Genomic DNA, 57,671 nt, shown 5'->3' with positions numbered 1-57,671 from the left:
CAACAACGTGCTGTTCCCCGCTTCGGGCGAGCCTTCCATCGTGCCGTCGCAAGACGTGGTGCTGGGTCTGTACTACGCCACCCGCGAGCGCATCAACGGCAAGGGCGAAGGCATGATCTTTGCCGACCTGGCCGAGTTGCAGCGCGCCCTCGACAACGAGGTGGTCGAGATCACCGCCAAGGTCAGCGTGCGCCTGGTGCAGTACACCCTGGACAAAGCCACGGGCGAGTTCACTCCGTTCATCACCCTGGTGGACACGACCGTGGGTCGTGCGCTGCTGTCCGAAATCCTGCCCAAGGGCCTGCCTTTCGACGTGCTCAACAAGGCGCTGAAGAAGAAGGAAATCTCGCGCCTGATCAACACCTCGTTCCGCAAGTGCGGTCTGAAGGAAACCGTGGTCTTCGCCGACAAGCTGCTGCAGAACGGTTTCCGTCTGGCCACGCGCGCCGGCATCTCCATTGCTGTGGACGACATGCTGGTACCCAAGGAGAAGCCCGGCATCATCGATCGCGCCGAAAAAGAGGTCAAGGAAATTGCCCAGCAGTACGCCTCTGGTCTGGTGACCTCGGGTGAGCGCTACAACAAGGTGGTCGACATCTGGGGCAAGGCCGGTGACGAGATCTCCAAGGTCATGATGGCCCAGCTGGCCAAGCAGAAGACCACCGACCGCCACGGCAATGAAGTGGATCAGGAGTCCTTCAACTCCATCTACATGATGGCCGACTCCGGTGCACGTGGCTCTGCCGCGCAGATCCGCCAGCTGGCCGGCATGCGTGGTCTGATGGCCAAGCCTGACGGCTCCATCATCGAGACCCCCATCACGGCGAACTTCCGTGAAGGTCTGAATGTGCTGCAATACTTCATCTCCACCCATGGTGCGCGAAAGGGTCTGGCCGACACGGCATTGAAGACCGCGAACTCGGGTTACCTGACCCGCCGTCTGGTCGATGTGACCCAGGATCTGGTGGTCAACCAGCAGGACTGCGGCACCTCGAACGGCACGGTGATGCGCGCCATTGTCGAGGGTGGTGAAGTGATCGAATCGCTGCGCGACCGCATTCTTGGCCGCACGATCTGCGAAGACGTCATTCACCCCGAGAACCGCGCCGTGCTGCTGCCTACGGGCACGCTGCTGGACGAGGATATGCTCGACGAGCTGGAAGCCGCTGGCGTGGACGAGGTGAAAGTGCGCACTGCGCTGACCTGCGAAACCCGCTTCGGCATCTGCGCCAAGTGCTACGGCCGCGATCTGGGTCGCGGCGGCCTGGTCAACATCGGTGAAGCGGTCGGCGTGATTGCCGCCCAGTCCATTGGAGAACCCGGCACGCAGCTGACCATGCGCACTTTCCACATCGGTGGTGCTGCGTCGCGTGCGGCGGTGGCCTCCAGCGTGGAAGCCAAGTCCAGCGGTTCGATCGGCTTCAACGCCACGATGCGCTACGTGACCAACAGCAAGGGCGAGCTGGTGGTGATTTCCCGTTCTGGCGAAATCATCATCCACGACGAAATCGGTCGTGAGCGCGAACGCCACAAGGTGCCGTACGGCGCCATCCTGGCTGTCAAGGCCGACCAGCCGATCAAGGCCGGCGCGATTCTGGCCAACTGGGATCCGCTGACCCGACCCATCATCACGGAATTCGCCGGTCAGGTGAAGTTCGAGAACGTGGAAGAGGGCCTTACCGTGGCCAAGCAGGTCAACGACGTGACCGGCCTGAGCTCGCTGGTGGTGATCGATCCCAAGCACCGTGGTTCTGCCAAGGTGGTGCGTCCGCTTGTGAAGCTGCTCGATGCCTCTGGCAACGAAGTGAAGATTCCGGGCACCGACCATTCGGTGACCGTTGGCTTCCAGATCGGCGCGCTGCTGGAGGTGCGCGACGGTCAGGACGTCGGCCCCGGCCACGTGCTGGCGCGCATCCCGGTTGAAGGTCAGAAGACGCGCGACATCACCGGCGGTCTGCCTCGTGTGGCGGAGCTGTTCGAAGCCCGCAGCCCGAAAGACAAGGGCATGCTGGCCGAAATGACCGGCACCGTGTCGTTCGGCAAGGAAACCAAGGGCAAGGTCCGGTTGCAGATCACCGATCCAGAAGGCAAGATCTGGGACGAACTCATCCCGAAGGAAAAGAACATCCTCGTGCACGAAGGCCAGGTGGTCAACAAGGGAGAGAGCGTGGTGGACGGCCCGGCCGATCCGCAGGACATCCTGCGCCTGCTGGGCATCGAAGAACTGTCGCGCTACATCGTGGACGAGGTGCAGGATGTGTACCGCCTTCAGGGCGTGAAGATCAACGACAAGCACATCGAAGTGATCGTGCGCCAGATGCTGCGTCGCGTGATTGTCGAGAGCGTGGGTGATTCGAACTACATCGCCGGGGAACAGGTCGAGCGTTCGGAAATCCTCAACACCAACGACGCACTGCGTGCCGAGGGCAAGCTGCCTGCGGTGTACAGCAACGTGTTGCTGGGTATCACCAAGGCATCGCTGTCCACCGACTCGTTCATCTCCGCCGCGTCCTTCCAGGAAACCACGCGTGTGCTGACCGAAGCCGCCATCATGGGCAAACGCGACGAACTGCGTGGCCTGAAGGAAAACGTCATTGTTGGCCGCCTGATTCCCGCAGGCACCGGCATGGCCTATCACGAGGCGCGCAAGGTCAAGGAAAAGATGGACGACGAAGAGCGCCGCGCCATTGCCGAAGCCGATGCCCTGTCGCTGGCAGCGGATCAGGCTGACCAGTCTGATGTTTCCAGTCCCAGCGAGGCGGCTGAGTAAGACTGAACATCCAGGCGGTCCATTGCCGCCTGAGCCATGAACGCCCCCGACCGTCAGGTCGGGGGCTTTTTTGTTGGCTTCTGGGGCCAGTGAGCTTTCGAACGGACGAAGGTGCTGGGGTATATTGCCAGCGGTACATGCAGGTGCGCTACAGGCGAGGAGGCGTGGGTCGGTGACCCACAGGTTGGTTGTTCCAGATTGAAGGAGTGAAAGACATGTCGGTCACGCTGTGGGTCTTGCTGGCTGTGGGACTGGGGATTTTTTTCTGGGCGGTGGGTGCATACAACCGTTTGGTGCGACTGAAGAACGCGATCGCCAATGCATTCGGACAGATCGATGTGCAGCTCAAGCGCCGCTACGACCTGATTCCCAACCTGGTGGAAGTGGCGCGCAAATATCTGGCTCATGAGGCCAGCACCCTGGAGGCGGTAATTGCCGCGCGCAATCAGGCCAAGGCGGCTGAGCAGACCGCCGCCGGCAGCCCGCTGAATGCGGGTGCGCTGGGCGCGCTGGCCGGCGCCGAGCAACTCCTGGGAGGTGCTCTGGGTCGTCTGTTTGCTGTGGTGGAAGCTTACCCTGACCTCAAGGCGGATCAGAACATGCGAGAGCTGAGCGAAGAGCTGGCCAGCACCGAAAACCGCATCGGTTTTGCACGCCAGGCCTACAACGACAATGTGCTCGAGTTCAACGACGCAGCCGCACAATTTCCGACCGTGATCGTCGCGCGTCTGTTTGGCTTCTTGCCCCAGGGCATGCTCGAGTCCACCACCAGCGAGGTCGAGCGCCAGGCCGTCCGTATCGAGATCTGATGCAAAGGAGAATGAAGCACCACCCCCCCCGGCGCCGTTGGCGCCACCCGCCTGAAGGGGGACGACACCTGGGGCCCGGGAGAACCGGCTCCTCGGTGAATCTGGGTTGGCGTTGCTTCGCGCGCTGTGGGTTGGCGGAACGCTGACATGCGGTTTTTCGAGTTCCAGCGAGACGCACGCGGACAAACGCGCAAACTCGTGCTGGCGTTTGCCCTGACCGTGCTGTTGCTGGTGGTGGCCGTGAATGCCGCCTTGGCCCTTGCCTGGGGACTCACCTGGGGCTTCTGGGTGCCTGGGGAGATGCACTATCCCCGCCACTACTTTGCAGTGAACACGGGGGTGACCTTGTTGTTCGTGTTGGGGGGCTGGTGGGTCGAAACCTCCCGCCTGACGGGCAATGGGGGTGTGCGTCTGGCCGAGCAAATGGGGGCCCGGCTGGCGCAGCCGTCGGGTGATTTCGACGAAAAGCGCTTTGCCAATATCGTGGACGAGATGAGCATTTCCTCCGGCATGAAGCGCCCCACCGCCATGGTGGTGCCGCGAGACCAGGGCATCAATGCCTTTGCAACCGGATGGGACGTGAACGATGCGGTTGTGGCCGTCACTCGGGGTGCGCTGGAAAACCTCAATCGCGAAGAGCTGCAAGGTCTGGTGGCGCACGAATTCAGCCACATCGGCGAAGGTGATACCCGACTCAACATGCGTCTTGCCGGCATGGTGTTCGGACTGGAGATGCTCTACCGACTGGGACAGGTTCTGTTCGAACCCGATACGCGCGACCGGCGCATGGTCGCCGCACTGATCGGGCTGGCCATCATGGCCGCAGGCTGGCTGGGATGGGTGGCTGGACATGCCCTGCAGGCTGCAGTGTCGAGACAACGCGAATACCTGGCCGACGCTCGTGCGGTGCAGTGGACACGCAACCGCGATGGCCTCGGTGGTGTGCTTCGCAAGGTGCTCAGCCAGCAGCGCGCAGGGGTGGTGCCCCGGCCTGTGGGCTCGGTGGTCCAGCACATGCTGCTGGTGGCCAACGAGACCGGGTCGGTCGCCCACTGGCTCGACTCCCATCCGACGCTGGACCAGCGCATCCGACGCATCTACGGCCGCAGCATGGCGCCGTTGCCGCTGGGGCGATCAGAAGAGCCGACGATCGATGCTCCGCCCGTCCCCAAAGAAGAAAACGGCGACGCTGGCGGCAAACCCCCTGGCTGGACTCTGATTTGAGCGATCTTTTGCCTCCCCGGACGACAGAAGCCCCGGCCTCGCATTTGCCCACCAGTCTCGCCGTCCAGCTGAGGCACACGGCGCGCTGTGTGCAGGCGGTTGAACAAGGGCGGTCGCTTGCCGAGGTGCTCCCTCAGGTGCCTTCCCGTCTGAGACCCGGCGTTCAGGCCTTGACCTTCCATGCGTTGCGGCAACTCGGGACGACCCGTGCCTTGCTCGCTTGCCTGGTTCAGCGCAAGCCCGACCCGGCGGTTCAGGCGCTGATGTGCTGCGCACTGTCCCTGCTGCTCACCGAAGCCGTCGAAACATCTGGTGCGCCAGCACCAGAGACGCCAAGCTACAGCGCCCACACCGTCGTGAATCAGGTGGTGGACGCCGCGAAGACGGATCGAAGCCTGCAGCGCCAAAGCGCCTTCATCAATGCCTGCCTGCGCCGCTTCCTGAGGGAGCGGGAAATCTTGCTGGGCCGTGTGGCAGATCAACCCCAGGCACGCTGGAACCATCCGCTCTGGTGGATTGAGCGGTTGCAGCGCGATCACCCGAACCACTGGCAGGCCATTCTCGAAGCGAACAACCGCCCCGGCCCCATGTCGCTTCGCGTCAACCGCAGAAAAACAGACCGACTGACCTACGCAAGGGAACTGGCCGCCGCTGGCATCGACGCCACGCTGTTCGGGACCGATGGATTGGAACTCCGTGTGCCTCATCCGGTGGAGCGCCTGCCGGGCTTTGACCAGGGTCTTTGCTCGGTGCAGGACGAGGCGGCGCAAATGGCTGCGGGCCTGTTGCTGCAGGGTCGGGAATGGGCGCCTGATGACCGGGTGCTTGACGCCTGCGCAGCGCCCGGTGGCAAGACCGCGCACGTGCTGGAGCTGGCCAACGTCCAGATGCTGGCACTGGACCTGGATCCCAAGCGCTGCGAGCGCATCCACCACAACCTGCATCGGCTTGGCCTCACTGCTCAGGTGCTCAGCGCCGATGCGGCCCGAGCGGACGCATGGTGGGATGGCAAGCGGTTCGATGCGATCCTGCTGGACGCACCGTGCACGGCTTCCGGAATCGTGCGCCGCCATCCGGACGTGCGCTGGTTGCGCAGGGCCAGCGATGTCGATCAGCTGGCCCGCATACAACGAAACCTGCTGGATGCGCTTTGGCCGCTGGTCAAGCCGGGAGGGCGTCTGGTCTACGCCACCTGCTCGGTTTTCCGTGCCGAAGGGCAGGATCAGGTGCCGGCGTTTCTTGAGCGCCACACCGACGCCGTTCTTTGCCCTTCGCCAGGTCATCTGCTCCCGGGTCATGCGTCCCCCGCAAGGGAGTTCAACGACAATCATTCGGGTGGACATGACGGTTTCTTTTACGCCCGCTTCGACAAGGCCCCGCATTGATACGGGGGGCCTGGCGATGTCCGTGAAGGTGTGCCGCAATGGCATGTGCACCCGCTGGCTGTTTTTCTGTGTGCTGCTGCTCACCATCTGGCTGCCAGTCCAGGCCCAGCCTTTGTCTGTGGTTCAGGAGGAACTGTTGCGAACACCTGAGGCTGTGCACCTGACCGCGCGCATCCATATCGTTCCTGGCCCCTTGGTGGAAGACGCTTTGCTCCGGGGCGTGCCGTTGTATTTTGCCTGGCGGGCAGACGTGATCCGTCCGCGCTGGTACTGGACAGACCGGCGCGTGGCCAGTGCCCACCGCACCCTCAGGCTGGCCTACCAGCCGCTCACCCGGCGCTGGCGAGTGAGTTTGTCCAATGAGCCTGGAGACGGAAACAGCGGTGCGGGTCTGCAATACGCCTTGCATCAGAACTTCGACAATCTGGCCGAGGCCCTGGCTGGGGTAGGGCGGGTTTACCGCTGGAAAATCGCTGACGGGGCCGGGGTCGCGGCTGGAGATCCCGGCGACTACCGGGTCGATTGGAGCATGCGGCTGGATCTGTCCTTGTTGCCACGGCCATTTCAGATCGGCGTGGGCAACCAGCCTGAATGGAACATCCAGCGCGAAGGCCGGCTTGTATTGCCGGCCATCCAGGCCAGTGAGCGGGTGCGAGTGGAGGAAGCCATCATTGGTGAGCCTTCGCCGGATGCCGAGCCCGATGCAGGTTCTATCGGACGCTGAGTGGCCATCTGATGGAGCCTGAAACCCGCCCTTCCCGTGCTCCTGCTGACGTGAGCAGCGTCGGGTCCAGCCACCACTCGCTCAAGCTCGGCAAGTCTGGCATGCGCTGGGTGGTCGCGACCGCCCTGGTGTTCATGACCGGTGTCGGCATGGTGCTACTGTTCCTGCTGACAGTGGCCACACGCAACCGTGCGCTCTATGAGCAGAATTTTTCGTGGCTGGTCGGGGTCAACGTCGCGGTGGCCGTTCTTCTGGCGCTTATCCTGTTGTGGCTCGTGGTGCGCCTGGCCTTGCGCCTGAAACGGGGAAAATTCGGCAGCCGTTTGCTGATCAAGCTTGCGTCCATCATCGGACTGGTGGGCGTTCTGCCGGGTTTGCTCATCTACACGGTTTCATACCAGTTTGTTTCCCGATCCATCGAGAGCTGGTTCGATGTGCGCGTGGAGTCGGCGTTGACGGCGGGTCTCAACCTGGGACGCACCACCCTCGACACGCTGGCAGCGGACCTCAGCGGCAAAACGCGCGTGGCGGCCGAAGGCCTGGCGCGCGAGCCCAGTGCTTCGGCCGTGCTGGCGCTGGAACGGTTGCGTGAACAGCTGGGTGTGACCGATCTGGTGCTCTGGAATGCGGCGGGGCAGCCATTGGGCAGTGCCGGCAGTTCGCGCTTCGACCTCAGCCCCGAGCGCCCCAACCCGGCGCAACTGCGCAATTTGCGCACGGTTCGGGTCATGGCCCAGATTGAAGGACTCGAAGAAGGCAGTGACGGTGAAGTCGAAGCCATGCTGGCCGTGAATCAGGCCCGTATCAAGGTGATGGCGCTGGTCGGCTCACCGGACTTCGGGTTCAGTGCCGAGCCGCGCTATCTGCAGGTGGTTGCTCCGTTGCCTGCCGCGCTGGTTGCCGACGCGCTGGCGGTGCAAGTCGCCAATCGCGAATACCAGGAGCGTGCACTGGGGCGGCAGGGGCTGCAGCGCATGTACATCGGCACACTCACCCTGACGCTGTTCCTGGCGGTGTTCGGCGCGGTGCTCCTTGCGGTGCTGCTGGGCAACCAGCTCATCCGGCCCCTGCTGGTGCTTGCCGAAGGCATGCGGGAGGTCGCGGCGGGCAACCTGTCTCCCAAACCCGCGCTCACCTCGCGCGACGAGCTTGCAGGCCTGACCCGAACGTTTGCGCACATGACCCAGGATCTTTCGGATGCTCGCACCGCCGTGCAGCGCAGCATGGAGCAGGTCGACGCCGCGAGAGACAACCTGCAAACCATTCTGGACAACCTGACCGCCGGCGTTGTGGTCCTGGACGACAAAGGTTGTCTGCAGAGCGTGAACCCCGGCGCGGCGCGCATCTTGCGCACGCCGCTTTCGCTGCACATGGGGCAGCCGCTGGCTCAGATACCGGGCCTCGAAGCCTTTGCCAGTGGGGTGCTGCAGCAATTCGAACGTTTCCTGTCGGATCAGACACCTCACCAGGGCGGGCACTGGCAGCAATCGTTTGAACTCACCGCCACGGGCACCACCCCGTTCGACGAAGGCATCACCTTGATCGCGCGTGGTGCGCTGTTGCCGCGCAACGAGCGATTGCTGGTGTTCGACGATGTGTCTGAGATGGTCTCGGCCCAGCGAGCCAAAGCCTGGGGCGAGGTGGCCCGGCGGCTCGCGCACGAGATCAAGAACCCCCTCACACCCATCCAGTTGTCGGCCGAGCGGCTGGCCATGAAGCTCGAAGGCAAGGTGCAGCCGCCCGAGCAGGCCATTCTGAACAAGTCGGTTCGCACCATCGTGGATCAGGTCGATGCCATGAAGCGCCTGGTCAATGAATTTCGCGACTACGCGCGCCTGCCAGCGGCCCAGCTGGGCGCCGTGGACCTGAATGCGCTGGTGCGCGAGTTCATGGGCCTGTACGAGCACGCGGCGGTGCCTGTGCGCTGCGAACTGGTCGAAGGGTCGGTCATGGCCATGGCCGATCCGCACCAGGTGCGCCAGATTCTGCACAACCTGGTGCAAAACGCACAGGACGCCATGAGTGGGCAGCAGGGGGCAGAAGTGCAGTTGCGCACCGCCCGCTCCGAGTCTGGCAAATGGGTGCGGCTGGTGGTCACGGATCGCGGCCCCGGTTTTGCCGAGCACATCCTCAAGCGGGCGTTCGAGCCCTACGTGACCACCAAGACCAAAGGCACCGGCCTGGGTCTGGCCGTGGTCAAGAAGATCATGGACGAACACGGCGGCCGAGTGGACATCAGCAATCGCCAGATCGAGGGTCAGCCGGCAGGCGCCCAAGTATCGCTATCATTCGCAGTTGCGAATTGACAACATCGACTGAGGGAACGAACCGAGCCATGGCCACTATTCTGGTTGTAGACGACGAATTGGGAATACGGGATTTGCTCTCCGAGATCCTGAACGATGAAGGCCACACCATCGAACTGGCCGAAAATGCTGCTCAGGCCAGGGCGGTGCGGGCACAAATGCGACCTGATCTGGTGTTGCTCGACATCTGGATGCCCGACACCGATGGTGTGACGCTCCTCAAAGAGTGGGCCAGCTCCGGTCTGCTAACCATGCCCGTCATCATGATGAGCGGTCATGCCACGATCGATACCGCCGTGGAGGCCACGCGCATCGGTGCCAGCGCCTTTCTTGAGAAGCCGATCACGCTGCAGAAGCTGCTCAAGGCGGTCGATCAAGGCCTCAACAAGTCGGCCGAACGGGCCGCCGTTGCGATGGTGACCACAGCAGTGTCGGGTACCAGTTTCATGAGCGAGCTCACGGTGGAGGAGGCCATGACTGGCGGCACGCTGCCCGAACCTGCCCTGGATATCGGCCCACTGCCCCATCAGCTGTTCAACCTCGATGGCCCCTTGCGTGAGGCACGCGACGAATTCGAGAAAGCCTACTTCGAATACCACCTGGCACGAGAGTCGGGCTCGATGACGCGTGTGGCCGAAAAAACCGGTCTCGAACGCACGCACCTGTACCGCAAACTCAAGCAATTGGGCGTCGATCTGGCTCGCAGCAAGCGCAACGCGCTCTGAGCCTCGGTCGATTTTTGAAGCGGCAATGCTGCTATACTCTTGCTTCTGTTTGGCCCGGTAGCTCAGTTGGTAGAGCAGCGGATTGAAAATCCGCGTGTCGATGGTTCGATTCCGTCCCAGGCCACCAAAATTCTCTCCTTGCAGGTCAATCACTTGCCAAGCAGATCCCAAGAAGCGACCTTTCGAAAGATGGTCGCTTTTTTGTTTTTGGCATGGTTCGTTGGCATGGGAGCGACCTTGACCTGGAGCACGTGCCTTCTTGAGCATGTGCAGTCAGGTCATCTGGATTGATAGACCCCCAACGTCCGGAGTGCTTCATGATCATCCGTTCCAAAAGCCTTCTCCTTCTTTCTGTGATGGCCGCACTGTCAATATCGTTCACCGGTTGCGGCCTCGAAAGCGCCGGGACTGCTGCCACCGCCGGGGCCACCAAACAGATCGAACTTGAACAGGCCCGCAAGACGCAGGAGCGGGTGCATGAGCAGGTTCAGCAGTCAATGGACCAGATGCAGAGGCGCAATGAGCAACTGGATGGAGCCACGCGGCATTGACGTCATTTGTGGATCATGGGTCCGTTGCATGAAGGCATTGCACGGCAGCGGGTTGTGGTGGTGAAGGACAATCGAAGCCAATGTTGAACAAGTCCCTCATGGCGCATGCATCCCCGGGTACTTTTTCAGCGTCGCCTTGACGAAACCCCGCTCACGAGCCGCTGCGCCTCCTGCGCATCTTGTCGATTGCCTCCATGTCTGCTCAGTCTGAAACCTTCTGGTCTTCCTGCGGTCACGACCGCCTTTCTTTCAATGAGCGTGGCTGGCTGGTGCCCACTGCCCACTACTGGCGGTTGTGGCTGGAGCGGCCTGAACTGGCCCTGGTGGACGAGTCGTGTGATGCCGAGCGGGCTTTGCACGCCGCGTTGTTGCGTGACCCTTTGCGTGCGGTGCCGCAGACTGAAATGGATGCGCTGGCAGACGAAGACGTGCGGGCCAATCACCGTCTGTTTCTTGACTTTCGCGATGCCGTGATGGCGGCTGGATCCCTTGAAGCGGCGTACGCAGGCTTCTTCAAGGCCGGCTCCATTGCGTTGCCACCGCTGTTCCTGGACCTCATGATCCAGGCCATCGTCAGTCACCTTCTGGCAGACGAGTCGGATCCCTTGGTTTGGCGCGCGGCCGAAATGCTGTTCCGCCGACAACGGGTGAGCGTGAGTGAGGGGCGGGTGCTCAGTGGGGACGCCGATACGCTGGACATGCTTAACGAGACCGGCGGTGCCGGCGCGGTAGGGCGATTGCTTCTTCAGGGAGGGGCTGCCTTGCCTGCGGTGCAGGTCGAGGTACTGGCTGAGGCCAATGGCGCGCGCTACATGCAAAGCCGGTTGGGCGCGGGTCGTTTCAATTTCGTCCTGGATCTGACGCATGAGGTGCAGAACGAGCTTCCACATGGACTCACGCTCACCATGACGCGGTCGAACTCCGGACTGAAGGCGCTGGCTCTGGTGCTTCAACGATGGGTTCGGCACTTTCTGGGGACCCCTGTTCAGATCCGCCCGGAAGCGCGTGTGGACGATCCATCATGGCGCTGGCATCTGGGGCTGGATGCGGAGTCCAGCCGTCTGCTCAACGACCTCTACCAGGGTCATGCAGTGGAGCCTGAACGGCAGGGGCGACTGATCAGCCTGTTTGTTTTGCGGTTCGATGACCCTGCACACGTGTTGCCTGAAATTCAGGGAAAGCCGGTTTACCTGGGTCTGGCCATGACTGCCGATGGCCTGCTCAAACTCAAGCCGCAGAACTTGCTGCTCAACCTTCCGCTGGTGACCCGTTCGTAGACGGCGGCTGCGCTTCTCGCAGCGCAACGAAGAAGGTGGCACCCGCGCCCGGTGCGCTGCTCGCCCAGATTCGGCCCCCCATGCGCTCCACCGCTTTCTGAACCAGCGCCAGCCCGATGCCGGTGCCAGGAATCTGCTCTTGCCGGTGCAGGCGCTGGAACATGCCGAAGATCCGGTCGTGGTACCTCATGTCGAATCCGATGCCCTGGTCGGCCACACTGATCTGTACCCGGCCGTCCAGAACATGCGCTTCGATGTGGATGCGTGGCACCTCGCCCGCCGGGGTGAACTTCAGGGCGTTGTCCATGAGGTTGCGCACGACGATGGCCAATCCCTTGGCGTTGGCTTGCACCCAAAGGTCGTCAGGGATCACAACGCTCAATTCACCCTGGCGCGCTTCCAGCTCGTCGCGGAACGGCGCAGCCACTGCCCGCACGCAGCTCACCAGCCTCACAGGTTCAATCTGTTCGGTCAGTTGTTGCAGTCGCGAATAGGCCAGCAAATCGTTGACCAGCTGTGACATGTGCAGCGTCGCGCGCTGGATGCGCTGCAGGTATTCGCGCCCCTGCTCGTCCAATTGATCCGCGTGTTCTTCAAGCAGCAGCGAGCTGAAACCTTCGATGCCACGCAGTGGCGTACGCAAATCGTGAGAAGCCGAGTAGGTGAACGATTCGAGTTCGCGGTTCACGGTGGTGAGTTGTTGCACGCTGTGCTGCAGCTGCGCCGTGCGTTCGGCAACCTTGATCTCCAGCCCTTCGGTCAGCTCGCGAATTTGTTCTTCTGCCTCCACCCGCAGGCGGATATTGACCAGCATCTGGGAGAACAGCTTCAGCAGGGTGGTTTCTTCTTCACCGTAGTTGTGGGTTCTGCGCACCGAGTCCAGGCCGACGAAGCCCATGCACCTTTCGCCGTGCATCAGTGGCAGCGCCATCAGGCTCTGGACGCCCTGCGAGTTCAGCAGGTCACGCAGAACGCCAGTGGGCAGGTTTTCGGTATCGGGAACGTGCATGACCTGGCCCAGGCGGTGTTTGCCGATCCAGTCGGGGATCAGCTCGAATGGGAGGTTCTGCAGATTCTCGATCTCCGGGGTGATCCCCTCAGCGCACCATTCGTGAGTGTTGGAGCCTGTTTCGGTGTCGAAGTCGTAGTCAAAGAGATAGGCTCGGTCAGCGTCGACAAATCGGCCCATGTCCCCGAGCGCTTCATTGATGGCCGCATCGGATTCCTGGGCTGGCAGGTTGATGAAGCGGTTGGCCAGGCGAAACAGCAGCAGGACAAACTCGCTCAGGCGTTCGCGCTCCCGGTGCGCCGCCTGCTGCTCGGTGACGTCGCGCACCAGAAACATGCAGTGCCCGCTTTCGGGCAACCAGGCCACGCGGGCGTTGAAATGGCGAAGGCCTGCAGGCATGTCCAGGCTGTAGTTCATCTCCTGCATGCCATGTTCGCGGGCTTGTGCCATGGCTTTGCGCTGCATCGCAACCGTGTCGGGGGGCATCACGTCGCCCACGGTCCGCCCCAGGAACTGCTCGGGTGCCGCGTACAGCCGGTTCCTCTGCCCGGCGTGAAAATACACAAAGCGTTCCTGTGCATCCACCACGAAGAGCATGTCCTGCAGCACATCGAACACCTGCTCGAGCATGGCACCGCGCTCGCGCGCGGTGGCCTCGGCCTGCCGCAGGTCGGTCAGGTCCAGGCAGGAACCGATGTAGCCAATGAAACGGTGATCGGCATCAAAGCGGGGGCGGCCCTGGTCCAGCAACCAGCGGTATTCGCCGCTGTGGTGGCGCAGACGGTACTCCATGCTGAACGGCTCGCGCGCCTCGAATGCGTTCAGATAGGCGCCCAGACAAGTGTCCCGGTCATCGGGGTGAACCCCTTCGAGCCAGCCCTCGCCGAGCTCTTGCTCCATGGTGCGACCGGTGAACGCCAGCCAGGCCTGGTTGAACCAGTCGCAGCGATTGTCGGTCCCGCTGGTCCAGAACAGCGCTGGCGAGGCATTGGCCACCGTCTCCAGCTGATTGAGGGTTTGTCGCTGGGCTTCTTCCAGGGCCTTGCGTTCGGTGGTTTCAAAAACGGTTCCTGCCATGTAGGTCACATGACCCAGCGCGTCTCGCACGCCACTGCCCTGCGTGTCGAACCAGCGGTAGCGGCCCTGGGCGTCACTGGCACGGAATTCCAGTTGATAGGGGGCCTCTCCCTTGAAGAAGCGCTTCAGAGCCACGCGCAAGCGTGGCAGGTCGTCCGGGTGGAGGAGTTCCAGAAAGGCGTCCGCCAGCCGATCGGCCGGGGGGGCGGCATGCCCCAGCGCCACGAAGAACTCGTCGCTGGGCTGGATGAAGCCTTGATCAAAATCCCACTCCCACACCTGACCGCGCGAGGCGGCGAGCCGGAAACGCAGTTCGTTGCGCGCCAGTGCACGCTGGTCGAGCTCCAGCTGTGTGACATCCCGGAACATCAACAGCAGTCGTGGGCGACCATCCACTGTGACCCGTTCGGCGCTGTAGCGCACGTGGATTTCCTGGCCGTCCGGGCCTGTGCTGCTGCCCTGGGCATCGCGCACGTGTTCGCCATTTTCCAGGGCCGCCAACAGGCGCTGGCGGCTTTCGCTTGCGCGCCACAGTCCCAGCTCGGTGGATGTGGCGCCGAGCAGCTGTTCGCGGGGCCGACCAAACAGGCTGCAGAACGCGTCGTTGACCAGCAGGAGCCGCCCATCGTCCCAATCGCTCAATGACATGGCTTCAGGGGCTGCCTGAAACACCGATTCAAACAGTTGCTGGGCCGCAAGTTGGCGGGCATTTGCTTCGTGGCGCTCGGTGATGTCGCGGCTCACTGCCAGTACCGTGGGCTTGTCACCAGGCAGCGCAGGCTCCAGCAGGGCCTGTGCCTCCCAGTGGCGCAAGCCCCCTGGTCCGGGATAGGAGAAATACAGGGTGTCGCTTTGCCCGGTTCTCAGGACGCCTTCGATGTACGCACTCCATTTCGCTGCGATCTCTGGCGGTGCCCCGATCTCGGAAAGGGTTCGTCCCAGCATTTCCCCCGGCTTGAGACCGTTGGCCGCCTCAACAGCCGGATTGGCGTACATCACGCGAAGGTTCTGGTCATAGCGCACCACGACGTCGGGCAGGTGACCGGTCAGGGTCTGGAAATGCCGCTCGCTGCGGCGCAGGCGATGGATTGTCCGGTCCAGGCGCCAGGCACCAAAGGCCATGGCGCCCGCCACCAGCAGGGTCAGCCCGATGGCCATGGGCAGCACCGCCGTCCAGGCGGCCAGCACGTCCTGAACGGGCAGTGCGTACACCACCATCAGGCGCTCGGCGCCTTCACCCAGTCGGTGGTAACCCACGATGCGTGACACACCGTCGATCACGGCCACCGCCTCAATGACCCCTGAGGGAGCCTGTTGCATGGCGTCGGCGATGCGGCCGCGAATCATGCGGCCCTGTTCCTGTTCGATCAGTGGGTAGCGGGTGAGTATGGTGGTGGCGCCATCGTCTTCGATGCGAAACAGGCTCATGCTGCCGCCGGGCGGCAGACCCTCCGATGCAAAGCGTTCCAGCAGGGTCTTGCGTGGCAGCATGAGTTCCCAGGTCTGGCCACCGCGCTCTGGCGCCTGGCGCCAGGTCATCGGCAGGACCCACTCGCCCGACTGCTCACGCGCCAGACCGGGCACCCACTGGCTGGCGGGCAGGTCGGTCGTTGGCCGGTCAATCCGTCGCAGGGTGAATGGCAGGTTCAGGGATTCAACCAGCGGCGACTGGTTGGCCAGCAGCCTTGTCCGTTCTGGTTCTGATGCTGCATGCAGAACCTCCAAGCTGGCCCGGGCCACCCGCAGCGACTCTTCCAGTTCGGCCGCCAGACGCTTGACCTCGCGCTGCGCCTGTGCCTTGGCCCTGTCCAGGGCCACGTCGCGCTGGGTCAGCAGAAGTCCGGCAGACAACAGCAGCAGCAACACGATGGCACCGGTTGCGAGCACACGCAGCCAGATCCGCCCAAAATCTGACGCGCTGGTTGCTGATGGAGGGCTTACCGGAGCCTGGTCAGCCCGTTCGCCATGCGCATCGGATGAGGGGTTAGGAAGCATGAATGCTGGGCGGCAAAGGAGTTGTCCCTTTTTTCACCTATTGTCGGTGAGGTGTGCCCTTGCACCCGCATTCCGCGAATCGGGGCAGCCAAACCGTGACTTCCTGCACTCCCTTGCGGTGCCGGGTATGCCCTGCCGCCAGCGGTCACATGTTCCGACGGTATTGCCCACCCACTTCGAACAGGGCACGTGTGATCTGACCCAGAGAGCACACGCGGACCGCTTCCATCAACACCTCGAACACGTTCTTGTTGTCAATCACCGCCTGTTGCAGGCGCTTGAGCATGGCAGGTGAGGCGTCAGCATGCCGGGCGTGGAAGTCGGCCAGCCGTTGCAGCTGGCTCTGCTTTTCCTCGTCGGTCGAGCGCGCGAGTTCCAGTGTGTCCGGTGCGATTTCGCCGTTGGGGTTGCGGAAAGTGTTCACGCCGACGATCGGGTATTCGCCCGTGTGCTTGAGCATCTCGTAGTGCATGGACTCGTCCTGGATCTTGCCGCGCTGGTAGCCGGTCTCCATCGCGCCCAGCACACCGCCACGCTCGGCGATTTTCTCGAACTCCTGCAACACGGCTTCTTCGACCAGTTCGGTGAGTTCGTCGATGATGAAGGCGCCCTGGTTGGGGTTCTCGTTTTTGGCCAGACCCCACTCGCGGTTGATGATGAGCTGGATCGCCATGGCTCGGCGCACGCTGTCTTCGGTGGGCGTGGTGATGGCCTCGTCGAAAGCGTTGGTGTGCAGGCTGTTGCAGTTGTCGTAGATGGCAATCAGCGCCTGCAGCGTGGTGCGGATGTCGTTGAACTGGATTTCCTGCGCGTGCAGGCTTCGCCCGCTGGTCTGCACGTGGTATTTGAGCTTCTGGCTGCGCTCATTGGCGCCGTACTTGTCGCGCATGGCCACCGCCCAGATGCGGCGCGCCACGCGGCCGAGCACCGTGTATTCCGGGTCCATGCCGTTGCTGAAGAAGAAGCTCAGGTTGGGCGCGAAGTCGTCGATGTGCATGCCGCGCGCCAGGTACGCTTCCACAAAGGTGAATCCGTTGGAGAGCGTGAACGCGAGTTGGCTGATGGGGTTGGCGCCGGCTTCGGCGATGTGGTAGCCGCTGATGCTCACCGAATAGAAGTTGCGCACGTCGTGATGCACGAAGTACTCGGCGATGTCGCCCATGACCTTGAGTGAAAACTCGGTGGAGAAGATACAGGTGTTCTGCCCCTGGTCTTCTTTCAGGATGTCGGCCTGCACCGTGCCGCGCACGTTGGCAAGTACCCATGCGCGGATCTTGGCGGCTTCGGTGTCGGTGGGGTCACGGCCGTTGTCGGCCTTGAATTTCTCCAGGCTCTGGTCGATGGCGGTGTTCATGAACATCGCCAGGATGCTGGGCGCCGGGCCGTTGATGGTCATCGAGACCGACGTGGCCGGGTGGCAGAGGTCGAAGCCGCCGTAAAGCACCTTCATGTCGTCCAGCGTGGCAATGCTCACGCCCGAATTGCCCACCTTGCCGTAGATGTCGGGACGCGGGTCGGGGTCGTTGCCGTAGAGCGTGACCGAGTCAAACGCAGTGGACAGTCGCTTGGCAGGCGTGCCGGCCGACAGCAGCTTGAAGCGCCGGTTGGTGCGGAAAGCATCACCCTCACCGGCGAACATGCGGGTGGGATCTTCGCCCTCGCGCTTGAAGGCGAAGGTGCCGGCGGTGTAGGGGAAGCTGCCGGGCACGTTGTCCAGCATCAGCCACTTCAGGATCTCGCCGTGGTCTTCGTACTGCGGCAGCGCGACCTTGCGGATGGTGGTGCCCGAGAGGCTCTTGGTGGTGAGCGCGGTGCGGATTTCCTTGTCACGGATCTTCACCACGTACTCGTCGCCCGCGTAGGCCTTCTGCATGTCCGGCCATTGCGTCAGCAGCTTGCGTGCGGCCGGGTCCTGGTTCAGTTCGCGAACCTGTGCCAGGTCGACCACGGCTTCGGCGGCACGCGACCGTTCGGGCTTGTCCACGCGCAGCATCACGGCGGTGGCATGCAACTGCTGGATCTCGCGCGCCAGGCGCGCCTGTTCGCGCGCCGCCCTCTTGTAGCCGCGCACGGTGTCGCTGATCTCGGCGAGGTAGCGCGTGCGGGCGCCCGGCACGATGGGTGTCTGGTTGGTGCTGTGGCGCACCGCCACCCGGGGCAGGCGGCCATCGGACAGGGGCAGTCCCAGTTCGCCCAGGCGGAGCTTGAGTGCCTGGTAGAGCGCGGTCACACCGTCGTCGTTGAAGCGCGCGGCCATGGTGCCGAACACCGGCATCTGCTCGGTGGGCGTGGTCCAGGCTTCCTTGTTGCGCTGCACCTGCTTGGCCACGTCGCGCAGCGCATCGCTGGCGCCCTTGCGGTCGAACTTGTTGATGGCCACGAACTCGGCGAAGTCGAGCATGTCGATCTTTTCCAGCTGGCTGGCGGCACCGAACTCCGGCGTCATCACGTACATCGGAATATCCACGTGCGGCACGATGGCGGCGTCGCCCTGGCCAATACCCGACGTCTCGACGATGATCAGGTCGAAGGCCGCCACCTTGCAGGCGGCGATCACGTCCGGCAGCGCCGCGCTGATCTCGCTGCCAAAGTCGCGTGTGGCCAGGCTGCGCATGAAAACACGTTGGCCGGAGGCTCCGCCGTTTTGCGGGTCGCTGCCCCCCTTGCTTGCTGTGGCGGTGTGCCACGGGCCAATGGCGTTCATGCGAATGCGGTCCCCCAGCAAGGCGCCACCGCTCTTGCGCCGCGAAGGGTCGATGCTGATCACGGCCACGCGCAGCGTATCGTCCTGGTCCAGTCGCAGGCGCCGGATGAGCTCGTCTGTGAGTGAGGACTTGCCTGCGCCACCGGTGCCGGTGATGCCAAGCACTGGTACCTTGCGGGACTTGGCCTGCTCATGCAGTGAGGTCACGATGGCCGGGTCGGCCTTGCCACTTTCGAGCGCTGTGATGAGCTGCGCCAATGCACGCCAGTTCATCTCGCCCTGGCCTTCGATGGCGCTGAGCGTTCGGGGCGCAAGGGTGGTGAGGTCGCGGTCGCAGCGCATCACCATTTCGCCGATCATGCCGGCCAGCCCCATTTTCTGGCCGTCTTCGGGGCTGTAGATACGGGTCACGCCGTAGTCCTGCAGCTCGCGGATCTCGCTGGGAACAATCACGCCACCGCCGCCGCCGAACACCTGGATGTGCTCGCCGCCCCTGCTCTTGAGCAGGTCGACCATGTACTTGAAGTACTCCACGTGACCGCCCTGGTAAGAACTGATGGCAATGCCCTGCACATCTTCCTGTAGCGCTGCGGTCACCACTTCGTCCACGCTGCGGTTGTGGCCGAGGTGAATGACTTCTGCGCCCATGCCCTGGAGGATGCGGCGCATGATGTTGATGGCTGCATCGTGGCCGTCGAACAGACTGGCCGCGGTGACGAAGCGCACCTTGTGCGTGGGGCGGTAGCTGGCCAGGGCCTGGTAGTCGGCGGAAAGTTGGGTCATGGGCATGTCTCTGTTGGCTTGTCTCGGAATAGGTTGTCTGCTCAGGCGATGCGCAGGCCGGCCAGCGATGGGTCGTCGGGCGGGTAGCGCAGTTCCAGTGCCTTGAGCGTGTCGCGCACCAGCGTGGCGATCATCAGGTTGCGATGGGTCTTGGAGTCGGCCGGCACCACCGTCCAGGGTGCCCAGGGCGTGCTGGTGGCACCCAGCAGGTTTTCATAGGCCTGTTGGTACTCATTCCACTGTTGCCGAACCTCCACATCGCCATGACTGAATTTCCAGTGTTTGTTGGGGTCGTCGATTCGTTCTTGCAGGCGTTCGCGCTGTTCGTCAAAGCCGATGTGCAGCATGCACTTGAGAATGACCGTGCCTGTTTCGGCCAGCATGCGTTCGAAGGCGTTGATGTGTTCGTAGCGCTGGCGGGTCTGCTCCGGCGTGATCCAGCCGTTCACCGGTGGAACCAGCACGTCTTCATAGTGGCTGCGGTTGAACACCATGATCTCGCCGGCCCCCGGCACGTGCTGGTGGATGCGCCAGAGGTAATCGTGCGCGCGCTCCAACTCGGTCGGTGCTTTCCAGCCCACGGTGTGCACCCCGAGCGGGCTGGTGCGCGAAAACACGCCCCGCACGGTACCGTCTTTGCCCGACGTGTCGGTGCCCTGGAGTACCAGCAGCAGCTTGAAGCGCTTGTCGGCGTAGAACACGTCCTGCAGCGCGTCAAGTTCCTTGGCCAGGGTTTCAACAGCGGCTTGGTCTGTGCCCTTGTTACCAATGGAGTAGGGCTTGGCGCGGGTGTCGAATGCCTTGATGTTGAAGCCTTTGCCATTGCGTGCGACCGGCACCTGCCAATCGGCCCAGGGACTGCCTTTGGCGGCCTGGATGGCTGCAACGGGAAACGGCAGCGAAAAATCGCTTGAACTGGGCATGCGGTACTCCGGTGTGCCGAGGGGCAATATCCCATAGCAGCAGGTGGACGAGCTTGATTGACGTTTACGTAAACGTCAATCATGAATCTTACCCCAGTCGATTGTCGAAGACCATGGTGCTGACCCTCGGTTGGCGTCTTGAAGACCTTGCGGGCTGATGCGACGAACCCGGTCCGGGGAGCGTGATGGCTGGACACAAAAAATACCCTAAGGAGTATAAAATCGCTCTCAGTGCCGATGACCTGTCATTCAATCACGGGTTGCCGGAATTGGCCAACAAAGGAGACCATTCATGACCGTCGTTCGAGACCCCGAGCGCAAGCGCGCCTTGGTGCTGCGTCTCAAGCGTGCCGAGGGGCAGGTTCGTGGCATTCAGAAACTCATCGAGACCGAAGCCGACTGCGAAAAAGTGGCCCAACAATTGGCAGCGGTTCGCAAGGCGCTTGACAAATCCTTCTTTGCGCTGGTGGGCTGCGTGATCGCTGAGGGGAGCGTGCCGGCCGACGACGTTGCCGACATGCTGTCGAAATATTCCTGATCTGCGAAAGACCCGCCATGAAGCCGATTCAGCTCTTCGATACCGCCTCCAGCACCTGGACCTATGTGCTGTTTGACCAGAGTTCCCGTGACGCCGTGATCATCGATCCGGTGGACGAGCAGCTTGAGCGCGATCTGGCCACCCTTCGAGAGTACGGACTCAGACTGGTATGGGCGGTGGAAACCCATGCCCATGCCGACCACATCACCAGCGCGGGAAAGCTGGCCGAGCTGGCGGGCGCTCGCACCGCCGCACCGCACGGTTGCGGTATCGGTACCGCCGGGGTTCAGCTCCAGCATGGAGACTGCCTTCCCTTTGGAGGGGAGTCGCTCAAGGCCTTGCACACGCCAGGGCACACGGCGGGCAGCATGAGTTTTGTCTGGCGGGAGCATGTGTTCACTGGGGACACGCTGCTGATCAACGGATGCGGACGGACGGACTTCCAGTCAGGCAGCGCAAGTGATCTCTATCGCAGCATCACAGAGGTGTTGTTTGCTCTGCCCGACGAGACCACGGTCTGGCCAGGCCATGACTACCAGGGGCGCACCCATTCCACCATCGGGCAGGAAAAAGCCGTCAATCCGCGCATAGCCGGCAAGAGCGAAGCCGAGTTCGTGGCGATCATGGCTGCGCTGGACCTGCCAAAGCCACGCCGGATCGATGAAGCGGTGCCAGCCAACCTCATGTCAGGCATGCGTCACGATCTGGACGGCGCATTGCTTTGGCAGCCCCGCCCGGTGCTGGCCGGATACGCCGGCGATGTGTCACCTCAACTGGCCTGGCGGTGGGTACAGGACGGGGAGGCTGTGCTGGTGGATGTCCGCACGGACGCGGAGCGAGAGTGGGTCGGCTTCGTGCCGGGCGCGGTGGCGGTGGCGTGGAAGCAGTGGCCCGGCATGACCATGAATCCGGTGTTTGACGATGGTGTCCGGCAAGCGGGTGCCAGCGGGAAGAAGCTGGTGATGTTGTGCCGCAGCGGTGTTCGATCCATCGCCGCTGCCAAACGGGCCACCGAGCTGGGGTTGGAGGCTTACAACATTCTTGAAGGCTTTGAGGGTGATCCCGACTCCCAGGCGCAGCGTGGTCGACGAGGCGGCTGGAAGCTGAGCGGCTTGCCCTGGCGGCAGAACTGACGGCTGCCGGGCTGTTGGTGACCACTTCGGGTGGCTCATATCGGCGGCTATATCCAAAACTTGAGTAGAAAGCGTAACAACCCCTGTCATCTTTGACAGGGGTCACGGTCATATTGCCCGATTTCTTCTTTCAATGGGGTTTTCCGTCCTTTTAGGAGAACAACATGGAAGCGTTGGGGCAAGTCGAACTCACAAAATTTCGTGAACCCGGCCTTTCGGCCACCCTGCAAGCCAGGATCGATCGGGAGTTCCTGCCGCGATGGAATGGCGTGTGGGGCGGCAAGTTTGTGCTGCACGGGCGGGTACCCGGACCGAATGCCGTGCGACTGGACGGCAACGACTACCTGGGAGTGACCGGCCACCCGGACATCGTCAAAGCCCAGGTCGATGCCATCACCAAAAGCAGCGAATTCGTCGTTCAATCGGGCGTTTTTCTGCTGCATCAGCATCCATCGCGTGTTTTTGAGCAAACCTTGGCCGACTGGGTGGGCAAAGAGGACGCATTTCTGTGTCAGTCGGGCTATTCGGCCAATGTGGGTTTGCTGCAATCGATCGCAGATCCCCAAACCCCGGTCTACATAGACACCATGGCCCACACCTCGCTGTGGGAAGGCGCCCATGCCGCCCGGGCGCCAGCGCATGCGTTCCGCCACAACGACCCCGATCACCTCGACCGCATGATGAGCAAGAAAGGGCCAGGCGTGGTGGTGGTGGATTCGGTCTACAGCACCACCGGCGCCGTGTGCCCGTTGAAGGCCATGGTGGAGGTGGTCGAAAAGCACGGCAGCATGATTCTGGTCGATGAGTCACACTCGCTGGGCACCCACGGTCCTGCCGGAGCAGGTCTGTGTGCCGAACTGGGGCTGACCGATCGCGTGCATTTCATTTCTGCAAGCCTGGCCAAGTCGGTCGCGGGACGCGCGGGGTTCTTCACGGCACCCGCGAGCATGCGCTATTACATCCTGAGCTCAAGCTATCCGAACATTTTCAGTTCGTGTCTGTTGCCGTCGGAAATTGCCGGCCTCAAGTCCACTGTGGGGGTATTGAAGGCAGCGGATGCGGCCCGCGAGCGCCTCAAGGACATGACGCGCCGGGTGCGGCAGTCGCTGTCCGACATGGGCTATCCGATCCACCAGGGCACCGAGCAGATCATTGCGCTGGAGGCCGGCACCGAGCCCGAAACCATGGCGCTGCGCGATGCTCTGGAAGAGCGCGGCGTGTTCGGCGCCATCTTCTGTGCGCCGGCCACCAGTCGCAACCGCGCCCTGGTACGCCTGACGCTCAACGCGGCACTCACTGAGGCCGAGCTGGAACATCTGGAGGCGGTGGCGAGAGAAATCGCCCCCATCGTCAAGCCATGGGACTGGATCATTGCGCGCCGGGCGAGGATGAGCGCGCAGAGCGCGACCCACGAAGAGTGAAATAGCGCCGTGCAGGGGCACCGCCGGGCTGGTTTTGCCAGTCGGCCAGTGCCGCCCCCCTTGAGGGCTGACGCCGAAGGCGGCGCGGGGGCAGCAGTCACTCCCTCCGGAGCGCGTGCCCCATCCAGGGCACCCGTGGAACCGGCTTCGCCGGACCACAGGGTGCGCCCCCCTACCAAGGGGGTGACGCCGAAGGCGGCGCGGGGGGTGTCTCAATCATCGCAGATGGAGCGTGAGTCCGTGCCACCCAGCACGTGCTGGTAGCCATAGATGGGCTGCGGCAGTTCATGGGCTTCCAGGGGAAAGCTCGCTGCCAGCAGCATGCCGTCGTTACCCATGGGAATGGCCTGCGCCGTGCGCACCGGCCCGCGCAGGCCCAGTTGCTGGTGGAGTTCGACGGCGGCCAGCAGGCGTCCGGCCTGCACGGAACGTACCACGTCGAACGCCAGCCCTGCCGTGGCCACGAGCTCGGCCAGGTCGCCGAGGCTGGAGGCAACTTCGAGTTGCAACCAATGGCAACGCCCTGTGGCGTCCAGGCCAAGCAGACCAAAGGGCTGGCCCAGTACGGCATACTCAACCCAATGTTGTTCGACATAGGCCTGCAGTGCCTGGGACACCGACGGTATCTGCAGAATGGACTGCTGGACCGGCTGAAGCGCGCCTCGCCAGAGTGCATTGACCCGGGCATGGGGCGCAATGGACAGTCTGCGCAAGACGCCCATGAGCAGTCGGGTGATGTCGGGCGCCTGTTTGGGCACGAACTGATCGATCAGCCCGTTGTTGAATGCCTGCACGGCGATCTGCTCGTCTGCCTGGCCGGTCAGCAGCACGCGGGAGCCGGGCCAGTCCAGCAAGGTGTCCAACACCTGCAGACCGTTGGTGCCGGGCATGGCGAAATCGATCACACACGTCTTGGCCAGGTTGTAGCGGGAGGGGTTGTTTCCCCAATAGCGCAGCACCTGGGGAATCAGTGGCTGGCCGTGGCGCCAGCGGTCGATCATCTGCAGCTGCAGATTGGCGTCGGCCTCCCATCGGGCAGGTTCCTGGCGCATGCGCTCGCTGAAACCCGAGGGGCGCGAAAAAAGCTCGATCTGCCAGTTGGCGGGCACCACCATGCCGAGCATGTCGAGGTAGTCGGGGTCGTCGTCGAGGAACAGAATGCTTCCTGGGCGGTGAAAGAGTGAAAACGTCAGTGCCATCGCATCGTCATTCCGGTGTGTCGGTGAGTGGGAGCGGGCCTTGCATGAGCGGCAGATCGATCATGAAGACCGCCCCGCGTGAGTATTCCGAGTGGACGCTGAGCGTGCCGCGCGCAGACTCCACCACGTTTTTGCAGAACGTGAGCCCGAGCCCGCTGCCGGCCCCGGACTGGGTCGAATAGAACGGCTCGAAGATCCGCTGCTGCAGATCGTGCGCGATACCGACACCTTCATCAGACACCGCGATGCGTCCTTTGCCGTGGTGGATGCCCACATCAACCCGGAGGTCGCCAGGGCTGGGCGCGCTGCTGGCAGACGCCAGTGAGTGCAATCCGTTCTTGATCAGGTTGGACAACACCTGGCCAAACAACGGGCGCGAGCCCTGGAAGCAGAAGTCCTGCTGAATATGCACACGCACACAATCGCGCTCACGCGTGGAGCGATAGGGAAACTGTTGCACTGTCTCGTGCACCATCTCGGCAGCCCTGATCAGGGTCTGGTTGCGCGGCAGCCTGAACAATTGGGCGTTGGAGATCTGGGTGTCGATCTGCTGGTTCATGCTGCGCACCAGGCTTTGCAGACGACCCGACAGCTCTTCAATTCGCTTGCGCTTGCTCTCTGGAACATCGTGCTGCACCAGATTGCGCATCACATCACCCAGCAGGTTGACGGTGGCCAGCGGCGTTCGCAACTCGTGCGCCATGACGCCCATGGTGCTCAGGGTATTGAGCAAGCGGGTTCGGCGCAGGTTGGCACTTGAGAAGCCCAGCATCAAACCCATGATCCAGGCAAATCCGATCACGACCACGGCCACGCCGGGATTGTCGAATACGGGCGTCTGCCCTTGCAAAGCGTGGGCGACCAGATAGCCAGCGGGCAGGCCTGTGACCAGGCCCAGCGTGGCCAGTCGCCAGTCGGTGGCGTGGTAGTAGATCAGGATCATCGCCGTCATGCTGGCCAGCCAGGCGGCATTGCCCGCGTTCATGCAGTACATCCAGCTGAAAAACCAGGGTAGCTGAATCCAGGTTGCGAACCCGAAATAGCGCCCGCTGCTGTGCGACATCGGATCGCGCAGCATCTCGGGCATCACGTACACGATGGACAGCATGGCCATGGCCACGCGCATGGCGTAGTTTTCATAGGGCTGGGGAATCACCTGGCCCCAGACAATCGCAATGCTGATGTGCCCGAAAAAGGTAAAAAAACCGATCCAGATCAGACGGTAGCGCGATGGATGCAAAATAGCTTCCAGCGGGGCATGGACGATCTCGTCCTGCATCCCTCGCCAAAGGCGAGCTTTTGCACTGTGGAACCACAATCGGTCCAGACGCACTATGTATTCCTTCCGACGGGGAGTCTTGACCGCAAGATGCGAGAGAAACGTATTGTCACAGTTGAAGGCTTTTCCTGATCATGACCACAACCTTACCTGTCAACTTTGACAGTGTCGGCCTGGACGCCGTCCTCGCCGACTGGGTCTGTGCGCTGCACGACCAGGGGGTCGAGGCGGTGCTGGTTCTGGGCCCGAACCCCACGGGCGGCCGCGATGACCGGCAGGTGCTGGCCATTCATCCCCCTCGGTTGCTGGGCGCCGCACAGGCCCTGGCGGAGAGTCGCGATTTTGGTGCAAGCTGGCGCGACAGTGACGCGCCTCTGGTCGCCTGGCAGGACATTTCCAAGTCGTCCATGGACAGCGGCAGCCGATGGCGCCGGTTGTGGCTGGCGCATGGGTACCAGACCCTGGTTCGCGTGGCCTTCTGTCTGCCGGCAGGGCGGGCCTTCGAATGTTTCATGTTCAGCCCCAAGTCGTTTGCGGATCGATCAGAAGCGGCGGTACTGGCCTGGTCGGCCTTCAATATCTGGCCCATGCTCAAGCGCTCGATTGCCGAGCAGCGGGTCACGTTGAGCCCTCGCGAACAGGAAAGCCTGTACCTGGCTTTTGAAGGCTTGACCGCTCGCGAAACCGCTCTTCGCATGGACTGTTCCGAACGTACGGTGAATTACCACCTCTCGAACGCCATGGCCAAACTGCAGACCGACAACAAGCTCGCGGCGGTGCAGCGCGCCTGCTGGATCGGGGTTTTCTGACGCGCCGCAGAAGATCCATCCTACCGCTGTTGCGCTGCGACATTGCGCATCCCGCCTCATCGTCATAATGCGGCCATGACTTTTCTGGCCCTGGACGTTGGGAACACTCGCCTGAAATGGGCGCTCTACGATGCGCCGCGTGTGGGCGCCCGTTTGCTGGCGCATGGAGCACAGTTCCTCGAGCATATTGAAAAACTGTCGGAAGGTGACTGGGCCGACCTGCCGACGCCAAGTTGGGTGATGGGCTGTGTGGTGGCCGGTGACGCCGTCAAGCGCCGGGTGGAAGAGCAACTGGAACTGTGGGACGTGGTGCCGCGGTGGGTGGTCTCCAGCAGCGAAGAAGCGGGCGTCGTCAATGGGTACGACCACCCAGCCCGCCTGGGCACCGATCGCTGGGTTGCCATGATCGGTGCGCGCCAGCGGCTTTTGTCCCAGGGCCCGCCCAAGCCTTGCGTGGTGGTGATGGTGGGCACGGCGGTCACTGTCGAGGCGATCGACGTCGAAGGGCGCTTCCTCGGCGGCATCATCCTGCCCGGTCACGGGATCATGTTGCGAGCGCTGGAGTCAGGTACAGCGGGGCTGCATGTGCCCACGGGTGAAGTGCGCGATTTCCCGACCAACACCAGCGATGCCCTCACCAGCGGCGGCACGTTTGCAATCGCCGGGGCGGTCCAGCGCATGGTGGAGAACCTGCAGAAGCACTGCGGTGATGCGCCGGTGTGTTACATGACCGGCGGCGCGGGCTGGAAGATGGCGCCCAGCATGTCGACGCCAGTCGAGCTGGTGGAAAGCCTGATTTTTGACGGCCTGCTGGAAATCGCCGATAAACGTTTGGGCTGACCCCCCGCGCCGCCTGCGGCGCGGGGGGGTCAGTCCCCACCCCACGGCAGCATCAGGGTCAGGGTCATCAGGCGGCGGAACTCGGGTTCGAACTCGTCGATGATTTTTTGCGGATCCGGACACAGTGTGGTGTCCGCGATCACGCCGAACTGCACCCCACCGCCGTAGCTGAGGATCGACACCCCGAGCCCCACGGTGCCACTTTGCGGGACCCAGAACATCGTCTGCTCCAGCGTGGAGCCACACACCTTGAGCTTCACGGTGGGCCCTGGTACGTTGGTCATCACGGCGGTGGTCTTGCGCCCGAACAGGCTGAGCAAGGCATCTTGCGCCGGTTTGATCAGCAGCCCTGCCACGGACAGCAAGCCGTAGGTCAGCAGCGGCTGCAGGCTGCCCTTGAGGCTGGTCATTCGTGCACGCACCGCCAGCGCGCGCTCGATGGGGTTGTCCACGCCGATCGGGAGCACCAGAGGCACCAGGCCAAACCGGTTGCCCAACTTCCAGGCATCTGACATGGGTCGCAGGTTGATCGGCACCATGGCGCGGATCTCTTTGCCGCGCGGGTCGTCGCCCTGGCGTCGCAGGTAGCCGCCGATGGCCCCGGCCACGCAACTCAACAGCACGTCGTTGATCGAGCATTTCATGGCCTTGCTGATGGCCTTCACTTCGTCGAGTGGCAGGGGTTCGCACCAGGCGACCCGTTTGTGTTGGCCGGGTTGGCCTTTGAGCCGTGTGGGGGAGTCGTCGGGCATCAGGGCCAGCGCGGCCAGGTCGCTGGCGAGCTGGCCGCCGACGCGTGCCATGTCCATGGCCTGTTCGAAGGTGTCGCTCAGCCCTTGTTGTGGCGAGGACAGCAGCGACAGCGACCGGGCAGCGCCGCCGCCGGCCACCTCCAGTGCGCGCGCGGTCAGCTCGCCCAGCGGACGGATCAGCGAATCGGCCACCCAGTCCTCGGCGGCCGCCATGGCTGCGCGGCCGGTTTTGCGCGGTCTGTGCAGCGGCGGCGGTTTGCCGCCGTCGACCAGGCTCATCATCACGCTGATGAGTGCGATTCCGTCGGCGATGCAGTGGTGGATGCGTGCGACCAGCGCGGAGCCACCCTGATAGTGCTCGATCAACTCGAACTGCCACAGCGGGTGGTCGTGGTCGAGAGGTTGCATGGTCAGGTGTGCCACGCGCGCCTGCAGTGCCGCCTGCTCGGTCTGTCCCTTCTGGCGTTCGAGTGGACGCGCAAACACGTGCCTGTCCAGCTGAAAGTCCGCATCAATTGCCCAGTGGGCGCCAGCAGCATCCTGTCGGGCGACCTGCACGAACCGGGGGTACGGCAGCATGCGCTCGCGCACGCGTTCGCTCAGGGCGGCCACCGTGATGCCCGGTCGCAGCACCCAGACGCCCACGATCATCATGAGGTTGGATGCCGAGTCCATGCGCAACCAGGCCGTGTCGACCTTGCTCATGCGTTCCCCTTCCAGCCCCAGACTGGTGGCCAGGGAAGTCTTGGCCGGCGCTCGTGGTCTGCCGGCCGGAACAGCGGTTGGTGTGCCTGAGCCCCTGCTGCGACGGACCCGGGGTGCGGCCGCGACTGGCGTGACGGTGTGAGCAGCCTTGCGGCGAACGCGCTGGACCATGGTGTCTCCTGCTGCCCTGCATCCGCTGAATCTAAGTGATCGCTTGCGGCCGGACGGGTTGTTGTTGTCTGAATACTGACCCTATTCTGCCGTGAGGTCAGCACGTAAGATACCGGGCGAGCCCTGATGCCGGCATTGTCCCGGGCCCATCCTTGTCCTCTCACCCCCTCGGCCGCCTTGCAGGCCGCACCCGGGCGCCTTCACCGGCGCTGATTCATTCCAACAGGAGACCTTCATGTCCGATCTCAAGACCCGCTTTGAAGCCGCCGTTGCCAACTCCAAGAACCTCAACGAGCGGCCCGACAACGCCACACTGCTGAAAATCTACGCGCTCTACAAGCAGGCCACCACGGGCGACAATGCCGACAAGAAGCCTGGTTTCGGTGACATGGTGGGACGCGCCAAGTGGGATGCCTGGAACGGGTGCAAGGGCACTTCCAGCGACGACGCCATGCAGCAGTACGTGGACCTGATCGAAAGCCTCAGCTGATCTGCACTACCTCGTGGTGCATGGACTGCCCACTGGCCACTGAGGCGATCTCAGGTGGCCTTTTTCCTGGCAGCGGTTTTTTTCGCTGAGGGTGTCTTCGCCGCCAGCAGGACGTCCAGGTTCTTCACGATTTCGCCCTCGATCCGGTCCTTGAAGGCGCCGAGCAGGAAACCCAGTTGCGCGTCCAGTTCGAAGTGATCTTTTGTCACCTTGAGGGTGCCGCTGACGCCTGAGCGGGTGAACTGCACTTCATCGCAGGTGTCGCTTTCTGCATAGGTGCAGCTCATGTCGAATTTTTCTTCAGCCTGCTCGGCCCATTGCCAGGCGACCTTTCGGGCGGCGCGGAGTCCGAGGTGGTGATCGCGCCGGATGTGAATGTCTGCCATGGTGTGATTCCTGTTTAGCTCGCTTGGCGGTGTGAGTCTGGCCGAATGACTGCGGTATTTTCATCGCTTGTGGCCATGCGGCGAAGCTGTTCGTGGCGTTCTGCCCTGGGTCGTTTGCTCAGCGCACGCACCGCATCGTAAAACCGCCCGAAATCGCCACCATTGCTTTCGAACAAGGCTTCAAATCCCGGCACCAGTTCGTCGTAGGCCGCCTGGGTCGCGAAGGTCGCATTGTTCGCGCGTGCCACCCAGGCGTCGTAGCCCGCAAACCCTCCCCAGCGCTGCTTGGTGTCTTCGTAATCCTGACGGAAGCGTGCCATCACTTCTGCCTTCTGCTGAAGTTGGGCTGCTTCGTCCAGCGACGGGTCCGCGTAGAGGGCCTGCAGGCGCGCGCGAACTGCGAGGGTCAAGGCGCGAAACTCCCGGCGACGGGCATCAAACGCGGCGTACTCGGCCTTGGCCTTCCGGTCGGCCTGTTGCGTCAGCCAGCGTGCGCCACCCAACCGTTCCACGGCGGTGGCGAACGACTCGTTGAACATGGTGTCGTTCTTCACGTACACCACCTGATGGGCCAGTTCATGAAAAATGATGCGTGCCAGTTCGCCTTCCGGGTAGCCGATGAACGTGTTGAGCAGGGGGTCGCCACCGGCCCAGTTCATCCAGCCGAGCGTGGAGTACGCAGGAACGGGGTAGACGGCCACATCCAGTTCGCGGGGCAGGCTGTCGGCAAAGGCCTGGGCATTGGATTCGCTGTAGTAGCCCCGGTAGCCCACACAGCCCACCACCGGAAAGCACCAGGTGTTCAGTGTGAGCTCCAGGGCGGGCGCTGCGACCACGTTGTACACGGCGGCCCTGCGCTGCAGGTCGGCGTAGCGGCGGTAGCTGGCGTTGTCGGGCAGGGCCAGTTCTTCGGCCGCAAAAGTGCGGATGCGCTGAGCAGTGGCCAGCTGCTCCTTGAGGGCCGCCGGGGTTTTTTCGTCTTCGATCCAGGCCTCGACCGGGCGAGCGCTCCGCATCAGTTGCAGGTGGCCGGTGACCGATTGCCAGTAGTAGCCCACCCCGGTGGTGGGACTGGCGCAGCCCGTCAGGCTGGCGGTGAAAAGCAGGGCGATCACCCCCCGGAGCAGCCGCATCAGACTGTCTCCGCCAGCGGTTGAACCTCCACCGCGCAGTCGTAGAACACCGGGCCGCGGCCGAGGTCGGTGAGGCGCTGGCTGGTGACCTCGTTCACGTTGGTACCGAACGCACCCAGCTTGCGCCACCAGACGCCCAGGCCATTGACCACGCCTGGCCGGGCACGTCGAGACACTTCGGCCTTGCACCGGTACTCACCCCGGTCGTTGAAGATGCGCACCATCTGGCCCGATTCGATGCCACGGGCTTGTGCGTCGTCAGCGTGCATTTCAAGCACGGGTTCGCCTTCGATGTCGCGCAGGCTCTGTACGTTCACGAAGCTGGAGTTCAGAAAATTGCGCGCTGGCGGCGAGATCATGGCCAGCGGGTACCGATCCCCGGCGGTCGGCGTTTCGTAGTTGGGCAGATGATCAGGCAGGCCATCAAGGCCCTGTGACGCCAGGCGTTCGCTGAAAAACTCGCAGCGACCTGTCGCGGTGGGAAAGCCGCCATGGGCGAAAGGTGCATCGGGCACGGGCAGGCTGGCGAAGCCGGTTTCAAGCAACTGGTCAAAATCGACAGCGCCGCCGAACGCTGTGCGGCAAAGCGTGAGGTCGTCCTCCGAAAAGCAGGGGTCGTCAAAGCCCATGAGACGGGCCAGGGCGCGGAAGATGTCGGTGTTGGTGCGGGCTTCACCCAGGGGAGCGATGGCCGGGCGGTTGAGCAGCACATCGGTGTGGCCATAGCTGGCGTGGATGTCCCAGTGCTCAAGCTGGGTGGTGGCGGGCAGGATGTAGTCGGCGTGGTCGGCGGTGTCGGTCTGGAAGTGTTCGAGCACCACCGTGAACATATCTTCGCGGACAAAGCCCTCCACCACTCTGGGCGATTCGGGCGCCACCGCCACCGGGTTGCTGTTGTAGACGATCAGGGCTTCGATCTTCGGGCCGAATACCGGCGAGGCTTCGCGCAACAGGTCGTCGCCGATGGTGCTCATGTTGATGGTGCGCGGCGTGCGACCGGCCAGCAGATCGGGGCGCTGCAGCGCTGTGCGCTGGATAGGAAAAAAGCCAGACGAAGACAGCAGCAGGCCACCCGCACGGTGACGCCAGGCGCCCACCAGGGCTGGCAGGCAGGCCACGGCGCGCACCGCATTGCCGCCGCCACGCACGCGCTGCATGCCGTAGTTCAGGCGAATGGCGGCTGGGCGGGTGGTGCCATAGGCCTGTGCAAGATCCTGGATCTGTTGCACGGGGACACCGCACACGTCGGCCGCACGTTGCGGTGACCATTGCAAAGCACGCTCGCGCAGACGCTCCCAGCCCAGGGTATGGGCAGCAATGTAGTCGTGGTCCAGCCAGTCGTGGGTGATGAGCTCGTGCATCACGGCCAGCGCCAGGGCAGCGTCGGTACCAGGGCGCAGGGCGATGTGATCGTGGCATTTTTCGGCGGTTTCGCTTCGGCGGGGGTCGATGCAGATCAGGCGTGCGCCATTGCGCTTGGCCTGTTGCGCCTGGCGCCAGAAATGAAGGTTGCTGGCGATTGAATTGCTGCCCCAGATCAGGATCAACCCGGCCTCGGCAAAATGCTCCACCTTCATGCCGACCTTGCCACCCAGCGTGTGCATCAGGCCTTCGGCGCCGGCGTTGGCGCAGATGGTGCGGTCCAGCAACGATGCGCCCAGGCGATGAAAGAAACGGGCTGCCATGCCCTCACCCTGCACCAGCCCCATGGTGCCCGCATAGCTGTAAGGCTGGATGGCTTCGGGGTTGCGTGCCGCAATCACCTCGAGTCTGGATGCGATGTCCTCCAGCGCGGTGTCCCAGTCCACGCGCTCAAATTGACCGCTCCCCTTGGGTCCGGTTCGCCGCAGCGGGTGCAACAGCCGATGCGGGTGGTAGGTGCGTTCGGTGTAACGCGAGACCTTGGTGCACAGGACGCCATCGGTGTGGGGATGGTCGGGATTGCCTTGAACGCGGACGGCCACGCCGTTGTCGACGGTGGTGATCAGGGCGCAGGTGTCGGGGCAGTCGTGGGGGCAGGCGCCACGGACGGCGATGGTGTTCATGGTGGACGTCGGATCGTTGTCGCCGGGGGTCGGAAAGGTGGGTCTGCGAGCGGTTCTTATGTTATATGCTGCTCCCGAAACGCCCTTGCGGCGCCCACGATGTCAAAGCTGGAAGTCAGCATATCAGGAGATTGCCATGCACCGTCGCCAAGCGCTTTCCGCGGTCTGTAAGCTGGTTGGGTCGTCGGCCCTGGGTACCTGGGCGGGAACGGCGGGGGCCCAGAGTGCCGGCGTGACCGACACGCGAATCCTGCTTGGACAATCAGCGCCGTTTTCAGGCGCCGCCGAGCAACTGGGGTTGCAGTTCTACCTGGGGGCGCAGCTGTATTTCGAGGCCCTGAACGCCAGGGGAGGCGTCAATGGCCGCACCGTCGAGATCAAGCGGCTGGACGACGGGTACGAGCCCGAGCGCTGTGCCGCCAACACGCGCCAGCTGATCGACGAAGGGGTGTTCGCACTGTTCGGCTACATCGGCACCCCCACCGGGGTGGTGGCGTTGCCGCTGGCCACCGAGGCCAAGGTGCCGTTCTTTGCGCCCTTCACCGGGGCCGAGGTGCTGCGCACACCCTTCAACCGCTATGCGATCCATGTGCGGGCTTCGTATTTTGACGAAACCGCCGCCATCGTCCGGCAGAACCTCTCCACCGGCATCAAGAAGATCGCGGTGTTCTACCAGAACGATGCCTACGGCAAGGCAGGCCTCGAGGGCGTCAGCAGGGCACTGAAGGAGTCGAATCTCGAGCCTGTTTCCATCGGGACGGTGGAGCGAAACACCGTCGATGTCGACAAAGCCGTGAGCGACATCATGGCGCTGCGGCCAGAGGCCATCGTCCAGATCAGCGCCTACAAATCGTGTGCGAGTTTCATCCGGGCTGCGCGCAAACAAGGTTTCGCGGGCAACTTCTTCAATGTGTCCTTCGTGGGCACGCAGGCGCTGCTGGACGAGCTTGGCAAGGACGCCCGGGGTGTGGTGGTGAGCCAGGTCATGCCCTTTCCGTACACGCCGCTTTCGCCGGTGGCTGGCGAATACCTGACCGCCGTGAAAGCCAAAACGGGTCAGTCACCGAATTACTCCAGCATGGAAGGGTTCGTCGCCGCCAAGGTGTTCACCGAAGCGGTGCGCCGCGCAGGGCGCGGCCTGACCCGGGAGGGTTTCATCAATGCGGTCCAAAGCATCCGCAACCTGGACCTGGGAGGATTTCCGGTGGACTTTGGCCCTGCCAAGCACACGGGCTCCAAGTTCGTCGAGTTGACGCTGCTGACGGCCGATGGCCGAATTCGTCGCTGAACACACTCGATCACTGCTGGGGGTTGTTGACAGCTGCTGATGGCTGCTTGCCGGCCCCGACCTGCGCAGGGTTGTCGCCCCTGGCACGGCAACCGGTCGAAGCAGTTGGGTACCATGGGTGACTGTTCATAACGACTGGCGCCTGAGCGCCGGGAGACTCCCATGCAACTCATCGATTCAATCCTGACCCAGGCCGCTTCCATTGCGGTCGTCCGACGAGACATTCACGCCCATCCGGAACTCTGCTTTCAGGAGGTTCGAACGGCTGAGGTGGTCGCAGCCAAACTGACCGAATGGGGCATTGAGGTGCATCGGGGCCTGGGTACCACCGGCCTGGTGGGGGTGGTGCACGGCCGCGATGGCGGCGCCTGCGGGCGTGCCATCGGCCTGCGCGCCGACATGGACGCACTGCCCATGCAGGAACACAACACCTTCGCCCATGCCAGCCAGCACGCCGGCAAGATGCACGCCTGTGGGCACGACGGGCACACCGCCATGTTGTTGGCCGCTGCACAGCATTTCGCCAAACACCGCAATTTCGACGGGACCGTCTATCTGATTTTCCAGCCAGCCGAAGAGGGCGGTGGCGGTGCCCGCGAAATGATCAAGGATGGGCTGTTTGACAAATTCCCTGTGGAGGCCGTGTTCGGCATGCACAACTGGCCCGGGTTGCCGGTTGGCACCTTCGCCGCCAGCACGGGTCCGGTCATGGCGTCGAGCAACGAGTTCCACATCGTCATCCGTGGCAAAGGCGCGCACGCCGCGTTGCCGCACAACGGTATCGATCCGATACCGGTCGCGTGCCAGATGGTGCAGGCCTTCCAGACCATCATCACGCGCAACAAGAAGCCGGTGGATGCCGGCGTGATCTCGGTCACCATGATCCACACCGGCGAGGCCACCAACGTGGTGCCCGACAGCTGCGAGATCCAGGGCACGGTGCGCACCTTCACCTACGAGGTGCTGGACCTGATCGAGAAACGCATGCAGGAAATCGCCGAACACACCTGTGCCGCGTTCGGCGCCACGGTGGAGTTCAAGTTCAAGCGCAACTATCCACCCACCATCAACCACCCGGCCGAGACCGCGTTTGCGCGCGAAGTGATGGCCGAAATCGTGGGTGCCGACAAGGTGGTCGACCAGGAGCCCACCATGGGTGCCGAAGACTTTGCCTACATGCTGCAGGCGCGTCCCGGCTGCTATGCCTTCATTGCCAACGGCGATGGCGCTCACCGAGAGATGGGTCACGGTGGGGGCCCCTGCATGCTGCACAACCCGAGCTACGACTTCAACGACGACCTGATTCCCCTCGGCGCCACTTTCTGGGTGCGCCTGAGTGAAAAGTGGCTGGGCCAGCCGCGCGCCGGAGCCGCTGCGTGATCGGTGTGCAGGCTGCGTTTGCCGCTTCGTATGCACGCGCCCGCGTGCAGTTTCTGGAAGGTGCCGCCATCGCCGGCATGGCCATCTCCAGCCACAACCACCCTTTGACCGGTCGTGACGGCGAGGTGCTGGCCATGGATGTGGCGCTGGACGGTTCGCCAGATGCCGAGCGGTTGCTGGTGATCAGCAGCGCATGCCACGGCGCGGAAGGTTATTGCGGCTCCGGCGTGCAGGTGTTTGCAACACACGATGCCGAGTGGCGTGCCAAGGCCCGCCAAGCCGGCGTGGCGGTGCTCTATATCCATGCGCTCAATCCGCATGGTTTTTCGTGGGTGCGGCGCGTGACCCACGAGAACGTGGACCTGAACCGCAACTTCCAGGACTTTGCGCATCCCCTGCCTGTGAACGCGGCCTATGCCGAACTGCACGCCCTGCTGCTGCCAGAGACCTGGCCCCCCAGCCCGGACAACGAGGCGGCCATTGCCCGCTTCATCGCCGAGCGTGGCATCGACCAGTACCAGGCTGCCGTTTCTCAGGGCCAGTACGCATATGCCGATGGCCTGTTCTATGGCGGCACGGAACCCACCTGGAGCAACCAGACGTTGCGCCAGGTACTGCGCACCCATGGTGCCCGTGCCCGCCACATCGCCTGGATCGACCTGCACACCGGGCTGGGCCAGAGCGGTCTGGGCGAGCGCATTTTTGCCGGCGATGACAACGCCGAAGCGGTGGCACGCGCCCGGCGCTGGTGGGGCGGTGGCGGCCAGACCCCGGTCACCTCCATCTACGATGGTTCCTCCACCTCCGCCAGGCTGACCGGCCTGATGTGGAGCGCCATGCCGCAAGAATGCCCGCAGGCCACCTACACAGGCATTGCCCTGGAGTACGGCACGGTGCCCATCACCGACGTGGTCAACGCCCTGCGCGCCGACCACTGGCTGCACCTGCACCGCGAAACCCCCGAGGCTTTGACGCTGGCGATCAAGCAACAGATGCTGGCCACGTTCTATGTGGATACCGACGAATGGCGTGCACAGGTCGTCACCCAGGCCCGGCAGGCCCTGTTCCAGGCGGTGGAAGGATTGGCGAGCAGCTGACGCAAGTCCCAAACTTCAGAAGCCCCGGAATGAGAGGGCAACGAATTTCTCCCCGGGGTAAATGCCCCTTCCAGAGATGCCTTGCAGCCGGCTTAGGGCCTGTCAACACTGTTTTCCATCTTGAAAAAATAGTGTTGACAGGCCCTAGCCGCGCCACTGGCAACGCCCCCCTTCCAGGGGGTGACGTCGAAAGCGGCGTTGGGGTTACTGCGCTCGCGCAGCCGCCAGATAAATCTGTTCCATCGCATCCATTGGTTCAATGGCGGCTGCCCGGGCTTGCAGCTCTGCCGCGGTGCCGAGCTGACGCCTGCCCTGAAGCATGAGCAAACCCCTGGCGTGTTCGGTCAACGTGACGATGGAGTCCGGGTTGAGGCTATGTGCCCTGCGGTACAGCGCCAGCCCGGCTTCTGCGGTCGCGCCGTAGGTCATGCGTCCGATCAGGTGGCCGACTTTGTCGATCACTTCGGCGTGAAAGGTTGCGAGCGCGAGGTGGGCGTCTGCATGGTGGGGTGCGCGCTCAATGGCCTTTTCCAGCGCACCCTTGATGCGCGCCCCGAGCCCGTTGGCCAGTGCCTTGGCCACGCTGATGCCCTGGCTGTAGCGCCCCAGCGCATAGGCCTGCCAGTACCAGGCGCCCGGGTTGTCCGGCTGGCGTGACTGCAGCGCTTCTGCACGCACTGCTGCTTCCAGCAGCAGTGCCTCCCTGCGCTGCTCGCTGGGTTCAAGGTAGTTGGCGTAGATGCAGGTGGCCTTGTTGGCCAGGTTCGTGCCAGCGTCACCCAGGAGCAGGGCTGCGTGGGTGGCGCGTTGGAACTCGCCATTGTGGAAAAGCGCCCATGCTTGCAGCAGATCCGGCTGGGTCGGTAGCGGCTCGGCATCGCCTCTGTGCAGGCGCGCCCAATGGGCGCTCAACCCTTCGACGTCGAAGATGATCGGCGAAGGGTGTGGGCAATCGATCCAGGCGCTCATGGTAGGCAGGCCCTAGTCGGAGGTCTGGTAGGCGCCAGTGAGCTGCAGCAGGTGCTGGCGCTGGCTGCTTTCCAGATAGGGCGCCAGCAGATTCAGCACATGCTGCGCGCCGCGCAGGAGCGCCTGCTGGGCGTTCTCGGGCTCCAGGGCGTTGCGCGGGTCGCGCACGTATTCGAAGCTCAGCCAGTAGGTCAGCACCACGACCATGCAGTTGGCCGTGGGTTCGACTTCCCGCGTGTCGATGTCCACTGCACCACCACGGCTCATGCCCGAGAGCATCAGGCGAATCGCGCGGGTCTTGTTTTTCAGCACCGTCTGGAAGTGCGTTTCCAGCATGCGGTTCTTGGACAGCAGATCGTTCAGGTCGCGGTAAAGGAAGCGGTAGTTCCAGATGATTTCGAACAGCGAGTGCAGGAAGAACCAGGCGTCTTCGACGTTGCGCACGTTGTCGCTGGCATTGAGCAACTCGCCCAGGGACCGTTCGTACCGTTCGAACAGGGTGTTGATGAGCTCGTCTTTGGCCGGGTAGTGGTAGTAGAGGTTGCCAGGGCTGATCCCGAGTTCAGCCGAAATCAGCGTGGTGGAGACATTGGGCTCGCCGAACCGGTTGAACAGTTCCAGCGTGACTTCCAGAATGCGTTCCGCGGTGCGCCTGGGGGCTTTTTTGGCCATGTCAGGTCTTCTCTGTGCTGAGGGGAAAGCGCGAAGCAGGCAACGCTTCCAGGGCGACGTGCCTTTCAATCAGCGACACCCAGGATCCGGCTTTGCCGACCCGAAGTTGTGCCCCCTTGAGGGGGTGGCGCGAAGCGACGCGGGGGTGTTTCATCTAGGGCCTGTCAACACTATTTTTCCAAGTGCGAATGGGTTGAAAACAGCGCCAATCCAGGCGCACGACGACGGCCAGACTGGGTGTCTGGCCTAGGAGTGCAACAACGAGTGGCGCTGTTTTCAACCCATTCCCTTCGGGTTGCGGCCAAAAAGGCCATGCGCGGCGTTGCGAAGCCTTGCCGGGGGGCGACCCCGGCTGCGTTTCGCGCCTTGCGCAGGGCCTTTTTGATCCGCAACGCATCTTGGAAAAATAGTGTTGACAGGCCCTAGGTCAAGTGGTGCTGCAGGTCGTCCAGCGTGGCGTGCAGCCGCTCCATGGCGTGCACCGACGATTCGCTGGGCGTGCGCTTGTTCGGCGGCAGGAGATGCATGCCTTTGGCCAGGGTCGCTTCGGCATCAAGGCTCACGCCGTGTCGCTTCAGGGCGGGCGTGAGTGCGTGCCTGCGGGCGTACAGGGTGCGTCGCGTCTGCTGGTAGGCGTGTTCGGCCAGTTCGCGTCGCTGGCGGTAGCTGAAGGTGTTGGCGAAGAACAGCTCCGCGTCGCGCTGGTCGGGCTCGATCAGCACGATGTCGGTGTCCGGGTAGGCACGCTCGTAGTGCTTGAAGCCAAGTTCCAGACGCGAATGAATCATCGACCGGAAGGTCTGGCTCATCACGGTGGGCAGGCCGCCATCGACCAGCGAAGGGATGCGGTGGCGCTGGCGGGCTTGCGGATCGGCGTGGAACGGCACCAGCGGGTTCAGGCACAGCAGCAGGTCCATGCCTTCGTCGAGCGCCACCGTGGCGTGAACGGTCTTCTTGAGCGCGCCGTCGACATAGTGCTTGCCGTCGATCTGCACCGGCGGAAACAAACCAGGCAGGGCGGCGCTGGCTTGCACGGCGCGCGAGATGGGCACATGGTCCCAGCCTGGACGGCCGAAGGGTGCGGCATCGCCGGTGTCGAGTTCGGTTGCCACCAGTGTGAGCCGCGCCCGGAGTTGCCGAAAATCGTTGGTGCGCCCCTCGCGGGCAAACAGTTGCTCGATCTTGCGGTGGATGGCCTCGTTGTCCAGCACACCGGTGGGCAGGGCGGCGCCCATTCGTTCGAAGGCATTCGCCAGCGGCTTGCGTTGCACACCCCAGGCCCAGAGCGCGCTTCCCAGCAGGCCGGGCAGTCGCTGCACCCGGCCGCCAATTTCCTGCCATGCAGGCTTCATCAGCCAGGAGGGATCGAAGTTCTCCTCGGTAGGCAAGTCTTCAATGAACACTTCACAGAGCTGCCTGGGTGTCAGTCCATTGGCCAGGCCGGCAGCGATGAAGCCCCCGGCGGACACCCCCACGTAGTGGTCGAGATCGTTGAAATCCAGCCCATGGAGGCATTCGCTGAGTGCGCAAAGGGCACCGATTTCATAGATGGCGCCCAGTGGCCCACCACCCGCCAGCGCCAGCGCTATGCGGGGCCGGCGGATCGACCCGGCTCTGCGCTGGGTATGGCGGCCGGCGTGGCTGCGCGGTGTGGAACTCGGTGATTTCATGCGTTCGAGTGTAGACCGCAGTCCCAAAGAAAACTGCTGCATTGCAGCATCGTCGGCAGGCGCAAAAAAGGGGCGTCAGCGCCCCTTGATGAATGGCCGTCAGGCAACGCGCCATGCAGATGCTCAGGCTGCCTTGGTGCGGCTGGTTTTGCGCGCAGCCGGCTTGGCCGCAGCCTTCGCGGGTGCCTTGGTGGCGGCTTTGGCTGCGGTCTTGGCTGGAGCTTTGCGGGGCGCTGCCTTGGCCGAAGGCCTGGTGGCCGCCACCGGCTTGCCGCCGAGGCGTTGCACGTGCTGGGTCAGGTCGTCAATGCGGGCGATCAGGGCGTCCACGTCACGTGCGGAGGGCACGCCCAGCTTGTTCAGGGCCTTGGCCACGCGCTCTTCAAACAGGTTTTCCAGCTTGTCCCACTGGCCGGTGGCCTTGGAAGAGATTTCCGTGGCCATGCTGCTCATGCGGTTGGAGGCTTCGGAGATGCGCTCTTCGGCCACCGACTGCGTCTTGCGCTGGATCGACAGGCCTTCCTTGACCAGCGTTTCGAAAGCCTTGCCGCCTTCTTCCTGCGCCTTCGAAAAAGCACCCAGGCCGGCCAGCCAGATCTGCTGTGCCGAGTCCTTGATGGCACCAGACAGCGGCGACGCGGACGCCGAAGCTTTGGAGGATGCGCTGGATTTCTGGACTTTCTTGACCATGGGATTCCTTGTAGAGAGAGATGGGTTGCAGGAGGCTGGCATTGCGCGAGAGGCGACCGCCAGCAATTTCATGGAGCCAATGTACGGGGTGTGACGGGGGCTGTGTAGGGGCTGGCAACTAATGACGGCACACACGCGGGTTTGTGCGGAATGGAGCGCGAGCACGGCTGGTGAAGAATGCGGGATTGCTTTCACCCGCCTTTCAACAGGAGATATCCATGCATTACTTCGTCACCGGTGCAACCGGTTTCATCGGCAAGCGGCTTGTCAAGAAACTGCTGGAGCGCAAAGGGGCGGTGGTGCACTTCCTGATCCGCCAGGAAAGCGAAGGCAAGGTGGCAGACCTGCGCAGCTACTGGGGCGTGAGTGCCGCACGCGCGGTCCCCGTGTTTGGCGATCTCACCAGCAAAAAGCTGGGCGTGAGCGCCGAAGCGAGCAAGACCCTGAAGGGCCAGATCGATCACTTCTACCACCTGGCCGCCGTGTACGACCTGGAGGCCGATGCCGAAAGCCAGATCGCGGTGAACGTGGACGGTACGCGAAACACCGTGGAGTTTGCCAAGGCGGTTGGCGCCGGACATTTTCACCACGTGTCGTCGATCGCGGCCGCGGGGCTGTACGAAGGCGTATTTCGCGAAGACATGTTCGACGAAGCAGAAGGCCTGGATCACCCCTATTTCATGACCAAGCACGAGAGCGAAAAAATCGTGCGCCAGGAGTGCAAGGTTCCGTGGAGCGTGTACCGCCCGGCCGCCGTGGTGGGTGACAGCACCACCGGCGAGATGGACAAGATCGACGGCCCCTACTACTTCTTCAAGCTGATCCAGCGCCTGCGCCAGATCCTGCCGCCGTGGATGCCCAGCGTGGGCCTGGAGGGTGGTCGTATCAACATCGTGCCGGTGGACTTCGTGGTCGATGCGCTCGATCACATCAGCCACCTCAAACGCAGCAGCGGTGCCTGCTTCCATCTGGTGGACCCGATGGGCTACCGCGTGGGCGACGTGCTCGACATCCTGAGCAAGGCGGCGCACGCGCCGAAGATGAACCTGTTCATCAACGCCGCGCTCATGGGCTTCATCCCCAAGAGCGTGAAGAAGGGCCTGATGGCGCTGGCGCCGGTGCGCCGTGTCTACAAGGCCATCATGCAGGACCTCGGCTTGCCCGAGGAGATGATGACCTTCGTCAACTACCCCACGCGCTTCGACTGCCGCGACACGCTCGCTGCACTCAAGGGCAGCGGGATTGCCTGCCCCAATTTCAAGGACTACGCCTGGCGCCTGTGGGATTACTGGGAGCGCCACCTCGACCCTGACCTGCACATCGACCGCAGCCTCAAGGGAACCGTGGCCGGTAAGGTGGTGCTGGTCACCGGGGGCAGTTCCGGCATTGGCCTGGCGGCGGCCCACAAGTTCGCCGAGGCCGGCGCGACCACCATCATCTGCGGGCGAGACCAGGACAAGCTCGATGAGGCTTGCGCAGAAGCCAGGGCCAAGGGCTACGAGTTCATCGCCTACCCGGCCGACATCGCCGACATGAACGATGCCGACCGTTTTGTGAAGCTGCTGACCGACAATCACGGCAGCGTGGATTTCCTGATCAACAACGCCGGCAGATCCATTCGCCGTGCGATCGAAGGCAGCTACGACCGCTTCCACGACTTCGAACGCACCATGCAGCTCAACTACTTCGGCTGTCTGCGGGTGACCATGGGGTTGCTGCCCGGCATGGTGGCCAAGCGCAAGGGCCATGTGGTCAACATCAGCTCCATCGGCGTGCTGACCAACGCCCCGCGTTTCAGTGCCTACGTGGCGAGCAAGGCGGCACTGGATGCGTGGACGCGCTGTGCCAGCAGCGAGTTCGCCGACCAGGGCATTTCGTTCACCACCATCAACATGCCGCTGGTGCGCACGCCCATGATCGCGCCCACCCAGATCTACAAGAACGTGCCCACGCTCGCCCCGGAAGAAGCCGCAGACATGATTGCGCAGGCCTGCATCTTCAAGCCGGTGCGCATCGCCACCCGCCTGGGTGTGACCGGCCAGGTGCTGCACGCGTTTGTGCCGCGTGTGGCGCAGATCGTGATGAACACGAGCTTCCGCATGTTTCCGGATTCATCGGCAGCCAAAGGCGAAAAAGCCGCCAAGTCACAGCTTTCGGCCGAGGCAGTGGCCATGCAGCAGATGATGCGTGGCATTCACTTCTGATTGCGAACTTACAGGCGCAGCCACAGATGGTGGTCGCACTGGATGGTGGATTTCGTGCGGGATTCCCGCCTGCCGGTTGTGTCGCCTGGCTACCACGTGTCGGGTGCGGACGTGGCGGGCCAGCAGGCGTATGATTCCGCGACCATGAACATCATCATCCTGGGCGCTGGCCGTGTGGGCGAGAGCGTCGCCGAGAGTCTGGTTTCAGAGCAGAACGACATCACCGTCATCGACCACGACCCTGCCCGGTTGCGGTTGCTGGAAGACCGGCTGGATCTGCGGGGGGTGGTGGGCAACGGCATTCAACCCTCGGTGCTGCGGGAAGCCGGGGCCAAGGACGCCGACATGGTGATTGCCTGCGCCGCCAATGACGAAGCCAACCTGGTGGTCTGCAAGGTGGCGCACGACATCTTCAACGTTCCCAGCACCATCGCCCGCCTGCGCTCGCCCGAGTTTGTGGAGGGCGACGAGCTGCTGGGTAAGAACGGCTTTGCGGTGGACCACGTCATCTGCCCGGAAGAGTCGGTCACGCGCTACATCCACCAGCTCATCAGCTATCCGGAAGCCCTGCAGGTGCTGGAGTTCGCCGACGGCCGCGCCAGCCTGATCGCCATGCGCGCGGCCTACGGCGGTGCGCTGGTGGGCCACACCATCGGCGAGTTTCGCGAACGCTTTCCGCACGCCGAGATGCGCGTGGTGGCGTTGTACCGGCTGGAAACCGAGATGGATGCCACCAAGACCACCCGCATTCTGGCGGGCGACGAGGTGTTCGTGCTCGCTGACACGCAGAAGATCCGCTATGTGCTCGGTGCCATCCACAACATCGACAAACCGGTACAGCGCGTCATGATCACCGGTGGCGGCAAGGTGGGCCTGCGGCTGGCGCGCAGCCTGGTCGGACAGTGCGATGTGAAGATCATCGAGCGCGACAAGAAGCGCTGCGAATACCTGGCCAGCCAGTTGCCGTCGAGCATGCTGATCCTCCACGGAGACGGGGCCGACGAAGACCTGCTGCTGGAAGAAAACGTCGGCCAGATGGACCTGTTCCTGGCACTGACCAACGACGATGAAGACAACATCATGTCGGCCATGCTGGCCAAACGCCTGGGCGCAGGGAGGGTCATGGCGCTCATCAACCGCCGTGCCTATGCCGACATGATGCAGGGCAGCACCATCGACATCGCCATTTCACCTTCGCAAACCGTGATCGGCGAGTTGCTCACGCACTTGCGCCGGGGCGACGTGGCCGCGGTGCACAGCCTGCGCCGGGGTGCTGCCGAAGCGCTCGAAGGTATTGCGCGCGGCGATGTGAAGACGAGCAAACTCGTCGGTCGCAAGGTGGAAGAAATCAAACTGCCCAAGGGCGCACGCATCGGCGCCATCGTGCGCGGCGAGGGGCGCAAGTCCGAGGTGCTCATGCCCCACCACGACACGGTGATTGAAACCGATGACCACATCATCATGTTCATTCCCAACAAGCGCCTGGTCCGCGAAGTTGAAAAGCTGTTTCAGGTAAGCGCCACATTCTTTGGCTGACCTGGTCAGGTTTTCCATGCCGTTGTTGCGTGTTTTCCCTGTGCTCGGGGCCATCGTGATGGTGTTTTCGGTCACCATGTGCGTGCCGCTGGCGGTGGCCTGGCTGATGCAGGACGGCGCGCTGTGGGCCTTTCCGCCAGCCATCGCTGCCACCTTTGTGCTGGGCCTGCTGCTGCGCAGTGCAGTGGCGGTTGTGGGGCGAAACGTGGAGCTGCAGACCCGCGACGGCATCCTGCTCGTGGGACTGGTGTGGACACTGTTGCCGCTGTGCGCGAGCTTCCCCTTGCTGATCCACTTTGCGCAGGCGGGCACGCCCATCAGTTTCACCGACGCCTACTTCGAAGCCATGTCGGGCCTGACGACGACCGGCGCCACGGTGATCAGCGGTCTGGACGCGCTGCCAGGCTCCATCAACCTCTGGCGCTGCTTCCTGCAGTGGCTGGGTGGCATGGGCATCCTGGTGCTGGCAGTGGCCATCCTGCCCATGCTGGGCGTGGGCGGTAGCCAGGTGTTCCGCGCCGAAGCCACCGGCCCCATGAAGGAGGCGAAGCTCACGCCACGCATCACCGAGACCGCCAAAGGGCTTTGGAGCGTCTACTGTGGTCTGTCGCTGGTCTGCGTGCTGGCTTACTGGATGGGCGGCATGACGGCGCTGGATGCCTGGGCGCACATGTTCACCACCATGAGTCTGGGGGGGTTGTCCACACACGACAACAGCTTCGGCCACTTCGCCTCGCCCACGCTGGAGTGGATTGCCATTGTGTTCATGCTGGTGGCCAGCGGCAACTTTGCCCTGTACTTCGTGGCGGTGGCCAAGGGCAGTCCGGGGCGCATCGTGCGCGATCAGGAGTGGCGCTCGACCCAGGCGCTGCTGTTGGGTGGCAGCCTGTTGGTGGCCATGCTGTTGCTGGTCAAAGGGGTGATGACCGATCCGCTGGAAGCCCTGCGCACAGCCATGTTCAATGTGGTTTCCATTGGATCAACCACCGGATATTCCACCACCGACTACACCCTCTGGCCGGTGTTTGCGCCGCTGTTCATGATTCTTTTGTCAGGCATTGCCACGAGCGCAGGCTCCACCGGCGCCGGCATCAAGATGGCCCGCGTGCTGCTGCTGATCAAGCAGGCGCGCCGGGAAATGTCGCGCAGCATTCATCCGCGCATGGTGCGGCCGGTGATGCTCAGCGGCCATGCGGTGGACAACGGCACGCTGCTCTCGGTGCTGGGCTTCATGCTGCTCTATGGGGGCACCATCATCGGATTGACCATGGTGCTCATGCTGTCCGACATGCCGTTTGATACTGCGTTCTCTGCCGTGGTGGCCAGCGTCAACAACATGGGTCCTGGCCTGGGACCTGTGGGGCCGGCTGGCAATTTTCAGGGGTTGAACGATTTTCAGACCTGGGTCTGTACGCTTGCCATGTTGCTCGGACGTCTGGAGATCCTTTCTTTCCTGGTGCTGTTCACCCCGGGGTTCTGGCGGCGCTAGGGCCGCCAATGCGCGGATAGATAACCATTCCATGTACAGCCTGCTTCCGGTTCTGGCCATTTTTTCGCGCATTTTGCTGGCGTTTTCGCCAGCTTTTCTGGTGCCGCTTGCCTGGGCCTGGTTTCAGGACGCGCAGCAGCAGGTGATCATCTGGGCGCTGGGTTTTGGCTTCGCTGCAGCGAGCGGGCTGGTGATGTGGCATCTCACCCGCCAGTATCGGCGCGAGCTGATGCCCAAGGACGGATTCCTGCTGGTCAACCTGGTCTGGCTGCTGCTGCCGGCTTACGCAGCTGCGCCGCTGATGTTCACGGTGCCGGACATCACCTGGACCAAGGCCTACTTCGAGTCCATGAGCGCGCTCACCGCCACCGGGTCGACAGCGCTCTCTGGGCTCGACGCGCTGCCGCTGTCGGTCAACATCTGGCGCTGCTTCCTGCAGCTGTTGGGAGGCCTGGGCATCATGCTGCTGGTGGTAGCGGTGCTGCCTCTGCTGGGTCTGGGTGGCGTGCAGCTGTACCGGGCAGAGACCCCCGGCCCCATGAAGGACACCAAGTTCACGCCCCGCATCGCTGAGACCGCGCGCGGCCTTTGGAGTGTGTACGTGCTGTTTTCGGTGGCCTGCATGCTGGCCTACCGCTGGGCCGGCATGAGCTGGGCTGACGCCTTCATGCACATGTGCACCACCATGGGGCTGGGCGGATTTTCTTCGCACGATGCGAGCTTTGGCTACTGGAACTCGCCGCAGATTGAAGCCGTGGCCACGTTGTTCATGGCACTTGCGGGCATCAGCTTCATGCGCTATTTCATCGTGTTGCGCAGCCGCTCCCTCAGACCCATCACGGGAGATCGCGAAATTCGTACCTACGTGAGCGTGCTGCTCGCCTCGATCGCGCTGGTGACGGTGCTTTTGCTGGCACATGGCGTGTACGACGATTTTTCGGAGGCCCTGCGAGCCAGCGCCTTCCACGTGCTTTCACTGGCCACGACCACCGGCTATGCCTCCACCAATTACGCGGTCTGGCCGGTGTTTGCACCGGTGCTGCTGATGTTCCTGGGTTGTTTCGTGTCGTGTGCTGGCTCCACCGGTGGGGGTATCAAGATGGTGCGCATGGTGCTTCTGGTCAAGCAGGCGCGGCGCGAACTGGTGCGCATCATCCATCCGCGCGTGGTGAACCCGGTGACGCTCGGGGGTGCTGTGATGCCCATGTCGGTGATGACGGCCGTGCTGGGTTTCATGCTGATCTACGGCGCCACCACCATGGGTCTGACCATGTTGTTGCTTTTTACCGGTCTGGACATCGTGACCTCGTTTTCTGCGGTGGTGGCCACGGTGAACAACATCGGTCCTGGTTTGGGCGACGTGGGGCCGGCCAGCAACTTCGGCGTGTTGACCGATGTACAGATCTGGGTGCTGACCATCGCCATGCTGCTGGGGCGGCTGGAACTGCTGACGGTGCTGGTGCTGTTCACGGGGCACTTCTGGAGAAAATGACGCTCACCCCCCTGCGCCGCTGACGCGGCTTCCCCCCGCTCTGGCGCGGCTTCGCCGCTGGGCAGGGGGACGCACCCCTTCGACCGGCGAAGCCGGATCCTCGGGTGCCCTGGATTGAGGCACTTCGCGCCGGAGTGGTTTTGTCTTTTGGCCTTGCACACCTCTCCGTTCGCCCTGAGCCTGTCGAAGGGCTCACCCACGCGCTGGTTCGCCTCAGCCCCTTGCGGGAATGTTCAGCCCCCGTTGCACGGCGGGTCTGGCTTCGAAGGCTTCCAGTACGCGTTTCAGTTCCGGGAAGTCCTGGAAGCTTACCAAGTCGCCTGCGCCGTAGAAGCCCACGAGATTGCGGACCCAGGGCCAGGTGGCTATGTCGGCTATGGAGTATTCGTCGCCCATGAGCCAGTTGCGCCCGGTCATGCGCTGGTTCAGCACGTTGAGCAGGCGCCTGCTTTCGGCGACGTAGCGGTCGCGGGGACGTTTGTCTTCATAGTCCTTGCCGGCGAATTTGTGGAAGAAGCCGAGTTGGCCAAACATGGGGCCCACGCCGCCCATCTGGAACATCAGCCATTGCAGGGTTTCGTAGCGTTGCGTAGCGTCGACTGGCAGGAACTGGCCGGTCTTTTCTGCCAGGTAAATCAGGATGGCGCCAGATTCAAACAGGGCCAGTGGCTGGTTGCCGGGCCCATCTGGGTCGAGGATGGCCGGGATCTTGTTGTTGGGGTTGAGTGACAGAAAGGCCGGCGAGGTCTGGTCGTTCTGCTCGAAGTTCACCAGGTGCACCTCATAGGGCAAGCCGGTTTCTTCCAGCATGATCGATGCCTTCACGCCGTTCGGTGTGGGCAGTGAGTAGAGTTGCAGCCGCTCCGGGTGTTGGGCGGGCCATTTCTGGGTGATCGGGAAGGCGGAAAGATCGGGCATCGATGCTCCTGAAGGTAGGGGGACGGCGAGCGCCGCGTAGGGCTCTATTGAACACCGGGGCGCCATGCCCTTTGGCCGGCGGTTTCTGGCAATCTGTCGTAGCCGGCTGGCGTCGTGTGGCGTCGTTCGAAGTGCGGTGCGGATAATGTGTGACCAAAGGAGTCCCACATGCCCATTTCCAAGAGTTCCGCCACATTGGTAGCCGAAGCCAGTGCCCAGATCACCACCTACAGCGTGGCCCAGGTGCGCGAGCGGCTGACCAGCAGCGATGCCACGTTGCAACTGGTGGACATTCGCGATGTGCGCGAGCTCGAACGGGAGGGCACAGCGCCCGGTGCGGTACACGCGCCGCGCGGCATGCTGGAGTTCTGGGTGGACCCGGCGTCACCGTATTTCAAACCAGTGTTTGGCGACGAGAGCAAGGAGTTCGTGCTTTTCTGTGGCGCCGGCTGGCGCAGTGCGCTGGCCACCAAGGCACTGCAGGACATGGGCATGACGAATGTGGCGCATATTGATGGCGGCTTCACCGAGTGGCTCAGGCAGCAAGCACCCACCGAAACGCTGGAAGCGCACAAGGCGCGTACCGCAGCCGCCAAGCCCAAGGCCTGATGGGCTCGCAGCCAGGTGATTGCCCTTGCGGGCAGACCGATGCGCGTGGCCGCCGCCTGGGCTTTGGTGCCTGCTGCGGACGCTACATCGATCAAGAGGTGCCCGCGCCCGATGCCGAACGCCTCATGCGTTCGCGCTACAGCGCATTTGTGCGGGATCGGGCCGACTACCTGCTGGCCACCTGGCACCCCAGCACCTGCCCGAGTGGGCTCACGCTGGACGCCGGCGTGAAATGGCTGGGACTGACGGTGAAGCGCCATCTCCAGATCGATGCAGATCACGCCGAAGTGGAATTCATTGCCCGCTCTCGCATTGGCGGGCGAGGGCAACGACTGGAAGAACGCAGCCGCTTTGTGCGCGAGAGCGGACGCTGGTACTACGTGAATGGAGAAGTGAAGCCATGAATCGGACCGGATCACCCGGGAGCGGCCAGCCAGCGGATGCCCCAATGACCTCGCAGGACGTGCAAGCGGCGCAAACGAAGTGCCTGAATCCAGACGCAGCGCGGAACCGGCTTTGCCGGGCCGCTGGTGTGGCCCCCATGGGGGGGAGGCGCCGAAGGCGCATCGGGAGTGAGCATGTTTAAAGCGGTGCTGTTTGATTGCGACGGCGTGCTGGTGGACAGCGAACCGATCACCAACGGTGTGTTGCGTGAGATGCTCAATGAGCGTGGCTGGGCGATCAGCCAGGCCGAGTGCTTTGAGATATTCATTGGCAAGGCGGTGCGTGATGAGCGCGCACGCATCGAGGCCGAAACCGGCCTGCCACTGACCGAAGAATGGATGGCTGCGTTTTACGAGCGGCGCAACGTGCGCCTGCTGGCAGAGCTGAAGGCGGTGCAGGGCGCCGCGGAAGCAGTGGCCGCCGTGCACCGGCAGGTGGCTGGGCGCATTGCCTGCGCCTCCGGTGCCGACCGGCCCAAGGTTGTGATGCAGCTCGACCACGTGGGCATGCTGCCGTATTTCGGCGACCGCATCTTCAGTGGGCACGACCAGCCGCGCTCCAAGCCGGCACCCGATGTGTACCTGGCCGCTGCTGCCCATCTGGGCGCCGATCCGGCGCAGTGTCTGGTGGTGGAAGACACGGCCACCGGCGCGCAGGCCGGGCTGGCCGCTGGTGCCGCCGTGTGGGGCTATTGCCCGGACGGCCATGGCCGCGCGTTCCAGGGCCTGTCGGTGCACCGCGTGTTCCATCACATGGACGAGCTGACTCGGGCGTTCCGGGGTTTGTCTGGCTGAGCCCATGCTGTTTGCGGGAATTTTCACGAGAGATTGAAATAATTTCCGTTTCGCCTTTCTTGTTGCGGGATTGCGCGGAAAACAGTTTTTCAAATGCTGCATTCTTGAAGAATGTCGGGGAAAACCCCTGACATGCTTAGAAAGTCTGTCTCCACAATGGCTACAGCGGCATCGACCGTGGCGCCATGGCATCTCATGGCGGTGAATGCAGCGCACTTCAATACAGGAGACAAGACATGACCGTTTCAGAGAAAGACACAGCCGCACCCGCTGCGGAAAAGCCTGCCAGACGCAAGTTCCTGGGTGCTGCGGTGGCAGGTGCTGCCGGCGCCGCCGCCATGACCGCGCCGATGATTTCGGTGGCGCAGTCGCCCACGGTGTTCAAGATGCAGGGCGCCTGGGGCGCCAAAGACATCTTCAACGAGATGGCCGAGGAGTACGTGACCCGGGTCAATGAAATGTCGGGTGGGCGCCTGCGCATCGACTACCTGGTTGGCGGCGCGGTGGTCAAGCCGTTCGAAGTGATGGATGCGGTCAGCCGTGGTGTGCTCGACGGTGGTCACCACGTGCCGGTGTACTGGTATGGCAAGAGCAAGGTGGCCTCGCTGTTTGGCTCAGGCCCCATCAATGGCTGCGATGCGCCTCAGACGCTGGCATGGATCTACCGTGGCGGTGGTCTGGAGCTGTACCAGGAGCTGCTGACGCAGCTCCGGCTGAACGTGGTGGGTTACTTTGCCATGCCCATGCCCACCCAGCCACTCGGCTGGTTCAAGCAGCCCATCACCAACGCCGAAGGTCTCAAAGGCCTGAAGTACCGCACGGTGGGCCTGGCGGCCGACCTGATGCAGGAACTCGGCTCCCGCGTGACCCAGTTGCCTGGTGGTGAAATCGTGCCGGCCATGGACCGGGGCGTGATCGATGCGTTCGAGTTCAACAACCCCACTTCCGACCGCCGCTTTGGTGCACAAGACGTGGCCAAGAACTACATGATGGGCTCTTTCCATCAGGCCATGGAGTTCTTCGAGATTGTGTTCAACAAGCGCAAGCACGACGCGTTGCCAGCCGACTTGAAGGCCATCCTGCGCTACTCGGCTGAGGCCGCATCCTCATCCAACTGGTGGACCGCCATGGACAACTACTCGAAGGATTTCGAGGCGCTGAGCACGGTCGACAAGGTCAATATCGTGCGCACGCCGAAGTCGATCTTCGATGCACAGATCAAGGCCTGGGACGTGATCACCAAGAAGCTGTCCGATGAAGACCCGTTCTTCAAGAAGGTCGTGGACAGCCAGAAGGCCTGGTCCAAGCGCGTGGCCAAGTACATGTTCTACAACGAGGCCGATTACAAGGTGGGCTACGAGCACATCCACGGCAAGCTGGGCTTCTGACCCGGACAACCCTGGCCGCCAGGGCGGTCGGGGTGTTCACGCCAGACAGAAGGGAGGTCCATGCCTCCCTTCTGTTTGTGGTTTTCTTCAGGTCTCTTTCTGCGCTCTCATTGGGGCACCCATGATTCTCAGCGTCATCCGTCATATCGACCAGATCAACAAAGCGGTCGGTCACGCCTTTGCCTGGAGCATCGTCATCCTGACGCTGGGCGTCAGCTACGAAGTGTTCGTCCGCTATGTGCTGAACGATCCCACCAGCTGGGCGTTCGACTTCAGCTTCATCCTTTACGGTTCGCTGTTCCTGATGGCCGGTGCCTACACGCTCTCGCGTGGCGGCCATGTGCGGGCCGACATTTTTTATCGGCGCTGGCGACCGCGCACCCAGGCCACACTGGAATTCGTGCTCTACATCTTCTTCTTTTTTCCCGGCGTGCTGGCGCTGGTGTTTTCTGGCTGGGAATACAGCTCGGAGTCCATGCGTATCAGGGAAGTCAGTGTGAACAGTCCTGCCGGTGTGCCGATCTGGCCGCTGAAGATGTTGATCCCTGTGGCCGGCGTGCTTCTGGCGCTGCAGGGTGTGGCCGAGATGCTGCGCTGCGTGCTCTGCATGCGCGAGGGGCAATGGCCGGCGCGACTTCATGACATCGAGGAACTCGAAGAGGTGTTGCAACATGGTGCACATGGCGATGCAGGTCAAACGGGAGACCGCGCATGACCGACCCACAAGTCGCCCTGCTGATGCTGGGGCTGTTCATTTTCATCATCATGCTCGGGTTCCCCATCGCCTTCACCCTGATGGCGATGGGCGTGATGTTCGGCTTCTATGCCTATTACAGCCCGGACATTCCCTGGCTGGAGAACCAGGTGTTCTACCTGTTCACGCAGAACACCTTCAGCGTGATGAACAGCGACATCCTGGTTGCCATCCCGCTGTTCCTGTTCATGGGCTACATGATCGAGCGTTCCAACATCCTGGACCGGCTTTTCCTCAGCCTGCAGATCGCCTTCAGGCGCGTGCCCGGTGCCATGGCGATTGCCGCACTGGTCACCTGCGCACTGTTCGCCACCGCCACCGGCATTGTGGGTGCGGTGGTCACCCTGATGGGCCTGCTGGCGTTCCCGGCCATGCTCAAGGCGCGCTACGACACCAGCATTGCGGCGGGCGTGATCTGCGCCGGTGGCACGCTGGGCATTCTGATCCCGCCGTCCATCATGCTCATTGTCTACGGCGCCACCGCCGGCGTGTCCGTGGTCAAGCTGTACGCGGCCGCGCTGCTGCCGGGTTTTCTGCTGGCGGGTCTGTACATGGTCTACGTGGTAGCGCGCGCGCTGCTCAACCCCAAGCTGATGCCCAGCATGCCCGACGACGAAAACGTCATGGGCTTCTTCGAGGTGTTCTTCCTGCTGGTCAAGGCGTTCTTCCCGCTGGCCTTCCTGATCATGTCGGTGCTGGGGGCGATCCTGTTCGGCCTGGCCACACCCAGCGAAGCGGCCGCCATTGGTGCCATGGGCTCGGTGCTGCTGGCGGTGGGCTACCGCTCCATGACCTGGAACAAGCTGCGTGAAGCGGTGTACCTGACCGCGCGCACCAGCGCCATGGTGTGCTACCTGTTCGTCGGCTCGTGGCTGTTCTCCTCCATCTTCAGCTACCTGGGTGGCGAGCACCTGGTGAAAGACTTCGTGCTGGGGCTGAACCTGAACACGCTGACCTTCCTGCTGCTGGCGCAACTGATCATCTTTATTCTGGGCTGGCCGCTGGAATGGAGCGAGATCATCATCATCTTCGTGCCGATTTTCCTGCCGCTGCTGCCGCTGTTTGGCGTGGACCCGATCCTGTTTGGCATTCTGATCGCGCTGAACCTGCAGACCTCTTTCCTCACGCCGCCAATGGCCATGTCCGCCTATTACCTCAAGGGTGTGGCGCCCAAGCACGTGCAGCTGGTGGCGATCTTCAAGGGCTGCCTGCCTTTCGTGGGCATGGTCTTCATGGCCATGGCTGCGATCTATGTCTTCCCGCAACTGGTGTTCTGGCTGCCGGAGCTGCTTTACAGTCGCTGACCCATGAGCCATGACATCTTGAGCCCCACGTCCATCCACCCCACCCTGGGGGCGATGGATGCCGCCCAGCGCATGAGCGTGGGCGAATTTTCCTGTGCGGAACATGTGCAGGGTCTGCTGGAGCGCATCCAGGCCACGGAACCTGCCGTGCAGGCCTGGACCACGCTGGACGCCGCCCATGTGCGGCAGCAGGCGGAGGCTGCCGACGACCGGCACGCGGCCGGCGATCCCGATGGACCGCTGTTCGGTGTGCCGGTCGGTATCAAGGACATCATCGACACGCGCGACCTGCCCACCCAGCATGGCACGCCACTGCACAGCGGGCGCATGGCACGTCGCGATGCGGCCCTGGTGCAGCGCTTGCGGGCGGCGGGCGCGATCGTGATGGGCAAGACCGTGACCACCGAGATGGCCACCTACAGCCCGGGCAAGACGCGCAACCCTTTCAACCCCGATCACACGCCCGGCGGTTCGTCCAGCGGGTCGGCCGCCGCCGTGGCCGCGGGGCACGTGTCGCTGGCCATCGGCACCCAGACCAATGGCTCGGTGATCCGGCCTGCGTCTTTCTGTGGCGTGGTGGGCTACAAACCCAGTTTCGGTCTCATCCCGCGCACCGGCGTGCTCACGCAGTCGCCCGCGCTCGATCAGGTGGGGGTGTTCGGCCGCAGCGTGGCCGATGTGGCCCTGCTCGCGCAGGTGCTGGCCGGCCATGACGACGGTGATCCGGCCACCGTGCCGCGCGCCATGCCGCCGCTGCTGCGCACAGCGATGGAAGAACCCCCGCTGCCACCCACCCTGGGCTGGGTGCAGACACCATTCTGGGACCGCGTGGCGCCCGATGCGCAGGAAGCGTTTGGCGAGCTGATCGAGTTGCTCAGCGGTCGCATTGCACCGTTCGAACTCCCCGAGACCGCGCGAGACGCCGTCGACTGGCACCGCACGGTCATGGAGGCCGACATCGCGGGCTCTTTTGAAGCCGAGTACGCGCAGGGTGCCGATGTGTTGTCGGCATCGCTGCGGGCGCAGATCGAGCGCGGGCGTGAGGTGCGGGCGGTCGACCACCGCAAGGCGGTTTCGCGCATCCCGTTGATCAACGCGGGTTTTGACAACGTTTTCGAGCATTTTTCGGCACTGGTGACGCCCGCCACCCTGGGCACAGCGCCGCTGGGCCTGGCTTCCACCGGCGACCCGATCATGTGCACTCTCTGGACCTTTGCCGGCATGCCGGCCATCACCTTGCCATTGCTGCACGGCGAAAACGGCTTGCCGATCGGCGTGCAGCTGGTGGGCCAGCGCGGCGACGACGCCCGGCTGCTGCGCACCGCGCAATGGCTGATGCAGACCGTGGCCGCGGCCCAATGACGCCCACCCCATCGAGGAACCCTGCATGAAACTCCTTTACGGACTCTTTGGCGCTGCACTGATGGTGACCTTCCTGGCCAGCTTCGTCGTGAAGGTGAAGGAGCCCGCCATGATCGCGGTGGTGGTGATCGGCGTGGTCATGATGGTGATCGACCTCTGGCAGTCCCGCAACGAGTCCGACAGCTGAGAACTGGATCGACTGATGTTGTCGACTTTGCCGGACGCTTGTGGGCGTCTGGTCCGTAGGGCAAGGATTGTGCGCCTGGGCTTGCTTGTGCTGATGGAGGGCAACTTGAGGACGGAGGGCGCTGCAGCTTGTGGGTCAGTTGTAGGCTGACTGCGGTCGGTCAGGTTTTAAGGGCCCGGTCACAGCCGCCGCCGGAACCTGCCAATCCTCGTCTGCCAAGCGACCGACCGTTGCACTTCCTGCGGCGGCCACTCAACAACGAATAGCCACACGGAGGGGAGAGCGACTGCCACCCGCAAAGGCGACCGGCTCCTCGCCACCCATTGCAGCCGCCTGTGTGCGGTCATTTACGTGATGCCGGTAACCTCGGACCCGAGGGAAAGATCACCTTCTCCTAAACGCCGCACTAAACTTTCATTTTCAATCTGGAGCGCGCTTTGAAAGCAAACACCTTGCTGTTGGCTCTTTCTATCTGCCTACCTTTGTCGACCATGGCACAACACAGCCACGGGGCACAGGCACCCTACGCGGGAATGCAAAACCGAACCATCAAGTCGTTGTCGGACAACGACATCAATGAACTTCGGCGTGGGGGCGGCTGGGGACTGGCCCTTGCCGCTGAACTCAACGGAATGCCTGGCCCCGCTCACCTGCTGGAGCTCAAGGACCAGATTCCATTGGCTTCGGATCAAGTAGCTAAAACCCAGGCCCTTTTGGACGAAATGCGTAAAGCAGCCATACCCACGGGGGATCGCCTGATCGCGGCAGAAAAAGCTTTGGAAGCCGCCTTTGCAACTGGAAAAGTGGACGAGTCATCCCTGCGCCGCTTGCTGGCCGACTCCGAGACTGCAAGGTCGGAACTGCGCTTCATCCATCTTTCACAGCACTACAAGACCGTGCAGTTCCTCAAGCCCGAGCAGATCAAGCGCTACAACATCCTTCGCGGCTATGCCGAGGATCCGTGCAAGAACATCCCCGCCGGGCATAACCCGGAGATGTACAAGCGCCACATGGGATGCAACTGACCGCTCTTGTCCGACGGTGTGAGCTCGCGGCGACTCCTAGAAGCTGACCATCGACACGATGGCCCAGCCGACCAACGTCAGCTTGCGGCTTCCCCTTGCGAAACCCGGTCCCGGCTAAGGGCAGCCGCTCAGCGCTAACCGCGTTCTGACCGCTTCTGGTCGAACTGCATCACTCTGGCCAGACCAGCGGACAGCTACAAAGTCCGCAGCGGGTCAATCGGCAGTCAGCCTCTGGCGTGACGGCATCAGCCTGCCAGGGGCTGGTGCAAGACCAAGTCCATGCTCGCATATTGCTTCAAGCCTTGCGCCGGGCCCGCCAACCGACTTTGGGCAAACGAAGCAGGTTCAACAGGTTGCCGGCCAGAATCAGGCCCACGCCCAAGCCGGTGAACAGGTCCAGCCGTTCCGAATACACCAGCCAGCCCACCAGCGCGGTGAGTGGGACTCGCAAAAAGTCCATGGGCACCACCACCGTGGTGTCTGCATGCTGCATGGCCCTGGCGAAGCAGTAGTGCGAGTAGGTGCCGCAGAATGCCACCACCACCACCCAGGCCCAGACCTGTGCCGAAGGCCATTGCCACAACAGAAGCGCCGGAACCATCCCGATGGCGCTTTGTACCACCAGCATCCAGAAGATGATGCTGACCGCTGATTCGGTGCGGGTGAGTGACTTGACCAGCACCACCGAAACCGCGAATCCCACCGCCGAGGCCAGCGCAATCAGCTGACCGACATCGATATCGCCCGCGCTCGGGCGCACGATGACCGCCACGCCTACCAGCCCCAGTACGACGGCGAACCACTTGCGGCCGTCCATGCTTTCACCCAAAAAGACGACCGCCAGAGCGGCTGCCCATATGGGCATCGTGAATTCAATGGCCACTACCTGCGCCAGCGGGATCAGCGTGAGCGCCAGAAACCAGCCGTACTGAGCGGTGTAGTGCACGGCGTTGCGCAGTGCGTGATGTGGCAGTCGTTGGGTGCGGACCGCAGCCAGGCCACCCGCGGCGCGCACCAGGGGCCACAGCATGACCATACCCAAGGTGGAGCGCAGCAGCATGATCTGGAACACCGACAACTCGCGCGTCGCCTCACGCCCGGCCACAGCGATCACCACCATCAGCGTCAGCCAGCCGGCCATCCAGCCTGCAGCACGTGCAATGGAGGGGTTGGGGTGGGATGACATGGGCGGCAGCATACCGGATGGCTACCCCCGTGAAATCAGCGTGCGGAAGA

General features: G+C 63.1%; 46 protein-coding genes, 1 tRNA gene and 1 pseudogene (1 of these 48 running past the window's edge). 33 read left to right on the top strand and 15 right to left on the bottom strand.

Features of this window, described 5'->3' with window-relative positions:
* The 10 genes from rpoC to Q7V46_RS13410 form a co-directional block, all read left to right on the top strand.
* Positions 1 to 2,770: the 3' portion of a DNA-directed RNA polymerase subunit beta' gene (gene rpoC / locus Q7V46_RS13455; RefSeq protein ID WP_304914065.1), read on the top strand. 1,454 nt of this gene lie to the left of the window's left edge; 2,770 of the gene's 4,224 nt are visible here — the last part of the coding sequence; the start codon falls outside the window, past its left edge; the stop codon is at positions 2,768 to 2,770.
* 215 nt (positions 2,771 to 2,985) lie between these two features.
* Entirely contained in the window at positions 2,986 to 3,579 is a 594-nt protein-coding gene (locus Q7V46_RS13450; RefSeq protein WP_304914064.1) for a LemA family protein, read from the top strand.
* 147 nt (positions 3,580 to 3,726) lie between these two features.
* Complete coding sequence (locus Q7V46_RS13445; protein ID WP_304914063.1) at positions 3,727 to 4,803, top strand: M48 family metalloprotease; 1,077 nt, start codon at positions 3,727 to 3,729, stop codon at positions 4,801 to 4,803.
* Positions 4,804 to 4,847: 44 nt separating this feature from the next.
* On the top strand, positions 4,848 to 6,188 hold the full coding sequence (gene rsmB / locus Q7V46_RS13440) for a 16S rRNA (cytosine(967)-C(5))-methyltransferase RsmB (protein WP_304914062.1): 1,341 nt from the start codon (positions 4,848 to 4,850) through the stop codon (positions 6,186 to 6,188).
* Positions 6,145 to 6,912, top strand: a complete 768-nt coding sequence (locus Q7V46_RS13435) for a DUF4390 domain-containing protein (protein WP_304914061.1) — start codon at positions 6,145 to 6,147, stop codon at positions 6,910 to 6,912. The genes rsmB and Q7V46_RS13435 overlap by 44 nt, the downstream gene beginning before the upstream one ends.
* A gap of 11 nt (positions 6,913 to 6,923) precedes the next feature.
* Positions 6,924 to 9,218, top strand: coding sequence for an ATP-binding protein (locus Q7V46_RS13430; protein ID WP_370690345.1), 2,295 nt, complete (start codon positions 6,924 to 6,926; stop codon positions 9,216 to 9,218).
* 29 nt (positions 9,219 to 9,247) lie between these two features.
* The gene (locus tag Q7V46_RS13425; RefSeq protein WP_304914060.1) at positions 9,248 to 9,943 is read left to right on the top strand and encodes a response regulator; all 696 of its coding nucleotides are present in this window, start codon (positions 9,248 to 9,250) and stop codon (positions 9,941 to 9,943) included.
* A gap of 51 nt (positions 9,944 to 9,994) precedes the next feature.
* Positions 9,995 to 10,070 (top strand) — tRNA-Phe (locus Q7V46_RS13420).
* 190 nt (positions 10,071 to 10,260) lie between these two features.
* The gene (locus Q7V46_RS13415; RefSeq protein ID WP_304914059.1) at positions 10,261 to 10,494 is read left to right on the top strand and encodes a hypothetical protein; all 234 of its coding nucleotides are present in this window, start codon (positions 10,261 to 10,263) and stop codon (positions 10,492 to 10,494) included.
* Positions 10,495 to 10,688: 194 nt separating this feature from the next.
* A complete protein-coding gene (locus Q7V46_RS13410; protein WP_304914058.1) occupies positions 10,689 to 11,771 on the top strand; it encodes a DUF6352 family protein in 1,083 nt (360 codons plus the stop codon).
* Here Q7V46_RS13410 and Q7V46_RS13405 read toward each other — a convergent pair.
* From Q7V46_RS13405 to Q7V46_RS13395, 3 genes are all read right to left on the bottom strand, one after another.
* Positions 11,743 to 15,744 carry a PAS domain S-box protein gene (locus Q7V46_RS13405; RefSeq protein WP_304914057.1) on the bottom strand — a complete coding sequence of 1,334 codons (4,002 nt, stop codon included), beginning with the start codon at positions 15,742 to 15,744 and terminating at the stop codon, positions 11,743 to 11,745. The two genes, Q7V46_RS13410 and Q7V46_RS13405, sit on opposite strands and share 29 nt — an antisense overlap.
* Positions 15,745 to 15,997: 253 nt before the next feature.
* Positions 15,998 to 19,339, bottom strand: a complete 3,342-nt coding sequence (gene icmF / locus Q7V46_RS13400; RefSeq protein WP_304914056.1) for a fused isobutyryl-CoA mutase/GTPase IcmF — start codon at positions 19,337 to 19,339, stop codon at positions 15,998 to 16,000.
* A gap of 41 nt (positions 19,340 to 19,380) precedes the next feature.
* Positions 19,381 to 20,262, bottom strand: coding sequence for a PPK2 family polyphosphate kinase (locus tag Q7V46_RS13395; protein ID WP_304914055.1), 882 nt, complete (start codon positions 20,260 to 20,262; stop codon positions 19,381 to 19,383).
* Positions 20,263 to 20,554: 292 nt separating this feature from the next.
* Here Q7V46_RS13395 and Q7V46_RS13390 point away from each other — a divergent pair, with 292 nt between their 5' ends.
* The 4 genes and pseudogenes from Q7V46_RS13390 (at position 20,555) to cqsA (ending at position 23,354) form a co-directional block, all read left to right on the top strand.
* Positions 20,555 to 20,800 carry a metal-sensitive transcriptional regulator gene (locus Q7V46_RS13390; protein ID WP_304914054.1) on the top strand — a complete coding sequence of 82 codons (246 nt, stop codon included), beginning with the start codon at positions 20,555 to 20,557 and terminating at the stop codon, positions 20,798 to 20,800.
* Positions 20,801 to 20,817: 17 nt separating this feature from the next.
* Positions 20,818 to 21,318: pseudogene (locus tag Q7V46_RS13385) on the top strand (MBL fold metallo-hydrolase); the annotation flags it as partial.
* Positions 21,319 to 21,492: 174 nt separating this feature from the next.
* Complete coding sequence (locus Q7V46_RS13380; RefSeq protein WP_304914073.1) at positions 21,493 to 21,933, top strand: rhodanese-like domain-containing protein; 441 nt, start codon at positions 21,493 to 21,495, stop codon at positions 21,931 to 21,933.
* Between the two features lie 164 nt (positions 21,934 to 22,097).
* Complete coding sequence (gene cqsA / locus Q7V46_RS13375) at positions 22,098 to 23,354, top strand: alpha-hydroxyketone-type quorum-sensing autoinducer synthase (RefSeq protein WP_304914053.1); 1,257 nt, start codon at positions 22,098 to 22,100, stop codon at positions 23,352 to 23,354.
* Between the two features lie 212 nt (positions 23,355 to 23,566).
* On the opposite strand, the gene Q7V46_RS13370 is transcribed toward cqsA, so the two are convergent.
* Together Q7V46_RS13370 and Q7V46_RS13365 are read right to left on the bottom strand one after the other, a co-directional pair.
* Entirely contained in the window at positions 23,567 to 24,553 is a 987-nt protein-coding gene (locus Q7V46_RS13370) for a response regulator (RefSeq protein WP_304914052.1), read from the bottom strand.
* Positions 24,554 to 24,560: 7 nt separating this feature from the next.
* Entirely contained in the window at positions 24,561 to 25,793 is a 1,233-nt protein-coding gene (locus tag Q7V46_RS13365; protein WP_304914051.1) for a sensor histidine kinase KdpD, read from the bottom strand.
* A gap of 173 nt (positions 25,794 to 25,966) precedes the next feature.
* Here Q7V46_RS13365 and Q7V46_RS13360 point away from each other — a divergent pair, with 173 nt between their 5' ends.
* Positions 25,967 to 26,641 (top strand): helix-turn-helix transcriptional regulator, encoded by a 675-nt coding sequence (locus Q7V46_RS13360; RefSeq protein WP_304914050.1) that lies wholly within the window; start codon positions 25,967 to 25,969, stop codon positions 26,639 to 26,641.
* A gap of 75 nt (positions 26,642 to 26,716) precedes the next feature.
* Complete coding sequence (locus tag Q7V46_RS13355) at positions 26,717 to 27,481, top strand: type III pantothenate kinase (RefSeq protein ID WP_304914049.1); 765 nt, start codon at positions 26,717 to 26,719, stop codon at positions 27,479 to 27,481.
* A 29-nt stretch (positions 27,482 to 27,510) separates the two neighbouring features.
* Here Q7V46_RS13355 and Q7V46_RS13350 read toward each other — a convergent pair whose 3' ends face one another.
* Positions 27,511 to 29,109 (bottom strand): wax ester/triacylglycerol synthase family O-acyltransferase, encoded by a 1,599-nt coding sequence (locus tag Q7V46_RS13350; protein WP_304914048.1) that lies wholly within the window; start codon positions 29,107 to 29,109, stop codon positions 27,511 to 27,513.
* Positions 29,110 to 29,344: 235 nt separating this feature from the next.
* Here Q7V46_RS13350 and Q7V46_RS13345 point away from each other — a divergent pair, with 235 nt between their 5' ends.
* Positions 29,345 to 29,599 (top strand): acyl-CoA-binding protein, encoded by a 255-nt coding sequence (locus tag Q7V46_RS13345; protein WP_304914047.1) that lies wholly within the window; start codon positions 29,345 to 29,347, stop codon positions 29,597 to 29,599.
* A 50-nt stretch (positions 29,600 to 29,649) separates the two neighbouring features.
* On the opposite strand, the gene Q7V46_RS13340 is transcribed toward Q7V46_RS13345, so the two are convergent.
* From Q7V46_RS13340 to Q7V46_RS13330, 3 genes are read right to left on the bottom strand one after another with little or no spacing between them, the layout of a single operon-like run.
* The gene (locus Q7V46_RS13340; RefSeq protein ID WP_304914046.1) at positions 29,650 to 29,985 is read right to left on the bottom strand and encodes a polyhydroxyalkanoic acid system family protein; all 336 of its coding nucleotides are present in this window, start codon (positions 29,983 to 29,985) and stop codon (positions 29,650 to 29,652) included.
* A 14-nt stretch (positions 29,986 to 29,999) separates the two neighbouring features.
* Positions 30,000 to 31,118 (bottom strand): aminopeptidase, encoded by a 1,119-nt coding sequence (locus tag Q7V46_RS13335; protein WP_304914045.1) that lies wholly within the window; start codon positions 31,116 to 31,118, stop codon positions 30,000 to 30,002.
* A complete protein-coding gene (locus Q7V46_RS13330; RefSeq protein WP_304914044.1) occupies positions 31,118 to 33,163 on the bottom strand; it encodes a molybdopterin-dependent oxidoreductase in 2,046 nt (681 codons plus the stop codon). Before Q7V46_RS13330 ends, Q7V46_RS13335 begins: the two co-directional genes overlap by 1 nt.
* A gap of 136 nt (positions 33,164 to 33,299) precedes the next feature.
* On the opposite strand from Q7V46_RS13330, the gene Q7V46_RS13325 reads away from it, so the two are divergent.
* The 3 genes from Q7V46_RS13325 (at position 33,300) to Q7V46_RS13315 (ending at position 36,928) form a co-directional block, all read left to right on the top strand.
* A complete protein-coding gene (locus Q7V46_RS13325) occupies positions 33,300 to 34,451 on the top strand; it encodes an ABC transporter substrate-binding protein (RefSeq protein WP_304914043.1) in 1,152 nt (383 codons plus the stop codon).
* A gap of 162 nt (positions 34,452 to 34,613) precedes the next feature.
* On the top strand, positions 34,614 to 35,831 hold the full coding sequence (locus Q7V46_RS13320; protein ID WP_304914042.1) for a M20 aminoacylase family protein: 1,218 nt from the start codon (positions 34,614 to 34,616) through the stop codon (positions 35,829 to 35,831).
* Positions 35,828 to 36,928: a M14 family metallopeptidase gene (locus tag Q7V46_RS13315; protein WP_304914041.1), complete on the top strand. Its 1,101-nt coding sequence runs from the start codon at positions 35,828 to 35,830 to the stop codon at positions 36,926 to 36,928. The genes Q7V46_RS13320 and Q7V46_RS13315 overlap by 4 nt, the downstream gene beginning before the upstream one ends.
* 204 nt (positions 36,929 to 37,132) lie before the next feature.
* Here the strand turns inward: Q7V46_RS13315 and Q7V46_RS13310 are convergent, their stop codons facing one another.
* The 4 genes from Q7V46_RS13310 to Q7V46_RS13295 all read right to left on the bottom strand — a co-directional run bounded on the left by Q7V46_RS13310 (position 37,133) and on the right by Q7V46_RS13295 (position 40,929).
* A complete protein-coding gene (locus Q7V46_RS13310) occupies positions 37,133 to 37,897 on the bottom strand; it encodes a hypothetical protein (RefSeq protein ID WP_304914040.1) in 765 nt (254 codons plus the stop codon).
* A 12-nt stretch (positions 37,898 to 37,909) separates the two neighbouring features.
* Entirely contained in the window at positions 37,910 to 38,569 is a 660-nt protein-coding gene (locus tag Q7V46_RS13305; RefSeq protein ID WP_304914039.1) for a TetR/AcrR family transcriptional regulator, read from the bottom strand.
* A gap of 422 nt (positions 38,570 to 38,991) precedes the next feature.
* On the bottom strand, positions 38,992 to 40,239 hold the full coding sequence (locus Q7V46_RS13300) for a patatin-like phospholipase family protein (protein WP_304914038.1): 1,248 nt from the start codon (positions 40,237 to 40,239) through the stop codon (positions 38,992 to 38,994).
* Between the two features lie 123 nt (positions 40,240 to 40,362).
* Positions 40,363 to 40,929, bottom strand: a complete 567-nt coding sequence (locus tag Q7V46_RS13295) for a phasin family protein (RefSeq protein WP_304914037.1) — start codon at positions 40,927 to 40,929, stop codon at positions 40,363 to 40,365.
* A gap of 218 nt (positions 40,930 to 41,147) precedes the next feature.
* Between Q7V46_RS13295 and Q7V46_RS13290 the strand changes: the two genes are divergently transcribed.
* The 4 genes from Q7V46_RS13290 (at position 41,148) to Q7V46_RS13275 (ending at position 47,650) form a co-directional block, all read left to right on the top strand.
* Entirely contained in the window at positions 41,148 to 43,133 is a 1,986-nt protein-coding gene (locus Q7V46_RS13290; RefSeq protein WP_304914036.1) for an SDR family oxidoreductase, read from the top strand.
* Positions 43,134 to 43,277: 144 nt separating this feature from the next.
* Complete coding sequence (trkA, locus tag Q7V46_RS13285; RefSeq protein ID WP_304914035.1) at positions 43,278 to 44,669, top strand: Trk system potassium transporter TrkA; 1,392 nt, start codon at positions 43,278 to 43,280, stop codon at positions 44,667 to 44,669.
* 16 nt (positions 44,670 to 44,685) lie between these two features.
* Entirely contained in the window at positions 44,686 to 46,158 is a 1,473-nt protein-coding gene (locus Q7V46_RS13280) for a TrkH family potassium uptake protein (RefSeq protein WP_304914034.1), read from the top strand.
* 31 nt (positions 46,159 to 46,189) lie between these two features.
* On the top strand, positions 46,190 to 47,650 hold the full coding sequence (locus Q7V46_RS13275) for a TrkH family potassium uptake protein (protein ID WP_304914033.1): 1,461 nt from the start codon (positions 46,190 to 46,192) through the stop codon (positions 47,648 to 47,650).
* Positions 47,651 to 47,863: 213 nt separating this feature from the next.
* Here Q7V46_RS13275 and Q7V46_RS13270 read toward each other — a convergent pair whose 3' ends face one another.
* Positions 47,864 to 48,568 carry a glutathione S-transferase N-terminal domain-containing protein gene (locus Q7V46_RS13270; RefSeq protein ID WP_304914032.1) on the bottom strand — a complete coding sequence of 235 codons (705 nt, stop codon included), beginning with the start codon at positions 48,566 to 48,568 and terminating at the stop codon, positions 47,864 to 47,866.
* Positions 48,569 to 48,736: 168 nt separating this feature from the next.
* Between Q7V46_RS13270 and Q7V46_RS13265 the strand changes: the two genes are divergently transcribed.
* The 9 genes from Q7V46_RS13265 to Q7V46_RS13225 all read left to right on the top strand — a co-directional run bounded on the left by Q7V46_RS13265 (position 48,737) and on the right by Q7V46_RS13225 (position 56,435).
* Positions 48,737 to 49,177 carry a rhodanese-like domain-containing protein gene (locus tag Q7V46_RS13265; RefSeq protein WP_304914031.1) on the top strand — a complete coding sequence of 147 codons (441 nt, stop codon included), beginning with the start codon at positions 48,737 to 48,739 and terminating at the stop codon, positions 49,175 to 49,177.
* Positions 49,177 to 49,581 (top strand): YchJ family protein, encoded by a 405-nt coding sequence (locus tag Q7V46_RS13260; protein ID WP_304914030.1) that lies wholly within the window; start codon positions 49,177 to 49,179, stop codon positions 49,579 to 49,581. The genes Q7V46_RS13265 and Q7V46_RS13260 overlap by 1 nt, the downstream gene beginning before the upstream one ends.
* A 168-nt stretch (positions 49,582 to 49,749) precedes the next feature.
* Complete coding sequence (locus Q7V46_RS13255; protein ID WP_304914029.1) at positions 49,750 to 50,415, top strand: HAD family phosphatase; 666 nt, start codon at positions 49,750 to 49,752, stop codon at positions 50,413 to 50,415.
* 236 nt (positions 50,416 to 50,651) lie between these two features.
* A complete protein-coding gene (locus Q7V46_RS13250; protein WP_304914028.1) occupies positions 50,652 to 51,803 on the top strand; it encodes a TRAP transporter substrate-binding protein in 1,152 nt (383 codons plus the stop codon).
* A gap of 121 nt (positions 51,804 to 51,924) precedes the next feature.
* Positions 51,925 to 52,518, top strand: a complete 594-nt coding sequence (locus tag Q7V46_RS13245) for a TRAP transporter small permease subunit (RefSeq protein ID WP_304914027.1) — start codon at positions 51,925 to 51,927, stop codon at positions 52,516 to 52,518.
* Positions 52,515 to 53,861: a TRAP transporter large permease subunit gene (locus Q7V46_RS13240; RefSeq protein ID WP_304914026.1), complete on the top strand. Its 1,347-nt coding sequence runs from the start codon at positions 52,515 to 52,517 to the stop codon at positions 53,859 to 53,861. Before Q7V46_RS13245 ends, Q7V46_RS13240 begins: the two co-directional genes overlap by 4 nt.
* A 3-nt stretch (positions 53,862 to 53,864) precedes the next feature.
* The gene (locus Q7V46_RS13235) at positions 53,865 to 55,223 is read left to right on the top strand and encodes an amidase (RefSeq protein WP_304914025.1); all 1,359 of its coding nucleotides are present in this window, start codon (positions 53,865 to 53,867) and stop codon (positions 55,221 to 55,223) included.
* Between the two features lie 25 nt (positions 55,224 to 55,248).
* Entirely contained in the window at positions 55,249 to 55,410 is a 162-nt protein-coding gene (locus tag Q7V46_RS13230) for a hypothetical protein (RefSeq protein ID WP_304914024.1), read from the top strand.
* Positions 55,411 to 55,847: 437 nt separating this feature from the next.
* Positions 55,848 to 56,435: a Spy/CpxP family protein refolding chaperone gene (locus Q7V46_RS13225; protein ID WP_304914023.1), complete on the top strand. Its 588-nt coding sequence runs from the start codon at positions 55,848 to 55,850 to the stop codon at positions 56,433 to 56,435.
* Positions 56,436 to 56,730: 295 nt separating this feature from the next.
* Here the strand turns inward: Q7V46_RS13225 and Q7V46_RS13220 are convergent, their stop codons facing one another.
* Positions 56,731 to 57,621 (bottom strand): DMT family transporter, encoded by an 891-nt coding sequence (locus Q7V46_RS13220; protein WP_304914022.1) that lies wholly within the window; start codon positions 57,619 to 57,621, stop codon positions 56,731 to 56,733.
* Positions 57,622 to 57,671: the final 50 nt, after the last annotated feature.

Origin of the sequence: Hydrogenophaga sp. (assembly GCF_030651625.1) — a bacterium.
GTDB lineage: Bacteria > Pseudomonadota > Gammaproteobacteria > Burkholderiales > Burkholderiaceae_C > Hydrogenophaga.
This window is presented reverse-complemented; position numbering and strand designations above follow the sequence as displayed.

Bases quoted from the DNA above. Each gene is read 5' to 3' on its own strand.
- Q7V46_RS13450 (WP_304914064.1), top strand. From the start codon at position 2,986: ATGTCGGTCACGCTGTGGGTCTTGCTGGCTGTGGGACTGGGGATTTTT.
- Q7V46_RS13445 (WP_304914063.1), top strand. From the start codon at position 3,727: ATGCGGTTTTTCGAGTTCCAGCGAGACGCACGCGGACAAACGCGCAAA.
- Q7V46_RS13435 (WP_304914061.1), top strand. From the start codon at position 6,145: ATGACGGTTTCTTTTACGCCCGCTTCGACAAGGCCCCGCATTGATACG.
- Q7V46_RS13430 (WP_370690345.1), top strand. From the start codon at position 6,924: ATGGAGCCTGAAACCCGCCCTTCCCGTGCTCCTGCTGACGTGAGCAGC.
- Q7V46_RS13425 (WP_304914060.1), top strand. From the start codon at position 9,248: ATGGCCACTATTCTGGTTGTAGACGACGAATTGGGAATACGGGATTTG.
- Q7V46_RS13415 (WP_304914059.1), top strand. From the start codon at position 10,261: ATGATCATCCGTTCCAAAAGCCTTCTCCTTCTTTCTGTGATGGCCGCA.
- Q7V46_RS13410 (WP_304914058.1), top strand. From the start codon at position 10,689: ATGTCTGCTCAGTCTGAAACCTTCTGGTCTTCCTGCGGTCACGACCGC.
- icmF (WP_304914056.1), bottom strand. From the start codon at position 19,339: ATGACCCAACTTTCCGCCGACTACCAGGCCCTGGCCAGCTACCGCCCC.
- Q7V46_RS13395 (WP_304914055.1), bottom strand. From the start codon at position 20,262: ATGCCCAGTTCAAGCGATTTTTCGCTGCCGTTTCCCGTTGCAGCCATC.
- Q7V46_RS13390 (WP_304914054.1), top strand. From the start codon at position 20,555: ATGACCGTCGTTCGAGACCCCGAGCGCAAGCGCGCCTTGGTGCTGCGT.
- Q7V46_RS13380 (WP_304914073.1), top strand. From the start codon at position 21,493: ATGCGTCACGATCTGGACGGCGCATTGCTTTGGCAGCCCCGCCCGGTG.
- cqsA (WP_304914053.1), top strand. From the start codon at position 22,098: ATGGAAGCGTTGGGGCAAGTCGAACTCACAAAATTTCGTGAACCCGGC.
- Q7V46_RS13370 (WP_304914052.1), bottom strand. From the start codon at position 24,553: ATGGCACTGACGTTTTCACTCTTTCACCGCCCAGGAAGCATTCTGTTC.
- Q7V46_RS13360 (WP_304914050.1), top strand. From the start codon at position 25,967: ATGACCACAACCTTACCTGTCAACTTTGACAGTGTCGGCCTGGACGCC.
- Q7V46_RS13355 (WP_304914049.1), top strand. From the start codon at position 26,717: ATGACTTTTCTGGCCCTGGACGTTGGGAACACTCGCCTGAAATGGGCG.
- Q7V46_RS13350 (WP_304914048.1), bottom strand. From the start codon at position 29,109: ATGGTCCAGCGCGTTCGCCGCAAGGCTGCTCACACCGTCACGCCAGTC.
- Q7V46_RS13345 (WP_304914047.1), top strand. From the start codon at position 29,345: ATGTCCGATCTCAAGACCCGCTTTGAAGCCGCCGTTGCCAACTCCAAG.
- Q7V46_RS13340 (WP_304914046.1), bottom strand. From the start codon at position 29,985: ATGGCAGACATTCACATCCGGCGCGATCACCACCTCGGACTCCGCGCC.
- Q7V46_RS13335 (WP_304914045.1), bottom strand. From the start codon at position 31,118: ATGCGGCTGCTCCGGGGGGTGATCGCCCTGCTTTTCACCGCCAGCCTG.
- Q7V46_RS13330 (WP_304914044.1), bottom strand. From the start codon at position 33,163: ATGAACACCATCGCCGTCCGTGGCGCCTGCCCCCACGACTGCCCCGAC.
- Q7V46_RS13325 (WP_304914043.1), top strand. From the start codon at position 33,300: ATGCACCGTCGCCAAGCGCTTTCCGCGGTCTGTAAGCTGGTTGGGTCG.
- Q7V46_RS13320 (WP_304914042.1), top strand. From the start codon at position 34,614: ATGCAACTCATCGATTCAATCCTGACCCAGGCCGCTTCCATTGCGGTC.
- Q7V46_RS13310 (WP_304914040.1), bottom strand. From the start codon at position 37,897: ATGAGCGCCTGGATCGATTGCCCACACCCTTCGCCGATCATCTTCGAC.
- Q7V46_RS13305 (WP_304914039.1), bottom strand. From the start codon at position 38,569: ATGGCCAAAAAAGCCCCCAGGCGCACCGCGGAACGCATTCTGGAAGTC.
- Q7V46_RS13300 (WP_304914038.1), bottom strand. From the start codon at position 40,239: ATGAAATCACCGAGTTCCACACCGCGCAGCCACGCCGGCCGCCATACC.
- Q7V46_RS13295 (WP_304914037.1), bottom strand. From the start codon at position 40,929: ATGGTCAAGAAAGTCCAGAAATCCAGCGCATCCTCCAAAGCTTCGGCG.
- Q7V46_RS13290 (WP_304914036.1), top strand. From the start codon at position 41,148: ATGCATTACTTCGTCACCGGTGCAACCGGTTTCATCGGCAAGCGGCTT.
- trkA (WP_304914035.1), top strand. From the start codon at position 43,278: ATGAACATCATCATCCTGGGCGCTGGCCGTGTGGGCGAGAGCGTCGCC.
- Q7V46_RS13280 (WP_304914034.1), top strand. From the start codon at position 44,686: ATGCCGTTGTTGCGTGTTTTCCCTGTGCTCGGGGCCATCGTGATGGTG.
- Q7V46_RS13275 (WP_304914033.1), top strand. From the start codon at position 46,190: ATGTACAGCCTGCTTCCGGTTCTGGCCATTTTTTCGCGCATTTTGCTG.
- Q7V46_RS13270 (WP_304914032.1), bottom strand. From the start codon at position 48,568: ATGCCCGATCTTTCCGCCTTCCCGATCACCCAGAAATGGCCCGCCCAA.
- Q7V46_RS13265 (WP_304914031.1), top strand. From the start codon at position 48,737: ATGCCCATTTCCAAGAGTTCCGCCACATTGGTAGCCGAAGCCAGTGCC.
- Q7V46_RS13260 (WP_304914030.1), top strand. From the start codon at position 49,177: ATGGGCTCGCAGCCAGGTGATTGCCCTTGCGGGCAGACCGATGCGCGT.
- Q7V46_RS13250 (WP_304914028.1), top strand. From the start codon at position 50,652: ATGACCGTTTCAGAGAAAGACACAGCCGCACCCGCTGCGGAAAAGCCT.
- Q7V46_RS13245 (WP_304914027.1), top strand. From the start codon at position 51,925: ATGATTCTCAGCGTCATCCGTCATATCGACCAGATCAACAAAGCGGTC.
- Q7V46_RS13240 (WP_304914026.1), top strand. From the start codon at position 52,515: ATGACCGACCCACAAGTCGCCCTGCTGATGCTGGGGCTGTTCATTTTC.
- Q7V46_RS13235 (WP_304914025.1), top strand. From the start codon at position 53,865: ATGAGCCATGACATCTTGAGCCCCACGTCCATCCACCCCACCCTGGGG.
- Q7V46_RS13230 (WP_304914024.1), top strand. From the start codon at position 55,249: ATGAAACTCCTTTACGGACTCTTTGGCGCTGCACTGATGGTGACCTTC.
- Q7V46_RS13220 (WP_304914022.1), bottom strand. From the start codon at position 57,621: ATGTCATCCCACCCCAACCCCTCCATTGCACGTGCTGCAGGCTGGATG.